This is a genomic window from Nocardia sp. NBC_01388 (assembly GCF_045040085.1).
Lineage (GTDB): Bacteria > Actinomycetota > Actinomycetes > Mycobacteriales > Mycobacteriaceae > Nocardia.
In genome coordinates this window covers 1,088,891-1,146,561 of the sequence record NZ_CP109553.1, presented here as the reverse complement: position 1 = coordinate 1,146,561, position 57,671 = coordinate 1,088,891, and the positions used below count along the sequence as shown (strand labels likewise).

Annotated in this window: 52 protein-coding genes and 1 pseudogene (2 of these 53 running past the window's edge); 18 read left to right on the top strand and 35 right to left on the bottom strand. The window is 62.4% G+C overall.

Going from position 1 to position 57,671, the window contains the following annotated elements; all coding sequences use genetic code 11:
* A protein-coding gene (locus OG716_RS05395) for an alpha/beta fold hydrolase (protein ID WP_405139547.1) crosses the window boundary here: on the bottom strand, position 1 shows a 1-nt sliver of it. It extends 896 nt beyond the left edge of the window; just 1 of its 897 coding nucleotides falls inside the window; its start codon straddles the left edge of the window (only 1 of its three bases is visible, at position 1); its stop codon lies beyond the left edge, outside the window.
* Positions 2-649: 648 nt separating this feature from the next.
* On the opposite strand from OG716_RS05395, the gene OG716_RS05390 reads away from it, so the two are divergent.
* From OG716_RS05390 to OG716_RS05370, 5 genes and pseudogenes are all read left to right on the top strand, one after another.
* Positions 650-1,642: an alpha/beta hydrolase gene (locus OG716_RS05390; RefSeq protein ID WP_405139545.1), complete on the top strand. Its 993-nt coding sequence runs from the start codon at positions 650-652 to the stop codon at positions 1,640-1,642.
* Positions 1,643-2,260 (top strand): class I SAM-dependent methyltransferase, encoded by a 618-nt coding sequence (locus OG716_RS05385; RefSeq protein WP_405136582.1) that lies wholly within the window; start codon positions 1,643-1,645, stop codon positions 2,258-2,260.
* 291 nt (positions 2,261-2,551) lie between these two features.
* Positions 2,552-2,974 carry a hypothetical protein gene (locus OG716_RS05380; RefSeq protein WP_405136581.1) on the top strand — a complete coding sequence of 141 codons (423 nt, stop codon included), beginning with the start codon at positions 2,552-2,554 and terminating at the stop codon, positions 2,972-2,974.
* A 123-nt stretch (positions 2,975-3,097) separates the two neighbouring features.
* Complete coding sequence (locus OG716_RS05375; RefSeq protein WP_405136580.1) at positions 3,098-3,385, top strand: hypothetical protein; 288 nt, start codon at positions 3,098-3,100, stop codon at positions 3,383-3,385.
* Between the two features lie 274 nt (positions 3,386-3,659).
* A pseudogene (locus OG716_RS05370) lies at positions 3,660-4,822 on the top strand (IS3 family transposase).
* Positions 4,823-5,222: 400 nt separating this feature from the next.
* Here the strand turns inward: OG716_RS05370 and OG716_RS05365 are convergent.
* Genes OG716_RS05365 through OG716_RS05355 form a run of 3 tightly spaced genes read right to left on the bottom strand, consistent with a single transcriptional unit; the run spans position 5,223 to position 7,248 of the window.
* The gene (locus OG716_RS05365) at positions 5,223-5,846 is read right to left on the bottom strand and encodes a site-specific integrase (RefSeq protein ID WP_405136579.1); all 624 of its coding nucleotides are present in this window, start codon (positions 5,844-5,846) and stop codon (positions 5,223-5,225) included.
* A 29-nt stretch (positions 5,847-5,875) separates the two neighbouring features.
* Positions 5,876-6,607, bottom strand: a complete 732-nt coding sequence (locus OG716_RS05360) for a hypothetical protein (protein WP_405136578.1) — start codon at positions 6,605-6,607, stop codon at positions 5,876-5,878.
* 50 nt (positions 6,608-6,657) lie between these two features.
* Positions 6,658-7,248, bottom strand: a complete 591-nt coding sequence (locus OG716_RS05355; protein WP_405136577.1) for a hypothetical protein — start codon at positions 7,246-7,248, stop codon at positions 6,658-6,660.
* A 399-nt stretch (positions 7,249-7,647) separates the two neighbouring features.
* Here OG716_RS05355 and OG716_RS05350 point away from each other — a divergent pair, with 399 nt between their 5' ends.
* The 5 genes from OG716_RS05350 to OG716_RS05330 all read left to right on the top strand — a co-directional run bounded on the left by OG716_RS05350 (position 7,648) and on the right by OG716_RS05330 (position 12,922).
* Positions 7,648-7,932 (top strand): hypothetical protein, encoded by a 285-nt coding sequence (locus OG716_RS05350; protein ID WP_405136576.1) that lies wholly within the window; start codon positions 7,648-7,650, stop codon positions 7,930-7,932.
* A gap of 534 nt (positions 7,933-8,466) precedes the next feature.
* Positions 8,467-8,898 (top strand): transposase, encoded by a 432-nt coding sequence (locus OG716_RS05345; RefSeq protein ID WP_405135594.1) that lies wholly within the window; start codon positions 8,467-8,469, stop codon positions 8,896-8,898.
* Between the two features lie 382 nt (positions 8,899-9,280).
* The gene (locus tag OG716_RS05340; RefSeq protein ID WP_405135593.1) at positions 9,281-9,907 is read left to right on the top strand and encodes a transposase; all 627 of its coding nucleotides are present in this window, start codon (positions 9,281-9,283) and stop codon (positions 9,905-9,907) included.
* 478 nt (positions 9,908-10,385) lie between these two features.
* Positions 10,386-11,276 carry a TY-Chap domain-containing protein gene (locus tag OG716_RS05335; protein ID WP_405136575.1) on the top strand — a complete coding sequence of 297 codons (891 nt, stop codon included), beginning with the start codon at positions 10,386-10,388 and terminating at the stop codon, positions 11,274-11,276.
* 167 nt (positions 11,277-11,443) lie between these two features.
* On the top strand, positions 11,444-12,922 hold the full coding sequence (locus OG716_RS05330) for a DUF6301 family protein (RefSeq protein ID WP_405136574.1): 1,479 nt from the start codon (positions 11,444-11,446) through the stop codon (positions 12,920-12,922).
* A gap of 230 nt (positions 12,923-13,152) precedes the next feature.
* Here OG716_RS05330 and OG716_RS05325 read toward each other — a convergent pair whose 3' ends face one another.
* Positions 13,153-14,157, bottom strand: coding sequence for a DUF6301 family protein (locus OG716_RS05325; RefSeq protein ID WP_405136573.1), 1,005 nt, complete (start codon positions 14,155-14,157; stop codon positions 13,153-13,155).
* A 459-nt stretch (positions 14,158-14,616) separates the two neighbouring features.
* On the opposite strand from OG716_RS05325, the gene OG716_RS05320 reads away from it, so the two are divergent.
* A complete protein-coding gene (locus tag OG716_RS05320) occupies positions 14,617-15,570 on the top strand; it encodes a TY-Chap domain-containing protein (protein WP_405136572.1) in 954 nt (317 codons plus the stop codon).
* Between the two features lie 338 nt (positions 15,571-15,908).
* Positions 15,909-16,358: a DUF4279 domain-containing protein gene (locus OG716_RS05315; protein WP_405136571.1), complete on the top strand. Its 450-nt coding sequence runs from the start codon at positions 15,909-15,911 to the stop codon at positions 16,356-16,358.
* 265 nt (positions 16,359-16,623) lie between these two features.
* Here the strand turns inward: OG716_RS05315 and OG716_RS05310 are convergent, their stop codons facing one another.
* The 3 genes from OG716_RS05310 to OG716_RS05300 all read right to left on the bottom strand — a co-directional run bounded on the left by OG716_RS05310 (position 16,624) and on the right by OG716_RS05300 (position 19,451).
* Positions 16,624-17,250 (bottom strand): transposase, encoded by a 627-nt coding sequence (locus OG716_RS05310; protein WP_405135593.1) that lies wholly within the window; start codon positions 17,248-17,250, stop codon positions 16,624-16,626.
* A gap of 382 nt (positions 17,251-17,632) precedes the next feature.
* Positions 17,633-18,064, bottom strand: a complete 432-nt coding sequence (locus OG716_RS05305) for a transposase (RefSeq protein WP_405135594.1) — start codon at positions 18,062-18,064, stop codon at positions 17,633-17,635.
* Positions 18,065-19,121: 1,057 nt separating this feature from the next.
* Complete coding sequence (locus OG716_RS05300; RefSeq protein ID WP_405140302.1) at positions 19,122-19,451, bottom strand: hypothetical protein; 330 nt, start codon at positions 19,449-19,451, stop codon at positions 19,122-19,124.
* Here OG716_RS05300 and OG716_RS05295 point away from each other — a divergent pair.
* From OG716_RS05295 to OG716_RS05285, 3 genes are all read left to right on the top strand, one after another.
* Positions 19,335-19,589 carry a cytochrome P450 gene (locus OG716_RS05295; RefSeq protein ID WP_405139543.1) on the top strand — a complete coding sequence of 85 codons (255 nt, stop codon included), beginning with the start codon at positions 19,335-19,337 and terminating at the stop codon, positions 19,587-19,589. The genes OG716_RS05300 and OG716_RS05295 overlap by 117 nt on opposite strands.
* A 156-nt stretch (positions 19,590-19,745) precedes the next feature.
* The gene (locus OG716_RS05290) at positions 19,746-20,582 is read left to right on the top strand and encodes an alpha/beta fold hydrolase (protein WP_405136570.1); all 837 of its coding nucleotides are present in this window, start codon (positions 19,746-19,748) and stop codon (positions 20,580-20,582) included.
* Positions 20,583-20,874: 292 nt separating this feature from the next.
* Entirely contained in the window at positions 20,875-21,132 is a 258-nt protein-coding gene (locus OG716_RS05285; RefSeq protein WP_405136569.1) for a hypothetical protein, read from the top strand.
* Positions 21,133-21,155: 23 nt separating this feature from the next.
* Here OG716_RS05285 and OG716_RS05280 read toward each other — a convergent pair whose 3' ends face one another.
* The gene (locus tag OG716_RS05280; protein WP_405139541.1) at positions 21,156-21,650 is read right to left on the bottom strand and encodes a phosphotransferase; all 495 of its coding nucleotides are present in this window, start codon (positions 21,648-21,650) and stop codon (positions 21,156-21,158) included.
* A 199-nt stretch (positions 21,651-21,849) separates the two neighbouring features.
* Between OG716_RS05280 and OG716_RS05275 the strand changes: the two genes are divergently transcribed.
* On the top strand, positions 21,850-23,055 hold the full coding sequence (locus OG716_RS05275) for an amidohydrolase family protein (RefSeq protein ID WP_405136568.1): 1,206 nt from the start codon (positions 21,850-21,852) through the stop codon (positions 23,053-23,055).
* 111 nt (positions 23,056-23,166) lie between these two features.
* Here the strand turns inward: OG716_RS05275 and OG716_RS05270 are convergent, their stop codons facing one another.
* The 21 genes from OG716_RS05270 to OG716_RS05170 all read right to left on the bottom strand — a co-directional run bounded on the left by OG716_RS05270 (position 23,167) and on the right by OG716_RS05170 (position 48,112).
* Entirely contained in the window at positions 23,167-24,750 is a 1,584-nt protein-coding gene (locus OG716_RS05270; RefSeq protein ID WP_405136567.1) for a class I adenylate-forming enzyme family protein, read from the bottom strand.
* A gap of 14 nt (positions 24,751-24,764) precedes the next feature.
* Complete coding sequence (locus OG716_RS05265; RefSeq protein ID WP_405136566.1) at positions 24,765-25,529, bottom strand: crotonase/enoyl-CoA hydratase family protein; 765 nt, start codon at positions 25,527-25,529, stop codon at positions 24,765-24,767.
* A gap of 79 nt (positions 25,530-25,608) precedes the next feature.
* Positions 25,609-26,379, bottom strand: coding sequence for an SDR family NAD(P)-dependent oxidoreductase (locus OG716_RS05260; protein WP_405136565.1), 771 nt, complete (start codon positions 26,377-26,379; stop codon positions 25,609-25,611).
* Between the two features lie 154 nt (positions 26,380-26,533).
* Positions 26,534-27,649 (bottom strand): acyl-CoA dehydrogenase family protein, encoded by a 1,116-nt coding sequence (locus OG716_RS05255; RefSeq protein WP_405136564.1) that lies wholly within the window; start codon positions 27,647-27,649, stop codon positions 26,534-26,536.
* Between the two features lie 14 nt (positions 27,650-27,663).
* On the bottom strand, positions 27,664-28,806 hold the full coding sequence (locus OG716_RS05250; RefSeq protein ID WP_405136563.1) for an acyl-CoA dehydrogenase family protein: 1,143 nt from the start codon (positions 28,804-28,806) through the stop codon (positions 27,664-27,666).
* Between the two features lie 41 nt (positions 28,807-28,847).
* Complete coding sequence (locus OG716_RS05245; protein ID WP_405136562.1) at positions 28,848-29,963, bottom strand: acyl-CoA dehydrogenase family protein; 1,116 nt, start codon at positions 29,961-29,963, stop codon at positions 28,848-28,850.
* Between the two features lie 207 nt (positions 29,964-30,170).
* Entirely contained in the window at positions 30,171-31,763 is a 1,593-nt protein-coding gene (locus tag OG716_RS05240) for a class I adenylate-forming enzyme family protein (protein ID WP_405136561.1), read from the bottom strand.
* Positions 31,764-32,186: 423 nt separating this feature from the next.
* On the bottom strand, positions 32,187-32,702 hold the full coding sequence (locus tag OG716_RS05235; protein ID WP_405136560.1) for a B-4DMT family transporter: 516 nt from the start codon (positions 32,700-32,702) through the stop codon (positions 32,187-32,189).
* A gap of 12 nt (positions 32,703-32,714) precedes the next feature.
* Positions 32,715-33,824, bottom strand: coding sequence for an RDD family protein (locus tag OG716_RS05230; protein WP_405136559.1), 1,110 nt, complete (start codon positions 33,822-33,824; stop codon positions 32,715-32,717).
* Complete coding sequence (locus tag OG716_RS05225; protein WP_405136558.1) at positions 33,821-34,372, bottom strand: hypothetical protein; 552 nt, start codon at positions 34,370-34,372, stop codon at positions 33,821-33,823. Before OG716_RS05225 ends, OG716_RS05230 begins: the two co-directional genes overlap by 4 nt.
* Positions 34,369-35,823, bottom strand: a complete 1,455-nt coding sequence (locus tag OG716_RS05220) for an MCE family protein (RefSeq protein WP_405136557.1) — start codon at positions 35,821-35,823, stop codon at positions 34,369-34,371. The genes OG716_RS05225 and OG716_RS05220 overlap by 4 nt, the downstream gene beginning before the upstream one ends.
* Positions 35,810-36,910 (bottom strand): MCE family protein, encoded by a 1,101-nt coding sequence (locus OG716_RS05215; protein ID WP_405136556.1) that lies wholly within the window; start codon positions 36,908-36,910, stop codon positions 35,810-35,812. The genes OG716_RS05220 and OG716_RS05215 overlap by 14 nt, the downstream gene beginning before the upstream one ends.
* A gap of 47 nt (positions 36,911-36,957) precedes the next feature.
* Positions 36,958-38,211 (bottom strand): MCE family protein, encoded by a 1,254-nt coding sequence (locus OG716_RS05210; RefSeq protein ID WP_405136555.1) that lies wholly within the window; start codon positions 38,209-38,211, stop codon positions 36,958-36,960.
* Positions 38,211-39,386, bottom strand: coding sequence for an MCE family protein (locus OG716_RS05205; RefSeq protein WP_405136554.1), 1,176 nt, complete (start codon positions 39,384-39,386; stop codon positions 38,211-38,213). The genes OG716_RS05210 and OG716_RS05205 overlap by 1 nt, the downstream gene beginning before the upstream one ends.
* Positions 39,383-40,390, bottom strand: a complete 1,008-nt coding sequence (locus OG716_RS05200; RefSeq protein WP_405136553.1) for an MCE family protein — start codon at positions 40,388-40,390, stop codon at positions 39,383-39,385. The genes OG716_RS05205 and OG716_RS05200 overlap by 4 nt, the downstream gene beginning before the upstream one ends.
* Positions 40,391-40,407: 17 nt before the next feature.
* The gene (locus tag OG716_RS05195; RefSeq protein ID WP_405136552.1) at positions 40,408-41,616 is read right to left on the bottom strand and encodes an MCE family protein; all 1,209 of its coding nucleotides are present in this window, start codon (positions 41,614-41,616) and stop codon (positions 40,408-40,410) included.
* A gap of 11 nt (positions 41,617-41,627) precedes the next feature.
* Complete coding sequence (locus OG716_RS05190; protein WP_405136551.1) at positions 41,628-42,485, bottom strand: ABC transporter permease; 858 nt, start codon at positions 42,483-42,485, stop codon at positions 41,628-41,630.
* 2 nt (positions 42,486-42,487) lie between these two features.
* The gene (locus tag OG716_RS05185; protein WP_405139539.1) at positions 42,488-43,201 is read right to left on the bottom strand and encodes an MlaE family ABC transporter permease; all 714 of its coding nucleotides are present in this window, start codon (positions 43,199-43,201) and stop codon (positions 42,488-42,490) included.
* 627 nt (positions 43,202-43,828) lie between these two features.
* A complete protein-coding gene (locus OG716_RS05180; protein ID WP_405136550.1) occupies positions 43,829-46,312 on the bottom strand; it encodes a GNAT family N-acetyltransferase in 2,484 nt (827 codons plus the stop codon).
* A gap of 28 nt (positions 46,313-46,340) precedes the next feature.
* Positions 46,341-47,012 (bottom strand): PaaI family thioesterase, encoded by a 672-nt coding sequence (locus OG716_RS05175; RefSeq protein WP_405136549.1) that lies wholly within the window; start codon positions 47,010-47,012, stop codon positions 46,341-46,343.
* A gap of 2 nt (positions 47,013-47,014) precedes the next feature.
* Positions 47,015-48,112, bottom strand: coding sequence for an amidohydrolase family protein (locus tag OG716_RS05170; RefSeq protein WP_405136548.1), 1,098 nt, complete (start codon positions 48,110-48,112; stop codon positions 47,015-47,017).
* A 127-nt stretch (positions 48,113-48,239) separates the two neighbouring features.
* Between OG716_RS05170 and OG716_RS05165 the strand changes: the two genes are divergently transcribed.
* The gene (locus OG716_RS05165; protein WP_405136547.1) at positions 48,240-49,589 is read left to right on the top strand and encodes an acyl-CoA dehydrogenase family protein; all 1,350 of its coding nucleotides are present in this window, start codon (positions 48,240-48,242) and stop codon (positions 49,587-49,589) included.
* 71 nt (positions 49,590-49,660) lie between these two features.
* Positions 49,661-50,341, top strand: a complete 681-nt coding sequence (locus OG716_RS05160) for a TetR family transcriptional regulator (protein WP_405136546.1) — start codon at positions 49,661-49,663, stop codon at positions 50,339-50,341.
* A 108-nt stretch (positions 50,342-50,449) separates the two neighbouring features.
* On the opposite strand, the gene OG716_RS05155 is transcribed toward OG716_RS05160, so the two are convergent.
* From OG716_RS05155 to OG716_RS05135, 5 genes are all read right to left on the bottom strand, one after another.
* The gene (locus OG716_RS05155; protein ID WP_405136545.1) at positions 50,450-51,721 is read right to left on the bottom strand and encodes an ABC transporter substrate-binding protein; all 1,272 of its coding nucleotides are present in this window, start codon (positions 51,719-51,721) and stop codon (positions 50,450-50,452) included.
* A gap of 76 nt (positions 51,722-51,797) precedes the next feature.
* Positions 51,798-52,544: an ABC transporter ATP-binding protein gene (locus OG716_RS05150; protein ID WP_405136544.1), complete on the bottom strand. Its 747-nt coding sequence runs from the start codon at positions 52,542-52,544 to the stop codon at positions 51,798-51,800.
* A complete protein-coding gene (locus tag OG716_RS05145) occupies positions 52,537-55,281 on the bottom strand; it encodes an ABC transporter permease subunit (RefSeq protein WP_405136543.1) in 2,745 nt (914 codons plus the stop codon). Before OG716_RS05145 ends, OG716_RS05150 begins: the two co-directional genes overlap by 8 nt.
* Before the next feature lie 674 nt (positions 55,282-55,955).
* Positions 55,956-56,654, bottom strand: coding sequence for a hypothetical protein (locus tag OG716_RS05140; protein ID WP_405136542.1), 699 nt, complete (start codon positions 56,652-56,654; stop codon positions 55,956-55,958).
* Positions 56,651-57,671: the 3' portion of a phenylacetate--CoA ligase family protein gene (locus tag OG716_RS05135; RefSeq protein ID WP_405136541.1), read on the bottom strand. It continues 323 nt past the right edge of the window; the window shows 1,021 of its 1,344 coding nt (coding positions 324-1,344); its start codon lies beyond the right edge, outside the window; its stop codon occupies positions 56,651-56,653. The genes OG716_RS05140 and OG716_RS05135 overlap by 4 nt, the downstream gene beginning before the upstream one ends.

Here is a 57,671-nt window from a genome sequence, read left to right as displayed (position 1 = left end):
TATTTCCTCCACGCCGAGGAGCGGCTTCGCGGTCACGGTTTGCCTCAAGCGCCACATCCGACACCATTGATATATTGTCATTATTCACATACTTCTACTATTTCAGTAGTGGCAATATCCGCCAATTTGCCGCCCGTGGCACCCGGGCAACACCCGACGGCCGAGCTGCCACTCGGCGCTGCGGGCGCAGCCCCTCCTGCGATGGCATCATCGGCCAGAATTCCTCGACTTTCCTTGCGGCACAGCCGTTTTTGCACGCTCTGCCGACAAGACCGCATACCACGCTCCCGATCCCGATACGAGTCTCGCCTCTCCCGCCCCCGGAAGTCCATGGGATCACCGTCGTACATCAGGACCAGGGCCAGAACAACGAGCAATACGAGCGCCACGAGCTTCATACCTGAACCCTCGGATCGATGCATATATGGACAGAATCCATCACTATCTGGATACTGTTGTAATCTAGATTAGGTATACCATTCGGTCTACTATTGCTGTCAAGTTGCCGGAACACCGAAGAAAGACAGCTGGAGGACGTATGAGCAGTAGCAACTTCACTCACGCTGGGAATGAGCTCGACACCATCCACACGACCGCAGAGGTTCTGGGCGATGATGTCGTCCGCGTCGAAGTGGTCAACAAGGCGAGCATGCGGATGCGGATCGCCCACGCGCTGCTCCGAGTAACCTTCCGTCCCTTCTTGAACCTGTACGCCACGCTGGCCGAGAGCGGACCGCTGCGCGGCGATCGGGCGTTCCGATTGGCCAACTTCGCTGATCTGCTCGGCAAGCTGTTGCCCGCACCGCGCGGGACACAGCGCAGGCTCATCACGTTCGAGAAGTTCCGTGCCGAATGGTTGTGGCACCGTGCCGATCCCGGCCCCGATGCGGTCGGACGCGGCGCGATCCTGTATCTGCACGGCGGTGCGTTCACGACCGGCGGGCTCAACAGCCACCGCCGCCTCGCCGCCCGCATCGCCCGTGCCAGTGGGGTCGCGCTGCTGAACGTGGACTACCGGCAACTGCCGTACGGGCACCCGCTCGACAGCGTCGACGACGTGGTCACCGCCTACGAACACATACTCGCGCAAGGATTCTCACCTGAGCGGATCGTCTTCGCGGGCGACTCGGCGGGCGGCGGGCTGACCTTCGCCGCCGCGCTCGCCGCACGAGAACGCGGACTACCGGTCCCCGCCGCGATCGCCGCCCTCGCGCCCTACGCCGACTTGGACTCCACCCGCCGCGCAGCGCACCCCAACGACAAGCGCGATGCCATGCTCTCGGCGCGCGCAACGTCGGTGCTGGCATCGGTCGGCTTCGCCCGCGACGGCAAGCTCGATCCCCTGTGGTCACCGGTGAACCACGACTTCACCGGCATGCCACCGGCCCTGATCCAGGTCAGCAATACCGAAGTAGTCCTGTCTGATGCCGAATCGCTCACCGATCGGTACCGAGAAGCGAATGTGCCTCTCACGCTGCAGATCTGGGACAACGCCCTCCACGTATTCCAATTCGGCGCCGATCTACTGCCCGAGGCACGCACCGCAATCGCAGAGATCGGCGTTTTCATCCGGAACGCACTCGACGACAGCAACGCGCAGTCAACGCCGACTCCGCTCCCCCTCGACCGAAAGCTGGCTTGAATGGGATTCTACGAAGATCGGATGCTGCCCAGGTTCGTCGACCTGACCTGCGGTTCGACGATGCTCGACCCGGTGCGGGAGCGTACCTGCGCGAACCTGTCCGGACGCGTAGTCGAGATCGGCTTCGGATCTGGACGCAACGTGCCGTTCTATCCGGCGTCCGTTGTGTCGGTCAGTGCAGTCGAACCCGCGGACCGTGCCTGGGCCATGGCAGCCTCGCGAGTAGCCGCCTCGACCGTTCCGATCGAGCGCGCCGGACTGGACGGCCAATCACTGCCTTTCTCGGACAACAGTTTCGATGCGGCACTGTCGACCTGGACGCTGTGCACCATTCCCGATGTCGCGGCAGCACTGTCCGAACTGCGCCGCGTCCTGACCCCCGGCGGGACACTGCATTTCGTCGAACACGGTCTCGCACCGGACACGAAAGTGCAGAAGTGGCAGCACCGATGCAATCCGCTACAAAACGCCGTGGCAGGTGGCTGCCATCTGAATCGTGATACTCGCGGCCTGATCGAATCGGCGGGATTCGAGATTCGCGACATGGACCGCTTCTACCAGAAGGTCGCGCCGAAGGTGTTGGGAGCGATGTCGCTCGGTATCGCCGTCGCACCGTGAGGACTCGCTCCTGCCCCCCCAGCCCCGCAACTCGCTCAACGGCGACTACCAGACGGCCCGGCGCAAGTCTTTTTATGGCAATCTGAGGGCTAATCCATCGGCCCCAGTGACAGCACCGCGCCAATCCAGCAGGCGTTAGCAAAATGCTGAAAATTGAGCCTCAATTCACTGAAGGTTGACAAACGTCTGATGTTTCCTGATCATTAGAATCGAGTTGGCTATTCTTTGGCAATCCAATAGATCGCCAGTTGGCCAGTGCCCGACACCATCACTGAACGAAGGAGTATCGACATGAAGCGATCGGCGATCCTGGCAACCGCAACCATCGCGGCCGCCCTGGCGCTGCCGCTGGCAACAGCCGCCTCCGCACAGGCCGCACCCGAGGGCTCGATGTACTTCAGCTACGGCGACCGCAACTGCGCGATCATGCCCGACGGCACCATCGGCTGCGACCTCAACAGCATTCAGATGGTGAACCTGCCGGTGGGACCGTGGGGAATAGCGGTTCCCACCATTCAATACGTCGCAGATCCGAACCCGCGCGCGACCTACGACTTCAGCCGCCCCTACACCCAGCCGGGCGGCAACCCGGACCTGAGCCAGGTCGCCAACGACAACGGACCGTTCGGACCGCGCCTGTCCTACGCCGGCGCCTACTGCGAAGCAGGCTTCCACGGCATCCTGCACTGCGTCGCCCGCGGCGGCGACCGCTGACGAACAACCTATCCAAGCCGGGTGGCGCGGCCTCGAACCTCATTCTCAGGGCGTCCGAGGCCGTGTACGCCCGACTGATCCAATAAGCCGGGTTTCCCTCCGGACAGGTCATTGCAACGAGCGGTGCACGGGACCGACACCAATATCGTGACCGTAATTGCTTTGTGCACCAAACACTCTCATGCCGGTCAGCCGTATTCCGCGCTGGTGGCGCGGCGGCCACGACTACTGGATGCGGGCGCCGAACTGACCTCCGAATTCTCGAAAACTGGATCGCTGGCCGAAGAGTCCGCCGTGCCGATCGCCTTCCAACTAAGAAACAAGCCGCGACGTGCTGAGCACCAACCAGTTGCAGCGCCTCAACTGCATGAACACATGAGCATCATCGTTGACTTCCTGGGTGCGGTGTAGATAACGGCCGGCGCCGCCCTGTACTGCTATCAAGACGATCGTGCGCACACAAATCCCGCAGTCGCGCTCGTGGCCCCTGGTCTGGGCCTGCTCTGCATTACTCGGATCGTTGCCGCAGGGTTTCTGTAATGAACCTTGCATCGACGCTGCCCTGCCCGATCTGATGAGGATCATCAGCCGGACAGCGACCGCGATTTCTGTGTCAAAGGGACTGCTGCACGGATAGGTGACAACCGAGTTGGCTTGCCGTCGGGCAGGCTGGAAGGATGTCGCTGTGCCCAAGCCCTACCCCCGTGAGTTCCGTGACGATGTCGTGCGGGTTGCTCGCAATCGTGATGCCGGGGTGACGCTGGAGCAGATCGCCGCGGATTTCGGGGTCCACCCGATGACGCTGTCGAAATAGATGCGCCAAACCGACGTCGACGAAGGAACCAAACCGGGCACCAGCACGAGCGAGTCGGCCGAGCTTCGGGAAGCGAAACGGCGAATTCGGTTGCTGGAGCAGGAGAACGAAGTCCTCAAGAAGGCCGCCGCCTATTTCGCGCAGGCGAATCTGCCGGGAAAATGACCTACCCGCTCGTCCGCGAGCTGGCCGGAGACGGAATTCCCGTCACGGTGACGTGCCGGGTGCTGGGACTGGCCCGTCAGCCCTACTACCGATGGCTGGCCGAGCCGGTCACCCACACCGAACTCGAGCAGGCTTACCGGGCCAACGCCTTGTTCGACGCCCACCGCGACGACCCCGAATTCGGCTATCGATTCCTGGCCGACGAGGCCCGCGCCGCGGGCGTGCCGATGGCCGACCGGACCGCGTGGCGGCTCTGTTCGGCCCGGGGCTGGTGGAGCGTGTTCGGCAAGAAGCGCAGCGGCAAGGGCAGGGCCGGGCCGCCGGTCCACGACGATCTGGTGCTTCGCAATTTCACCGCTGACGCCCCGAATCGTTTGTGGCTCACTGACATTACCGAACATTGGACCGGCGAGGGCAAGCTCTATCTCTGCGCGGTCAAGGACGTCTATTCCAACCGGATCGTTGGTTACTCCATCGATTCCCGGATGAAATCGGTATTGGCCGTCCACGCGCTCAACAACGCAGTCGCGCGCCGCGGTGACGTGGCCGGTTGTGTTCTGCACAGCGATCGTGGATCGCAATTTCGGAGCCGAAAGTTCGTGCGCGCCTTAACTCGTCACGGCATGGCCGGATCCATGGGCCGAGTCGGGGCGGCCGGCGATAACGCCGCTATGGAGAGTTTCTTCGCGCTGCTGCAGAAGAATGTCCTGGACCGCCGATCCTGGTGCAGCCGTGAGGAATTGCGCATCGCGATCGTCACCTGGATCGAACGGACCTACCACCGTCGGCGACGACAAACCGCCCTCGGTCGTTTGACGCCGATCGAATACGAGACCATCATGACCCCACCGGCCAGTCAGGCCGCGTGATCGAACCTGTCACCTGATCGTGCAGCAGTCCCAAACGACATCGAGCCGCGCAGGATTGCCTCCGAATCTGTGGACCAATCGTGGACCAGACACCCGACCTGAGCCGTTCCTGTGGACCGATCGTGGACCACCCAATCTGCCCGCAATCCCCGTGAGCAGTGGCTATGCTCGTTATGCGCACAGGAACAACGAGCGTTCCGTGCGCGAAATGTCCTTATCGGGTACGTACATTTGACTGGGGGTCAAGTGGTCGCAGGTTCAAATCCTGTCAGCCCGACAGAGTAGTACCCGGTAAGAGGCGGTTTCGATGCTCCCCTTCGGGGGAGCTCCGCTAAATTTCAATCCCGATGTGCCGAGGATGTGCCTAACCGCAGATTCTCGGCATTTCTCGTATTCGGACTCAGCCGAACAGTGATGCTCCCGCCGCCTGCAAGTCCTCCGGCTGCGCGTCGGAGTAGACCGACAGGCTCATGCTCGGATTGTGGCCGTGGAACGCCGCCACGATGTGCACCGGAATCCCCTGGGCGAGCATGAGACTCACCGAGGTATTGCGCAGTCCCTTCAGTTGGATACGCCGCAGCCCGGCGCGGCTCCGCAAGCGCTGGAACGAATCCGAGTACCGCTCGGGCCGGATGGCCTCTCCCACTTCGTCCACCACGATCAGCCGATCGTCCGACCACTCGATACCCAGGGCCAGGCATTCGCGCCGTTGCCGAGTCTTCAGCGCCCGCAGCGCGGCGGCCAGTTCGGCGGGCGGCGGAATATCGCGGTTGCTGCGCTTGGACTTGGGCAGGTTCTCCTCCGTCTCGGTGCCGATCGCCACCCGGCCGCGCCGGACCTTCAGCGCCTCGTCGGAGAACCGGGTCCACCGCATGCCGAGCACTTCCGATCGCCGCATCCCGTAGGCCGACATGAGCCAGGCCGCGTACAGCCGTTCGACCTTGGCCGCCGACAGGAAGGTTTCGACCTCCGCTAGGCTCCAGGACTTCGCCGTGTCGGCGTTGTCCTCGTCATCCTCGGGCATGTCATCCTTCGGCCGCTCCACGAGCGCGATCACGTTGCGGGGCAGTGCCCCCTGATCGGTGTAGGACTGCACCACCATTCCGAACGTGGTGAGGGTGGAGCGGACCGTGACCGGCTTGACCCGGACGCCGCCGGGGTGGTGGTCTCGGCAGGCTGCGCCAGGACGTAGGTTGCACGCCGGAGGCGGACCACCCGGCCGTCCCGGATGAGACCGGACAGGCAAGTGTGAACGTCCTTATCCGGGAACCGCGCCTTGATCTGGTCGGCCGTGATGCCTTCGGGGTGCCGTCCGATGAAGTCGGTCACCTGCGACATGAGGGAGTCCGGCCGAAAGTGGCGGTGTGAACGCCGCCCCTCACTCAGCATGAAGTCCACCAGCGCGTCCCCGTCCGCCTTGGTGAGCTGCGCCAACTTCTTTCCGCCCATCCGGCGGCGGACCGGCTTCAAGTCGTTGCGGTATCCCTCCAGGGTGATCCGGCGGATTCCACGCCGACCGGTCAGCCACTGGTCACACGCTTCGTTCACGGTGATGTCCAGGAGCTTGGCGTATGTTCCAGCCGCGACCTCGCTGGAGATCCGGCGGTACTCCCGGCGCGCCTGGGTCTGCGAATCGAACGTGAAGCGTTCACGGTCGCGCGTGCCGTCCGGTTTGGTGCCGACGTCGAGCTGAAAGGTCCACGTCACCTTGCCGTTCTTGGCGGTGCGCTTGTCGATCGGTTCGGCCCGGCGTGACTTGGGCTTGGCCTTGGTGTCTTCGGTCACAGTCTTGCCTCTCGTGGTGAGCTCTGTTCTCTCGGTAGGTAATTGGGTTGCTACGTCCCGGGGTTGTCGCCTCCCTTCTTGCGCTTCGGGAGAGGGACGTCGGGCATGAATCCCTCCGCCTTGGCCTTGGCCAGCCACCGCGCGGCGGTAGCCGTGCTGGCGTGCATCCGCTCCGCCACGTGTTCCTTGACGCGGAACCCATGTGCTACGGCGTAGGCCGCGTGCTCGGAGACCTCGGTCAGCAGCGCGTCATCTGCCTTGCGCTGGCGGCGGATGCCGTCGGCCGCCTCCGGCCGGGCCAGGGTGTCAGGCGCGTCGCCGGGGTGGGCGAACTGTCCGCCCGCGCCGGTCAGCCATTGCATAGCCGCGTAGGCCAGACGGCGCACGGATACCGACTTGATAGCCACGTAGTCGATCGGGGCGGCGGTGTCGCTGATCATGCGCAGCTCCACCACGACCGGGCCGTCCGGCCCCGGCTCGACGCGCACCACGTAGCGGTGAGGGTGGCCGACCAGTTCGACCACCACGGCCGAATCCAGGGCCGGAATCGCGCCGTCCATGGTCGGATCTCCCTCTCCCCGTCCGGGATCGGGGAGGCGTACGGCGGACACGGTGCCTTTCGGTATCACGTTGTCAGGCATACAGTTGATACTAAAACAGCTTGCGCAAGGATTACAAGAACGGGTCTCATGGTTCACATGAACACATGAGACATGGGACCTGCTCGCCGGTATACGTTCCAGCGCAACCACTTCCATTGCACGTGCCGCTGAATTGCTGGGGTTCGCGCGCGCGTCGGCCTACCGCATCGCCAAGGATGGACGGCTTCCCGTTGCCCCGCTCGGGCCGCGCGGCTTCCGCGTGAAGTCGGCCGGATTGCTGGCATGCTCCAGGCCGACCCCGAGAGCGCCGTGTGATGGCCGCCCGCCTGGCGAGGGACACCCCGACGGAAAAGCTCGCGCTGAACTCGGTCCGCGCGGGCGAGTGCCTGCGCTGGACAGGCGGACACGTCGTGGACGGTTACGGCCAGATCGAGATGGATGGACGCAAAGTGGCACGCGCATCGGCTGGCCTGGGTGCTTGTCCATGGCGATATCCCCGACGGCCTGGCGATCGGACACGCCCGCGACCAGGGGTACCGCTTCCCGAACTACATCCGGATCGACCACCTGAGCGCCGTGATCCCGGCGGAGAGCATGCGGCGCTGGATGCCTCCGACCGCCGTCTCCGCCCGGACGGGGGAGAGTCGGCGCGGCCTGCACGCCATGACCGAGGCCAACATCTCCACCGACCCGCGCACCGGATACCGCCGCTGTCGCGAGTGAAGGATTCCACACACCGCCCGCATGCGTCGGCAACGACCGCTCAGTTCCCTGCTGAATACGACAGCCGCACTGAATGTTTCGGCGGAATCGAGGGTAACCGTGGAACCGCCGTGAACTTCACTGTCCTGGACACCTCGCGCACAAAACCCGAGCGCGATCCGTCAGGGGTTCATCAGGCCCGAGCGTCGACGGCCGAAACCACCAGTTCGGAAGGAGCCCTTCATGACGTCCGAGACCGACCGCACAATTCCCACTCGACAGGCGCGTCCCAACGGTGTTCGATGGATCGCAACATCGCACCACCGGGAACCAGCACAGGCGCTGTTGCGCGGCAATCGTCTCCATCGCGGCGCAACCGCAGTGGGACAGGATGCCACCGTGGGATACGACCTCAACTGCCCCACCTGCCGACACGACGACCAGGTACAGACGGTGCCCGCGATCCCCTATCTGCCAGACTCCGGTGAGACGTGGTGACCACGTAGTTCTCTGAAGATATGGGCGAGATCGGATGTTCTGAGCGTGACGTTGAGTGTGACCGACCTGGCCGCCGGGGATGATGGTGCGGTGGCGAGCAAGAAGAAGGGCCCTCGGGCCGATCGACCCAAGCGGCGTACTTTCACCGCCGAATACAAGCAAGCGATCGTCACCGAGTACGAGCAATCGACCGAAACGGGCGCCAAGGGCGCGTTGCTGCGCCGCGAGGGCTTGTATCACTCGCACGTGCTCGACTGGACTCGCCAGCGCGACGCGGGAGCGTTGAACGCCCTGGCCGCCAAGGGATCTGGCCCGAAGCCTGGCAAGTCCGAGGCCGAACGGCGGGCAGAGAAGCTCGAGGTCGAGAACGCCCGGCTGGTCGCGGAGCTGGCCAAGGCCAAACAGGCGAACGAGGTGTTGGGAAAACTTGCCGAGTTCTTGGAGCTGCTATCCAACAACTCGGGCAACGACACCAAGCAGACCCCCTGATCGATGTCGTCGTCACCGACCTCGAACCCCTTCTCGGTGTCGTGGCGGCCTGCCGGCTGACCGGCAGATCCCGCGCCACCCACCATCGCCGCCAGAACCCGAAACCACCGGTCCAGGGCCCGGCACGAGCACCGGCACCGCATCCGGCGGCGTTGACCGATTCCGAACGCGAACACGTCCTGGCGGTGCTGCGCCAGCACCGGTTCATCGACAAATCACCCGCGCACGTGTGGGCGGTGCTCCTGGACGAGGGGACCTATCTGTGCTCGATCTCCACGATGTATCGAATTCTGCGTGCCAACAACGAGATTCGTGAACGCCGACGCCAGGCCACTCACCCGCCCCGGTCGCGACCGGAGTTGGTGCGACCGGCCCGAATCAGGTGTTCAGCTGGGATATCACCAAGTTGAAAGGCCCGCACAAGGGCCTCTACTACGACCTGATGGTGATGTTGGATATCTTCTCCCGCAAGGTGATTCACCACAAACTCGTGCCGGAGTCGGCGGTGGCCGCGGGGGTTTTCATGCGTGAGGCGTTCGCCGCGAACAACGGTGTCCTCCCCACGCACGTGCATTCGGACAACGGACCGTCGATGACCAGCAAGAACGTCGCCCAGTTGTTGGTCGATCTCAATATCACCCGGAGTCTGTCGCGCCCGCACGTCAGTAACGACAATCCGTACTCCGAGGCCGGGTTCAAAACCCTGAAGTATTGTCCGGCATTCCCGGACCGGTTCGCTTCCCTCGCCGAGGCGAAGTGGTTCTGCGACAAGTTCTTTCACTACTACAACACCGAACACCGCCACAGCGGTATCGGTTTGCACACCCCCACCTCGGTGCACGACGGCACCGCCACCCAAATCCGGGCACGTCGAGCGCAGGTTCTGACCGCGGCCTACGCCGCTAATCCGAGCCGTTTCCGGGGCACACCGACACCGCCCGAGCTCCCCGACACCGCCTGGATCAACCCGCCACCGAAGGAGAACACCGCCACAGAACAGGCAGCCTGACCTGTCTCATCCCGTTTGACAGATTCCGGAGCTTTGATCGAGCTGGCAGGCGCGGGCACTCATGATCCGGACCGGCGCCGGGGACATCCGGTCCTGGCACGAGTGGTGGTCCGCGTCATCCAGCAGTCTCAGGTCGATTCCTGCGTCGCGGTCTATCGCGGCTTGGGGGTCTTGGCCGTGCGTGAAATGCTCAGCTGTATCGCCGAGGACCGCGTCCCACAACCAGTATCGACCAGGATCAGCATCGGGTTTCGGCCATGACCCGAGGTCGCACCGGCCACACTGCGGCCGACTTGACCCGAGCGCGGCGACCGACCTTCCAGCTCCGCTGATTAGCGACGGTGCTGCGCCGCAGTGGGTTTCGGTTGTCAGAAGCTTGAGTTGGCCGGGTCGCCTGAGCCCGGAGGCATTCTCGGATGTTGTTTACTGCAACGGTTCTTGCGTTGAGCTGTCGGTGAGGCTCGATACGGTGACGGTCATGGCGAACGCGTACTATCTGATGGAGCTTTCGGCCACTCTCGATGCGGGAGTATCCGAGAATGAGATCGCCGAGTTGCAGTGGCATCTGGGACTACAGCCCAGTCCTGCACCGCCACTCCAACTGGCTGATGCTGTGAACGTTTTCCAGCGAGGGCCGGCGTACCGCCGCGGCACTGATCCCGATCTGTTCGCTGACCTCGTCCAAAACGCCGGGGCGGGCAACTGGGTACTGACGGCCTGGCAGGAGCCCGATCCGGACGAGCTCGGATCCCTCGAGCTGCTGTTCCTGTGGCTGGCCGCCCGAACCGATACCGCCACAAGGAATGTCGACGGATCGGTGTGCCTCGGGCGCATGCGGTTCTGCGATGAAATGGCTTGGACGAACACGATCATGGTTTTCAGTGATCAGTGGGTGGCGTATCCGCGCATTCCCGGTCCGCTCGCATCAGAGCTACTGCCCGCAGGTAGTAGCGTGGCGGCGACCTGGGAGGATTTCGCGGTCCGGCTCGCGGTGACGTTGTCACGGCTACGCGAGGACGAATGCGTCTCCCTGGAAAACGACGAGGTTCTCGTTCAGTTCCTCGACTTCTCCAGCGAAGAGATCGTCGGTCATATCGGCTTCGGCGACGCCTCAGCGCAGTCGGATGATTCAGGAACGGACATGCGGCAACTGGGTTGGCGCGAACCAGAGGGCCTGCACAACTGGCATCGTCGCCTGCCCCGTCCGATCAGCGCCGCGCAGTTCCACGGTGTGGCCGAGGCGACCGTGTCGGCCTTGCGGGATGTGGTCGGTGTTCGATCGCCACAGGACCTTTCACTGTCCGCGTTCGGCAACAACCTCGGCGAGAAGCCCGATGTATCGGCCATGGGATTGACGCTGTCTTCGTAGCTCTCGGGAGAATCGTCCGAGTTCGTCGAGGATGTCACCGAGCGGCGTTTAGCTGACATACCTGCCCCGGATTCAGAGGAAGGCTCCGCGCCCTCTAGGCAGTCTTGGATGTTCCCTGGCGTTGGTGTCGATATTTTGTGTCGGTGGCGGTGGTTAACGTCTGTGTCGTGGACGAAGCGCTTCAGTTCGATATATCCGGTGCCATTGCCGTCGCACTCGCAGTTACTCAATTCGACTGGTCCTGGACCGCATGCGATCTGGATCGTGCTGTTACACAGATGGATTGGAGTAGGGCGGAACGTGACCGGCTCAGACCGGTGCTGATCATTCGCGATACGCGCACCATCGATCCCGCTCCGCAGGGTGTGCTCGTCAGCAGATCGGGAGCACGAATCGATGTCGATGAGGACGGATGTTTCGACAACATCCTGATCGATGTCGCCGACACCGTCGGCGACCACGATGATTATCGCGGCGCAGTGACGGTATTCGACCGGCTACTGACACATTTCGAGAGCGCCTGGGGTGACCCTCTCGACGGTACGGATATCGAGATGATCCGGGCGCGATGGATCTTCCCGCAGGTGGTGTTCAGTCTTGAACATCGATTTCACTCGGTCTTCTTCCGACTGACCAGTCCCGCCGCATACGAGACAGAATCCGCGGCGCATCGAGCATACGAGGAGAGGAAAGCTCTGCGCACCGACTACTCGAAGTTCCTCGAAGTGCTACCTCACGTGATCCACACACAGTTCGGCACATGGTCGCGTGCTGATATCGATCGGCTGCTCTCGGCAGTGGGATGGGCTAACGAAGATGACAGTGTCTCCGGCGGTGACATCACCGCCGGGCTCGACTCCGACACCATGGCGATCTCCATCCGCGCCAGTAGGACCGAGGAATACGTGGCGGAACCCCCGCGGTGGGGATTCGGAGAGTTCCGCCGAATCTCATTGCTGCAGTATCTGAGCGAGAAAACCACTCCTGCCGCCTACGCTGCGGCGCTGCGCGCATGTGTCGAGTTACTTGGCCCTCCTCCACGAGTCGGCGGTCCCTATGCTTGCGCGATCTGGCGTGGCCCGGAGGTCACGATCACGTTGTCGCGCATCGGCCTTACGCGCCTGGACTTCACTGTGACCGCGAGTGAGCCCGAGGAGGAATACGAGCACTGGTGCGCGGAATGGAGCGAGCGATGGAGACCCGAGGACTGCTGGCTCGTCGCCCCGAACGCCGAGGGCACCCGCTTTTCCACGTCGCCATGGGGGCATTGGGAACCAGCAGTAGAGTCCTGGGCGGAACTCGACGACTACATCGACAATTTGGTGTCCTCACTGGTACTGGATCTGCCTCTCCTTCATCCATACGCGACCGAGATCGTCTGGGCACTGTCCGTACCTGGTGAGCGGTCGGTGCAATGCTGGTTCTCCGCCACCGATATTCGGGTAGGAACATGGCGACCGGGCCAGAGCGATTGGACACTCACCTCGTACCCGGTAGACGGGAAATCGAGCAGGCGCATCGCAAAGGAAATCAAAGCCGCCGTGCGCAACCTGAACGTCGCCGCCCCCGAAGACCTGCAACTGCACGCAGCCAGTAGACCTGAACCCCAGCGCCTCTCGAGTATCCGGCTCGGCTTCGTCCACTGAAGCGAACTGAGAACCGCATCGGCCGACCCCGGGCTGGGACCAGGTTCTGGATCGAAAGCTGCACCCCGAACATCGACCGCTACCAGTGAGTCGCCAGATCGGCACGAGTCGGCGGATCGCACATGACTGGGCATAGTGGCGCCTTCTGCGAGGGCGGGCGGTCAGTCCGAACACGCGGGTCGCGGCATGACAGCGCGTTCTGATGGTGAGCCTTGGACAATCCCATCGACCTATGGCCTTGGCGCGAACCGTAATCCGAGCGCCGCAACGCCGAATCGTTGTTCGAGTCCGTCTCTCCATGCCCAGACTTCCAACTCGGAGGGTGCAATTACCCCCAAAACGACTGACAATGCATGCACGACGTCGTCGGCGAGCCGCGTGCACGTAAGCCGAGTCACCGGGAAATTCAGGTCTTTCGCCCAATTCTCGGTGCCGTTGTCCGGGGGCTCCGACCAGCCCCGAACGGCCAGGAGGGCTTCGAGGTCGGGCGGTATGCGCTGCTCCGGAGCCAGCGAGCGGTTCGACACCACCTCGCAATAAAAGTCGTCGGGGCCTCCGACGAACTGGGCGTATCTGCTATCGGGTGTACGGAGGGTCAGGTACGCGTCAGAGGGCATGTCTGCGAAAACCCCCGCTAGACGCGAGGCAAGCTCCGACCAGTCCTGTGGCGGGTCGGCGCTGACTTCCCAGTCGTCCTCATCCGCCTGGTCTTGATCCGAGTCAGAGAGAACAGTGTCGATAAGTGCCAGCTTGACCGGCTTCGACAAATGCATAGCGACAGCACCGGTCTGAACTTCGGGAAATCTGTATGGAGCGCGTCTGACCAGCCGGATCCTGACATCGGGCAGATCCCACCTTGCAGCTGTCGCCGAGTAGTCGTCGGGGCTGTCGGGCGCGCCAATCTCCGTGGTGAGCCGCTCCGTCAGCGCGGTCAGGCCCGCGTTGACCTGTGCATCGGCATCAGGCTCCGAACTGATGTCAGATACCCAGACTGTCAGCGAATTCATGACGGATCGACCACGCCGCCATCGCCGCAGCCCGAGAAATGTTGAAGCGTCCGCGCGAGGAGAATCAACATCCAGATCAGTGGTGAGAGTCGTTTCCAGCGCCCAACTCTCGGCGACCCGCCATCCAGCTACCGCGCAAAAGGACTCGAGATCCGCGAACGTCCAAGTCCACCGGAAACTCGCCGCCAGTCGTGCAACACGGACAGCACCGTCAAGATCGACACGCATGGCTGAGACCGTAGCCCCGGCATCCGACACCAACACCCTCGATGACTCATGCTCATCCTCATCGATGTGGCTAGGACGGGTACGACGAGGGCGCTGCACAAGCATCCTGTAATCGGCATGATGGTGTGTTCCGCTGGGCCGCAGATCGACACAGCCGGTTGATCTTCCGCCGGTCGACGCTGGCCGGTTGGGCCCGAGCGATAAGCGGCATTATCGTGCGTCTGCTGCGGTTCATTGTGCTGAAACCCCGCATGGGAAGTCACCGGTCTCGTGCAAGAGCGGTCTGTTCTCCAGCGTTCAAGGCACCGCGATTCGCGTGCTGCGTCGCCGAACGTCGGCACGTACATAGGTGGCACCGTCGATCTGTTCGATCACGTTGTCGGAGAGGCTGTATAGCCTGTCGCGTGCGATCCCGCATCGGCGGGCATGCTGCAGAGTTGTTTCCAGCTAAGGGATTTCATGTCGTTCAATATCGATCGGAACGCCGCCGAGCGTGCGGTCATCCAACTACTCGCCCCGGACGTCGAATTGCCCAACGACAGCACCGACAGTTTGACGGATCTGCTGTGGGTCAAAGACATCGTGACCTATGTGCTCCTGGACGACTGCCATGGCGCGATCCTCGACCATATCCGTGCACTGCCCAGCTATCCGAGTGATATGGACTGGAGTTGGTACCGCGACTACATCGGCGAACTTCCGTTCCTGGACCACGGAGAGGGGATCGATCGGCTCCTCGAGCTCATCGCCGAACACTGCAGACAACTCGGCGTGCTTATGGTGAGCCTCGATACCCGCGCCGACAACCATGCGGTCGGGTTCGTCGACGCCAAGCACTGGCAGCGCAACGCCGACGTGGTCGCTCAAGCCCACCCGCTCCTGTCGATCGTTCGCGAAGGCTCACTGAGCAGGCTGGGCGGTGACACCCAGCACGGCCCGCGCCAACTGGCCGAATTGCGACGCCAAGCCGAGCAGCGGCGTCAAGACATGACCGAATGGGAACGGTTCGCCGAAAACATCGTTGCGCTGCTGGACGGCGGTCCTGTCGGCACGATGGCAGTGCTGCATTGCAGTCGAGGCGGTGTCCAGTTCTCCGACGAACCAGACGCGTTGTCCGTGGAATCCCTCCGCGATGACGCAACGCGCTATGACACCGAGATCGACCAAGTGCTGGCCGAGCAAGGATGGGCTCCCTTCGAGGAATCCTGGGGCCCAGCATGGGAATACCGCATGCCCGCGCGCTATCCCAGATACATCGGCACCTATCGGCAGTTCGCTGACCAGGTTGTCATCGGGCTACGAGCATCGAAGATCAACTCACCCACCGAACTGACGGTCTACGGCTACAACATCGTCTCCCAAGCCGACGAACCAGACCTGTCAGTTCTAGGTATCCCAGTCACGGACGGTTGATGTTCAACTGGCCTGCGCTGGCGCTCATTCCGTCGGCCTCAGATCAGTACGGCCGGTTGCTCTTTCGCCATCTCGTACTGGCCGGATCCGTAAGCGCGCTATGCGGTGCGGTCTGAGGCGGTCTCATCGCACGCAACTCGGCAATATGGTGCGTTCGGCTGGCCTCGGATGGGCAGGGCCACTTGATCTTCCGGCACCCGCGCTGGCCGGTTCGTAACGCGCGGGTCGCGGCAGTTGAGTGCGATCGACGGCCGAACGAAAACCCGAGCTCGAGAGTCCGCCTTGGCAGCCTGATGAATGGGTTCGCGTAGTTCAGGCCAGTCTGCGATGGTGAGGCCGTGTCAGAGGATGTACAGGTGCAGCCACAGTCAGAAGACAGAAAATGGTCGGCAGGGTCGGTTCGCCTGGCGAGTCTGACTGTTACCGCGAGCGAGATCTCGGCGCGCTTGGGGATCGTGGCTGACAAACAGTTCGAGCAAGGCAGCCTGGTTAGTCCCCGACATCCGGCCGGTGCTCGACGCAAGAACAGTCTCTGGCTCCGGCGCAGCGGGCTACCCAACGACAGCGATCTCGCCGACCACGTCCAGACGCTGGTCGACATGTTGAACGGGTGTCGCGAGGAGCTCGCCGACCTGTCCGCCGATTGCGAAATGGAGTTGTTCCTCGGCTTCGGCAGCGAGAACGGTCAGGGTGGCTGCGCGCTGCCCGCTGACTTGCTTGCCGATGCCGCCGCCTTGGGACTCGACATCGTGCTCGACCTGTATCCACCGGGGCCGCCCGAAGATTGATGAGGCAGGTGCTCCCATCGCGGCTTGCCCATGCCGCTCCGGGCCGCCCGGGTCGCGGCAGTATCGGATGTTGATGAGTCAAGAATCGAGATAGGCTAACTGCGGATTTCGCCACGATCGCTGGCACAGCCAAGAGAGGTGTTCGTAGTGCGGGACAGAGAGCGCATCGTCGGTGAGCTGCGAACACGGGCTCAGCGAGGAGAGACTCCAGCCGAAGTCGGCACCTGGTTGGTGGGACGGAATCTGTCAAACGGGATGAGACAGGTCAGGCTGCCTGTTCTGTGGCGGTGTTCTCCTTCGGTGGCGGGTTGATCCAGGCGGTGTCGGGGAGCTCGGGCGGTGTCGGTGTGCCCCGGAAACGGCTCGGATTAGCGGCGTAGGCCGCGGTCAGAACCTGCGCTCGACGTGCCCGGATTTGGGTGGCGGTGCCGTCGTGCACCGAGGTGGGGGTGTGCAAACCGATACCGCTGTGGCGGTGTTCGGTGTTGTAGTAGTGAAAGAACTTGTCGCAGAACCACTTCGCCTCGGCGAGGGAAGCGAACCGGTCCGGGAATGCCGGACAATACTTCAGGGTTTTGAACCCGGCCTCGGAGTACGGATTGTCGTTACTGACGTGCGGGCGCGACAGACTCCGGGTGATATTGAGATCGACCAACAACTGGGCGACGTTCTTGCTGGTCATCGACGGTCCGTTGTCCGAATGCACGTGCGTGGGGAGGACACCGTTGTTCGCGGCGAACGCCTCACGCATGAAAACCCCCGCGGCCACCGCCGACTCCGGCACGAGTTTGTGGTGAATCACCTTGCGGGAGAAGATATCCAACATCACCATCAGGTCGTAGTAGAGGCCCTTGTGCGGGCCTTTCAACTTGGTGATATCCCAGCTGAACACCTGATTCGGGCCGGTCGCACCAACTCCGGTCGCGACCGGGGCGGGTGAGTGGCCTGGCGTCGGCGTTCACGAATCTCGTTGTTGGCACGCAGAATTCGATACATCGTGGAGATCGAGCACAGATAGGTCCCCTCGTCCAGGAGCACCGCCCACACGTGCGCGGGTGATTTGTCGATGAACCGGTGCTGGCGCAGCACCGCCAGGACGTGTTCGCGTTCGGAATCGGTCAACGCCGCCGGATGCGGTGCCGGTGCTCGTGCCGGGCCCTGGACCGGTGGTTTCGGGTTCTGGCGGCGATGGTGGGTGGCGCGGGATCTGCCGGTCAGCCGGCAGGCCGCCACGACACCGAGAAGGGGTTCGAGGTCGGTGACGGTGACATCGATCAGGGGGTCTGCTTGGTGTCGTTGCCCGAGTTGTTGGATAGCAGCTCCAAGAACTCGGCAAGTTTTCCCAACACCTCGTTCGCCTGTTTGGCCTTGGCCAGCTCCGCGACCAGCCGGGCGTTCTCGACCTCGAGCTTCTCTGCCCGCCGTTCGGCCTCGGACTTGCCAGGCTTCGGGCCAGATCCCTTGGCGGCCAGGGCGTTCAACGCTCCCGCGTCGCGCTGGCGAGTCCAGTCGAGCACGTGCGAGTGATACAAGCCCTCGCGGCGCAGCAACGCGCCCTTGGCGCCCGTTTCGGTCGATTGCTCGTACTCGGTGACGATCGCTTGCTTGTATTCGGCGGTGAAAGTACGCCGCTTGGGTCGATCGGCCCGAGGGCCCTTCTTCTTGCTCGCCACCGCACCATCATCCCCGGCGGCCAGGTCGGTCACACTCAACGTCACGCTCAGAACATCCGATCTCGCCCATATCTTCAGAGAACTACGTGGTCACCACGTCTCACCGGAGTCTGGCAGATAGGGGTCGATGACGAACCGGACATCGACACACGGTAGAGCTTCCGCGACTGGCCGGCGCAGCATTCCGCCGTCCGCCGCCGCGCTCGTTGACCGCGTAGTGCAGGCCCTGCGCCGGACAACCGGAGGTCCCACTTCCGCTCGGCTGCAGGGTAATCCCGCGGCCTCATGCCTGCCCCACGAACGGACTGCGAGGCCAAACAGCGGCGTGAAGCGGCTCCGGCGTCCAGTGCTCCGATGGCCGAAGAGTCCTCCTGGACGCCGGGGCCGGAGGGGCGCAGCCTGACCGATTACCAAGACGGGGAGCCGCGCCCTGGGACCGACGCTGCGGGCGGCCTGCGCAGCGTGCCGAGGCGCCGTCATATCCGCAGGTCCCGCTCCCATATTCAACGTGCCGAGAGTGTGCCAAGACGTACCGAAACACATGAGACGTACAGGCACACCCTGGACACCGAAACCGCCTCTCACCTGGACGCCCTGGCCCTCATGAGACGCCAGAACACAGGCTCCGGCTCCCTGGGGGTCAAGTGGTCGCAGGTTCAAATCCTGTCAGCCCGACAGGTTTGCAGGTCGGAGCGGGTTTCCCGCTCCGACCTGCTTCTTTTGTTAGGGCGAATTCTGCCCGATCCAGGGTCGCCCGAGCCAATCCAAAACGCCCTGATCAGGTGTTTTGATCTCACCTTGCGCACTTGACCCGCTGTCAAGTGCGCCGATAGCGAAATTGGTTCTACTACTGGCGTTTTCGCACCTTATGGGTTGTGGCGGTGTCGTCCGGTCCGGGTGATGCGGCGTTGAGTCGAGTATTTCCCCAGGTCGTGGGCCATCTCGAACGATGAGCCGCATCGAATCCGTGGACCGATCATGGACCAATACCGGTCCACAATCGGTCCACAAAAGCGGAGGAATCGAGAACCACTGCAGCGCAGAACATTCTGGCGGGCTGCGACCGCTTACCCGGCGCATCAGCCGCCAGTCACTGCGAGCCGATATCGCCCTTCAGATAGCAATTCAACGATCCCGCTCCAGCGTCGAACTGCTCGACCCGGGCCACGGCGAGCGCCGCAACCCTGACGTCGAGATCCGTCACAGCGGCCGTGACTCCGAGATCCTCGCGAAGGATCTGACGAAGCAACCACACCGCCTCCGAGACCGGGCCATCCAACCACCCGTGCAACCGGTCCAGGGCATCCGCATCCGCACGATCGACCATCGCCAGGTTCGGCACCTCTCGTTTGGAGCAGGCATCCATCACTGTCTCGGCGCCCGACTCGCCCGCGCCGAAGCAGTGGCTGCCGTCACACACCTACTCGAGCGATACCCCACTATCAGCCTCGCCGTGCCAGCAGAATCGCTGCGCTGGCGTCGGAGCATCTTCTTCCGACGCTTGGAGACACTTCCTGTGCGCCTGTCTCGCGAAACCGGTCCAATAGCAGCAACGTAGTCCACCAGACTTTGTCCAATTTGAATCAAGACAGCTACTGCGGCGCTCCGACTCCGGCCACGCTCGCGCAACCGTCACCACCGTGACGGTGCCTTGTTCTCAGCTCCGCCGGGACCATGGTATTATGGTCGTAATCCAATGAGGGAGAGGTAGCCAATGGCGACGAAATGGACGGATGCGCCGACGCGCACGATCTACGTGGACGGCGTGCCGTTCGCCTACCGGGAGCTCGGCGTCGACACCGGCGTGCCGGTCGTATTCCTGCACCATCTGATGGCGGTCCTCGACGACTGGGATCCGCGGGTGATCGACGGCCTCGCCGCACACCGTCGGGTGATCACCTTCGACAACCGGGGCGTGGGTGCTTCGGGCGGGTCGGTGCCGTTCACTGTTGAGGAGATGGGCCGGGACGCCATCGCGTTCATCCGCGCGCTCGGCCTGGAAGAGGTCGACCTGCTCGGGTTCTCCCTCGGCGGTGGCGTGGCTCAGATGGTCGCGCTGCAGGCGCCCGATCTCGTACGTCGGATGATTCTCGCGGGAACCGGCCCCCGAGGCGGTGGAGGTATCGACGAGATCACCAAGGTCGCGGTCAAGGCGTACATCAAGGCCGCGTTCACCCTGAGCGACGCCAAGAACTTCCTATTCTTCCCGCGCACTCCGGAAGGTAAGCGTGCAGCGAAGGACTACCTGGCCCGGCTGAAGGAGCGAACGAGGGACCGCGACAAGCACATCTCGTTGCGGGCTCGCCGTGCCCAGCTGAAGGCCATCCGTGCGGCAGGGCTGGCCCGAGAGGACGACCTGTCGGTCATCACCCAGCCGGTCTTCGTCGCCAACGGCGATCACGACCTGATGGTCGACAGCAGTCACTCGGCCGACTTGGCACGCCGCATCCCCAACGCCAGCCTGACAATCTACCCAGGCTCGGGGCATGGGGGCGTATTCCAGCACCACGAGGACTTCGTGAAGAAGGCCCTTGCGTTCCTAGCGGCGTGAGCACAGCGTTCGCCGACCGTCAGAACTGCCATATCTGCAGCACGGTCACCGCTCGCGGCGACCGTGCTCGCCAAGTCCAGCACGAATCAATTGCCATAAATTGCGCAGTCAACGAGGCAACAGAGTCATTTCAAGATCGTCCCCTACGCCGAATGCGCGCCACTGCACGGGATCCCAGACATCCTGGTCTTCAGCATAGGCGGTCCTTCCGTCGAATTCCCACCGGACGAGGCTCTGATGAACGAGCAGGGACGGGTATACCCAGACTACTGAAGCGAGAGACCACCTCGCCGTGGGCGACGACAATTCTGCCGAGCTGATCGACAACGTCGATATCGATGTCCACTGGCAAGCCCGTATCGCCTCGGTGGACGCGTCGACGGCCTCACTCCACTGCCCGTCGCATAATGAAGCCCATCACCACGCGCTCTTCGCCGCGGTCGAGCGAGAGGCCCAAGAATCCGTCTTCCGGAGACGCGAGGGCGTAGTCGTAAGCAGCTTTCACCCCCTTCAGGTCCGGGACGTCGCCCCCAGGATCGATCCCTCATGAGATGGCAGTCGACGGTCATCTCTTCACCATGCAGCGTGAGCGTGCCGGTGACATTCCCGGGTTGGTCTACGTGGTAGGCACCCGTGAACGGGGGCCGCGGTTTGGGAACCGTCAACAGGGGTGAGAACCTTGGTCATAGCAGTAACGGCCCCGTGCCAGATGCGGTTGCGGTCGAACGGTAGACCACTCGCCTCGGCGTACACCTCGAACCGGTGTCGCAGGTCCCCGAAGGGGAACAACAGCGAGCGCGCAACTATCCGGCCGAGGTCTTCGTAGGGGTCACCGAGATGCGACAGCTCCCACTCGACGACGGCGGTCACCACCCCTTCATGCTGGACGAAGTTCCCCGGACCAGTGTCACCTTGGACGAGAACGGTCCGTGCTACATCGCCAGATGCGTTGCGGCGTAACCAGTTACATGCATAGGTGACGACAGGGTTCGCGGGCGCATGCTTGCGGTGGAACGACTGCCAGTGGTCCACATCCAGGGTGCTGTTCTCTCGCGGTGTTGTTGGCATTGCCATCTCGGGCAGGGCAACCGAACCTGACGTTCACAACAGCACACGACGGAAGACCTGGACGCCAACCACCTCAAGGTAGTTGAAATAAATCATTAAACTGATAGAGTATCTCATGTCAGTAGAACGTATCGGAAATGGCGATCGAACGACCCCGCGACGCCACATCGTTCCCCCACGACCAGAGAGGACGCCTCCCGTGGCGATAATCGAAAACTCCGTCGGGCAACTTCCCTACCAGTTGCTCGACTTCGACCAGCACTCTTACGAAGCGGATGACTGCTTCACCCGATTCATGCCGAAGGACAAGCTCGACACTGCTGTCCGCCCGATTCGGTCAGCGTCGGGAAAGAAGGTTCTTCTCGCCAACGATCGCATCGTGACCGCGTTGGATGTCGATCTCGAGCAGGTCAATGTGCCGGGATCGCTGGTGGAGATGCTGAAGGCGCGCGCAACCGGCGACCCGAGTGACGCTTTGCGGTTCTACGAGCCGATGCAGCCGGAGTACGTCAACCGGGATGCTCGACTTCAGCAGCTGAGCGAACAGCAGATCAGTCAGGCGATCATGTACCCCGGCGGCTGGGCGCTGATGGCCGAGGCTTACCTCAAAGACACTGAGCCGCTATACGACAACCTTCAGTCCTTCAATCGATGGATCAACGAGGATTGGGGCTTCAACTACAAGGACACCATCTTCGCGCCGGCGATGCTGTCGATGCGCGATTTGGATCTGCTGTGCGCGGAGACCGATCGCGTCCTGAATGCCGGAGCGCGATTCCTCATGCTCCCGGCCGGACCGGCGTACGGCCGCAGTCCGGGCGACCCGTATTTCGACCCGTTCTGGGCGCGGGTGAACGAGGCCGGCGCCGTCGTCTCGTACCACATCACCGAATTCTTCTATCAGGAAAATGTGGCATCGCAGTGGGGCTGGGGCCTGGTTCCCCCGTTCCAGTTCTCAGCGTGGCAGTGGCAGAACTCCTATGGTGAGCGCCCGATTACAGACACACTGTCGGCGCTTGTATTCGACAATCTCTTCGGCCGGTTCCCGAACATCAAGGTCCTCGTCAGTGAATACGGCGCATCGTGGGTTCCGCATTTCATCAAGCACATGGACAAGAGCCGCGGCATGGGACGAGCCGGACGCTGGTTGGGCGGCCAACTCACCGAGCGGCCGAGCGCCATCTTCAAGCGCCACGTGAACGTAGTGCCGTATCCGGAGGATGACACCGTCAAACTCGTCGAAGAGCTGGGCGGCACCGAATGCCTGCTCATGGGTTCGGACTGGCCCCACGCTGAAGGTCTGCGCGAACCTGCGGACATGTACCTTCGGGTCGAGGGCCTCAGCGAGAAGGACCGTCGGCTCTTCCTGCGAGACAACGGCCGCGAGCTGCTCGGGATGAAGTAGTCACGAAACTTGGGAGCACTTGTTCCTGGCAGGCCACTCGATGAGTGGTATGCCCTGCCAGGAACAAAACCACGGCTGAAGGCGACAAGTTCGCCGATCGGCGTTACTTCCTCAACCCTCGGACCGAATTTGCTGCTGCAGCTCGACCTTTCGGATCTTTCCAGAGGCAGTCAGGGGGAAAGCCGCAATGCCGATCCAACGACGAGGAACCTTGAACGAGGCCAGATACAGCTGGCCGTACCTGATCAGCTCCTCCGTATTCACCGATTGGTCCGGACGATTGACCACGAATCCAACTGGCACCTCGCCCCATCGCGCATCGGGCTGACCGACTACGGCTACCTGAGCAATCGCCGGATGCAGCGCATACACGGCCTCGATCTCCGCGGGGTACAGGTTCTCACCGCCACGAATGATGACCTCACGCGCCCGCCCGTGGAAGCTCACGTAGCCGGCCGGATCCATGGCGCCTAGATCGCCGGTATGTAGCCAGCCCTGGTCATCTATTACATCGCCCGACCCCTCCGGTTGCCCGATGTAACCGAGCATTTGCATCTTGGAACGGGTACAGATCTCGCCGATCTCACCATCACGAGCCGTCGAGCCATCCATTCGTGCGATCCGGACGTCTCTTCCCGGCAAGGGGCGGCCGAGCGTGGTTGCTTTCACGTCCGTTGAATCACCGACACGAGTCTGGAGGATCGCCGGTGACTCGCTCTGCCCGAAGCTGACTACAAACTCGACACCAAAAATCCGCTCCACTTCGCGCACGATATCCGCCGACACCGCTGACCCTCCGCCCACGACAATGCGGAGACCCGGAACCTGCGCGGGAGAAAATCCCGGCTGCGCCAGCGCGTCGTACAGCATCGTCGGCACGGCGGCAAGGACACTGGCCCGCGTTTGACACAGTGCTGCCACCAGCGCCTGTGGCGTGTAATCCGGAAGCAGAACAAGCGACGAACGCATCACCATCGCACCGAGAAGCGCAACTATGGAAGCGCCCACGTGGTACAGCGGAACGGGCGCGAGCAAAGCATCCACCGGCTCCAGACCCAGATCCGCCGCCCACTGCGCGCCCGCGTTCAGCGCCGAAAGGTGGGTGTGCACAGCACCTTTCGGTCGCCCTGTCGTACCGGATGTGTACTGCACCAGCAACGGCGTCGATGCTGTGACGTCGGGAAGGTCTCGATCACCGGATGCGGTCGTCGACCAAGTCGGCAGATCGAGCATTTCCACCGGGCGGCTGAGCGTAGGGAGAACTTCGCGAAGGCGCGCCGCCACCGGCCGTCCTCTATGATGTTCGACCGTCAAAACCAACTTGGCGCCACTCGACTCGAGTATGTGCCGGAATTCGGCGTTCGACATAGAAGGGTTCATCGGCGCGAGCGCGATACCCGACAGACCACAGGCAAACTCCGTGAGGACCCAAGCAACCGAGTTGGGCGCGCATATCGCGACGGTATCGCCCGGGTCGAGATCAACCAGCAGAGCGCACGCAAGGCGTACGGATTCCTCGTACACTTCGCCGTAGGTGTACGTCCGGACAACGCCCGCGTCATCAACCCCGTGCAAAGCGGGGGCGAACCCCATCTCCTCAGCACGTTCCCGCAGCAGGTCACCAACCGTCCCACTGAGCCAAATGTGGGGTGGCTCTGCGGACCACAAGGCGAGATACGGCAGTTTGCCGCTCATCTGGGGCTGCATCGTCATTCGCCCCGCCAGACGGGCGCACGCTTCTCCGCGAATGCGAGGGCCCCCTCCCGGGCATCTGCCGACGTGAACACGGGCGCCATTACCTTCGACTGCTCGGTAAAGGCCTCGTCACTATGCCAGTCAGCAGAGCGGGTAATGATCTCTTTGGTGGCCTGAATAGCCAATGGAGCATTGGCAGTGATTCGTTCAGCCAGCTCGACAGCACCCGCCAACGCCTCGCCGGGATCGGTCAGACGATTGACCAAACCGTATGATGCGGCATCCACGGCCGAAAGAAATTCACCGGTCAGGGAATATTCCATGGCAATCTGCTTAGGGATTCGCTGAGGAAGCCTCAGCAGCCCGCCGGCACCGGCAACAAGCCCACGCTTCACCTCCGGCAGACCGAATCGCGCCTCCTTGCTGGCCACAATGAGATCGCATGCGAGCGCCATCTCGAAACCACCCGCGAGTGCATATCCTTCAACCGCCGCAATCATAGGCTTCCGCGGCGGCGATTCGACGATCCCACCCAGGCCACGGCCGGGCAGTGAGACATCCTCTCCCCGCAGGAATGCCTTCAGGTCCATACCCGAGCAGAACGTGCCACCGTTTCCGGTCAGGATACCGATCGATAAGTCTTTTCGCGAGTCCAGCATATCGAGCGCATTGGCAATTCCTCGTGTAACACCCGAACTAACCGCATTTCTCGCTTCCGGGCGATTAATGGCGATAATCAGTATTCGGCCAATTTCCGATACCAGCACTTCGTCGGTCATAGCTGTCCTAGTCTTTCCGGAGAGAGGGCAGGGAATTCAAAGAAGGCCGGGCGGCCATCAGAAGCCGGCGGCACAGGCATCAGCGCACACCGAACCGCTGCGCACCATCCAAACGAATGGTCTCGCCGTTCAGATAAGGGTTTTCCAAAATGTGCCGCACCAGCGCACCGTATTCTTCGGGCTTTCCGAGTCTCCGCGGATTGGGAATGTTGGCAGCGAACCGGGCAAGCGCCTCCTCCCCCACTGTTTCCATCATCGGTGTAAGCATGGTTCCCGGAGCGACGGAGACGACTCGAATTCCCAGCGAGCCCAAATCACGCGCAGCGACCAGCGTCATGCCGACCACGCCGGCCTTGGCGGCCGCGTAGGCAATCTGCCCGATCTGCCCTTCGAAGGCCGCGATACTCGATGTCTGGACGACCGCGCCGCGCTGTCCACCCTCATCCGGTTCGGTCTTCGCGATCGCGGCTGCCGCAATGCGCAAGACGTTGAACGTGCCGGTCAAATAGAGATCAATGATATGGCTGAACCCTTTCAGGCTCGCCGGGGCGCCGTCTCTGCTCACAACCTTCTCGGCTATCCCGCTGCCCCCGTGCGCAACCACCGCATACCGGAATTGACCCAGGCTTTCGGCCGCTGCCACGGCATTTGCAACGCTGACCTCGTCAGTAACGTCGGTGCGGACGTACCTTACCTTCGGCCCGAGTTCCGCAACGAGCTTCTCAGCAGCCTCATCGGCTAGATCTGCAACGACGACGGACGCACCGGCCGAAACCAGCTCTCGTACGGCAGCGGCGCCCAGGCCGCCGGCCCCGCCCGTCACCAAAGCAACACTATTCGTCAGATTCACTTGCACTCCTTCTCGTATCCATGACTTGCTTGATCTACAGCCCTTCGAGGGCGATGTAGTGACTTTATTGAACTAGTTATTTGACCGCGATTCCGCACAGTCCGGAGGTCCGTCCATCGCGCCGGGTCCAGCGCCGCGGCTACTCAACGGGTTCCTACCGAGGCAAACCCAGCACCCGTTCAGCCAGAATGTTGCGTTGAATCTCGCTGGTGCCGCCCAGAATCGTCTGTGCGCGACCCACCAACATCCGTTGCACCAGCGGTTCGTCGAAAATCAACGCATCCATACCGAGCGCCGCGGTCGCGAAATCCCCGAGATCGCGGTAGATTTCCGAGCTCACGAGCTTGAGCACCGAGAAGGCCGAGGAGCTGGGTTCGGTTTCAACGCTCACCGCGCGCAGCCAGGTCTCGCGCAACAGGGTTATCCGACACCATTGCTGCGTTATTTCTTCCCGCAAAGCATCATCGAGCAGGCCGCGATCACGAGCAGCGTTCGCCACCGTGCGAAGGGCCTCGAACATGCCGACGGCCTGTGCACCGAGCGAAAGTCGCTCCTGTCCGAGGGTCGCGGTAACGACCGACCACCCTTGTCCGACAGTGCCCAGCAGCGCATCCTCCGGAAGCCGAACATCACTGAGGAATACCTCGTTGAACTTGCTGGCGCCATCCAACTGCCGCAATGGACGAACGGTAATGCCGGGAGACCTCATATCGACTACGAACGCAGTCAAGCCCGCGTATCGCTCTTCTCCGGTGCGGGCTATCAGCAAGCCGTAGTCCGCATCTGCGGCTGCCGAGGTCCACACCTTCTGGCCGTCGATGACCCAGCTACCGGCTTCGTGCCGGGCTCGGGTACGAAGCGACGCCAGATCCGATCCCGCCTCCGGCTCCGAGAACAACTGGCACCACAGGTGCTCACCTTCCCGAATGGCAGGAAGGTATCGGCGCTTTTGGTCCTGGTTTCCGAACCGGATGATCACCGGACCGACAAGGTCGGGCCCCACAATATTCAACTGACGAGGCACTTCAGCACGCGCAGTTTCCTCAGCGAGAATCGCCTGCTCGTAGACCGACGAGTTTCGGCCGCCGTGCTCGACCGGCCATGCCATACAGGCATACCCGGCATCGGCCAGCATGCGATGCCACAATCGGCCGGGCCCGACGTCATCAGATTCTGGCGTGCCTCCGTAGTCCCGCAGCCCGATAGGACGCTCCACGGCGGCCAGCCACTCCCGGACTTCGCGGCGAAATTCCGCGTATTGGTCCGTCACTATAGGTGCACTCATCAGAAGCCCATCCCCCGGCCGATCAGGTCCTTCATGATCTCGGTGGTTCCGCCGTACAATCGCTGCACACGAGAGTCGCGCCACAGTCGCGCCACTTCGTATTCATTCATATAGCCGTAGCCACCGTGAAGCTGTAGGCAACGATCGACAATTTCCCACTGAACCTCGGTCGTCCACCACTTCAGCCCTGCAGCCTCCTGCGCAGTCAACTCGTTGGCATTGGCGGCTAGGATGCACTGGTCGAGATATGTCTGTGCAACGTCGAGTTTGGTCTTCATTTCGGCCAGAAAATGACGGTTGACTTGAAAAGTCCCGATAGTTTGGCCGAATGCTTTTCGTTCGCTCGCATACGATGTCGTCAATTCGAGTACTCTGCGAGCCATAGGAACGGCATAGGCCGCGATGCCCAACCGTTCCGCCGGCAGATTGTGCATCAAGTGATAGAAGCCGCGATTCTCTTCGCCCACAAGATTGTCGATCGGCACCCGGACGTCTTCGAAAAACAGCTCAGCCGTATCGGCCGACCACTGTCCAATCTTGTCGAGCTTCCGACCACGGCGGAACCCCGGCGTCGTGGTTTCCACTGCGATCAGACTGATACCTTTGTGGCCGGCTGCGGGATCAGTCTTCGCGGCAACCATCACAAGATCCGAAAGAAGACCGTTACTGATGAACGTCTTCTGACCATTCAAGACATAGTGGTCGCCATCTCGTCGTGCAACAGTCTTGATGCCGGCAACATCCGAACCGGCGGCAGGTTCGGACATCGCGATCGAAGTGACTATCTCACCGCTGGTGAAGCCAGGAAGCCACCGCTTCTTCTGTTCCTCGGTGGTCAGCCCCACCAGATAGGATGTCATGATGTCGTTCTGGACGCCGAGGCCGATTCCAGCTGAACCGGTTCCGAACATCTCCTCGCTCAGAATCGCGTTGTAGCGATAGTCGCGGATTCCCAGACCGCCATACTCTTCCGGTGCTTCCCAGCCGAGCAGTCCAGCTTGACCAGCTTTACGCCAAGCCTCCCGACTGACCTTGCCGGCACGCTCCCACTCATCAGTATGCGGAGCACATTCGCGCTCGAAGAAGGCTCGCGCAGTCGCCCGGAATTGTTCATGATCTTCAGTGAAGATGCTACGCCGCATCGCTCAACCTCCCTGGATTGATTCAGTACTCGAAATAGCTGTCATAGCGGCAACTCGCTCGCACCATGCTGCAAGAGAAGCCTTCGATGATAGGCCGGCGAGCCGAGCAGAACCTCGCTGCTCCGAGCTCGTTTGTAATACAGATGCGCCGGGTGCTCCCAGGTGAATCCAATTCCGCCATGAATCTGAATGGCGGAAGTGGCACACTGCACAAACGCATCAGAGCACACGGCCTTGGCCAGACTCGCCGAGGCGCTGCAATCCGGCTCCACCCCAGACGCAGCGGATGCCGCCTTCCATACGGCGGACCGAGCAAGCTCCACTGCGACCAACATATCCGCGCACTTGTGCTTGATCGCCTGGAACGATCCGATCGGACGGCCGAACTGGACACGCGTCTTCGCATAGTCGACAGACATTTCCAGGCACCGTGCCGCGCCTCCGAGCTGCTCGGCGGCCAGATAGACCGCGGCACGATCCAGGGTCCGCCGAATCACCGACCATGCCGCATCCCCGTCGCAGATCAATCGCGCCGGAGTCCGAGAAAAAGTAACCTCGGCTAGCGGACGGGTCGGATCGAGCGCATTCAGCGCCACACATTCCAGCCCCGGCGCGGGGCAATCGACAAGGAACACAGCGGTGCGATCATCGACCCGGGCAACGACTACAAGGAAATCCGCAGCACAACCATCGACGACATAGTTCTTGCGGCCATTGAGAATCCACTCTGCACCGGAGCGTTCAGCTGTCGTTCGAATACCCGCTCCGTCCCAGCCCGCGCCTGCTTCTGTCATTGCCAGCGTTCCCACGGCTTCGCCGGCTGCGACGCGGGGCAGGTACTCCGCGCAGATCTCCCGGTGGCCGCTGGCCATAAGCGCGGTGGCAGCCAATCCGACCGTCGCGAAGAAGGGAGAGTTCAGCGCCACCGAGCCCATCTGCTCGAAAACCTGAGCCAATTCGATCACCCCGGCTCCGGCCCCGCCGAGTTCTTCGGGGATCGCCAAGCCCTGCAGACCGACCTGCTCGGCCATCAGCTTCCACAGCACACCGTCAAAGGCGGCGATCTCATTCGGCGCAGGCACCGTCGCGCGGACCGCATGCCGTTCCAGGAGGTCACGAACGGTTTCACGCAGGTACGCCTGCTCGTCGGTCAGCACGGATATACCAGCCTCTCTTCTTCGTAATCAGTTAGATAATATAGTTCCATAAGGCTCAAAGGGCAACGCTCTCGGGCCGCAGCCGCAGCGCAACGAGAGGCCCGGACCGCCGTGGACGGTCGGAGCCGCCGAGCGGGGAGGTTCGGCGATGACCCATCGGATTCGGTACCGGTCCGCGGGAAGTCCTCCGGCACGACCCGTGCGATCTCAGGATGTGGGCGTTACCTCGGTCAGCGCACTGCCAGCGATCAACTGCCGGAGTTGACGGCGGTTGATCTTTCCGGTGGGGAGAAAAGGCAGCTGCCGCTCGTCGCTGACGAACCAGCGGCGCGGCACCTTATAGCTGGAAAGGGCGGCTCGCGCCCCGGCGATCACACCGGCCGGATCCCAGTTCGCATCCTGCTCCAGCACGAGCACGGCGGCGACAGCCTCGCCGCGACTCTCGTCGTCGACGCCCACGACGAACGAGCAGCGGATCGTCTCGAACTCGTCGAGAACGGCCTCGACCTCCTGGGGCGAGACATTCGCCCCCGCGGATTTGATCAACTCGTTGTACCGTCCGTCGAAGAACACCCGGTTGTCCGAAGCATCCACAAGCCGGTGCACACGGTCACCTGTGTGATACCAGCCATCTGCGTCGAAGACCTCCCAGCGCTCTTTCTTGAGGTAGCCCTCCATCACCCCGGGACCTCGGATCCACAGCTCGCCGGCGACGCCTGGCGGGACCTCGATGCCGGTCGCGGGATCGACAACCACGGTCTCGGTCGTCAGGAAGGAACCTCCCGACTCGCTCATCCCGCGGTGAATCGGCGCTTCTCCCGGAACATTGATCATGGACACATCAGCCGGCCCCTCCAGCAGCATCCGGGCGGAGGTCAGATCCCGGCGGGTGAAGTCCGGGTGCGACCGCATCCTTTGCACAAACGTCGGGAACCCGATGACGGCGGTTCCCCGTTCCCGTTCCAGCAGCTGCAGCGCCGGCCCCGGTTCGAGGCGCGGCAGGCACAGCACCGTCATCGGCTGATGCAGAGCCCCAGTGATCGCCAGAATGCCGCCCACCCAGAACAGGGGCATCGTCGTCAGATACTTCGGCGGGAGACCATCGGCCCAAAACTGTTGATGCGCAGCCATAATGCTTGATTGACGCATCACAGTGCCGTGAGTGAGCACAACACCCTTGGGCTCGGCGGTCGAGCCCGAGGTGTAAACGGCCACCGCCGGATCGCTCGGAAAAACCTGTTCTTCCGCCGCGGCGAGCAGGTCGCGGTCCGCGTCGCTGGGACCGGGCTCGCTGCACAGCGGGAAGTCGGTCGCCCATTCGCGCACAACCGGCCGGGTCGTCCACACGCGCCGCAGGAACGGCGCCTCGGACAGGCGCAGCGATTCGGCTGATTGCCCCGCGAGCGAGGGCAGCGCCTCCTCCAGCAGTGCCGCAACATCGATGTTCAGCACCATGTCCGGCGCGATAAGCACGTCGACATCCCCGATACGCAGCGCGGTACGCAACTCGGCGGCACTGTAGAAGGTACTGAACGGCATGACGAAGGCGCCGATCCTGCTGGCAGCCAACCAGGTGAGCAGCCACTCGCCGCCATAGGTGAAGAACAACCCGACCCTGGTGCCTTTGCCGATTCCATGCGCGAGCATACGGCGGGCGATCCACCCCGAAAGCCGCTCTGCGTCTGCGAAGGTGTAGCGCTCCTCCATCGAGACCAGGTAGTCGACGTGCCCGAACTCCCGCGCAGCCCGGCGAAGAGCTTCCGGAATCGTCGGCCGGAGTCCGATATCAACAGGCACCACCAGTGACCACCTTCAGGATCGTAGGTACCCCCAGGAAGGAACTGCCGAGCTGAATCGCAGTCAGCTGCCTTCCCGTGAGGTCGCTTGACGTTGTGAGCGACGCCGATCGCGGCGAAACTTCAACGAGCCACGAGACGATTACATCAAATCATTCAGCTGATTTATCCTGGGGGGGTTCTCAGCTCGATCACCCCGACGCGCGACAGCGATGACGGGGTGTGCCTCCGGCTCGATTCGATCGTAGGTACCGCCTTGGACGCGGGCCCCAGCGAAGACTGAATTGCGCTGTGAGACAGCAGGTTAGGAGCAACTCCCGGTTGAAGCGTTACACGCGGGCGGGACCTTGTCCTCGGACTATGGGCGCTGACACGCGACGCGCGCTTGTCCGGTCGGTGCGCAGCCATGAGGAACGTCCACCTCACATCAGGGCAGCTCCACAGCCATGCCGTCCCCCGGTCTCCGGCGATCTGCGAGGTACCGGCCGAGGGCCATTCCGAAGATCGCCGGGACGAAGGTGACCAGCAGAATCCAGGCCGCTCCGATGGTGAGTTCGAACATCAGCGGTCCGTCAGCGGAGTGGGTGCCCGGCATCTGTCCGATGAGCCAGCACAGAACACCCGACGTCACTGCGGCCAAGGCCGCAGCTGCCAGCCAGAACAACGTCAGGTCATCAGGCTGATGTTCATTCCCCGCGCCGCTACGCCTGCCGTCGAAGGCGCCCCAGACGACTGCCAGCGCGACGACAGCCGCCAAGGCGACCAAGCGGGACAGCGAGGTCAGCGGCGTCCAGTATGCAACCGCGAACCCGAGACCTGTGCGTGCTGCCGCATGCATCAGGCCCAAGCCGAACCCCCGCATAAGCAACTCCGCGCGCACCGTACGGCGGTTCGGCGCTCGAACATCTCCCGCCGGCTCGACGTTCGAATTCGATTGGGTCATCGATGATCTCCCTCAGATCGGCTCGAATTCGGAGATCAGCCACTCCGGACCGATCTTGGTCAGCTGAACGCGCACCGTACTCGAAATCTGCGACGGCTGCGGATTCTCGGCTGTCGTGGTCGACTGGTTGATGAACACAAGCACAGTGGCGTGCCGGTCGTCTGCCGAAATCAACGCCGACCCAGCGCATTGCGCCTGAGTATTCACCGTCTTTTCGTGTGCCGCCGGTGCGACCACTGTCTTGGTGTAGCTGTCGTAATAGTCCTTGAAGCTGCCGGTCAGCTTGGACGACGCCGCAGCGAGTTCCTGGTCGACGGTGGCTGCTTGATAGGTCAAGAGCGCCACGGTGGACTTTTGAGCCAGATCCTGTGCCCCGCGCGTGATCTCCGCGGTATCACGGTCACGGCGGTAGTCATGGAAATACTGTGTCGCCGCGAGGCTTACGAGCACGGCAGCCAGCATTGCGAACGTTCCGAGGGCAATACGCTTCGCACTGAGTGGGCTACTGTCGGCAGAGCTCGGGTCGCCGTCCGGGATCACCATGGTATCGGCGAGCTTGTCCGCGAACGACTGCCCCCGGCGGTCCCGCAGCGGCCAAAGCCAGCCGGCCAGCAAGGGCACCGTATCGACGACATGAGCTACTTCACGCCACAGTGCGCGCGCAACACCCAACTCGTTCTCGGCGCCGCAGCGAATCGTACGAACGCCGACGATCGCTTTTCCGATCGTTCGGCCGGACTTTCCCTGCCTGTACACGGTATTCCATGCGACGAAACCAATGATCGCCGCAGCCGCTACGCCCGATCCTGATCTCAACCATAGGTTCTGAGGGGCATCCGCGACGATGAGCCCGAGTACTGCAAGACTCACGAGCGGGCACAGGACATCGACCGTGTAGGCAAATACTCTGGCTCGCCAGGATGCTCGCTCGGCTCCTTCATCGGTTTGCTCGACCGACGCCGAATCGGTATCGGCCGGACCCGATTCAGCCTCGGCCGGTGCTTCCTGTTCGGCTTCGGCCGGCGCTCCCTGACGCGACTCGACATCCTGGATATCATCGGCACCGGCCGGCGGTATCACGTCGTCTGTCACCTCATCAGGATTCCTGCTTTCGACGGTCATGATGTCACGTACTCCATCTTCGAGATCTTCAGCCTGCCTCCGTCCGGAGCGACCGTCACGCGCACACGGAATGTCCGTGGCTCTTCGTGCGCCCCAGATGAATTCGATACCTTCGAATGCGCCGTGATCAGAACCTGCGCACTTCCATCGCTATTCACCCGTTCTACTCCAGCAGCCGCGATCTCGGCGGTCGTGACCACCTTTGCTTGGCGCACAGCGTCGGCGAAAGGACGTGCTTGCGGAGCGAACTCCACCTGCCACGGACCGGTGGCGTCGTCCAGCATCCGCTGCACATCACCGTCCACCGAGTCATAGTGCACCGTCAGAATATTCAGCACTTCTTGCCGTGCGGCCTGAACATAGTTCAGCCGTATATCCGTATCCGAGTTCGCAGCACGGTGGTCGTTCGCGAGAATCAGACTCACGATGCTCGCCGCCACGATGACCGCGGCGATGACGCCCATGACAAGCGCGGACAGCACGCGGCTCGGTGTCGGCGACTTCTGCTCCGCCTGGGCCGAAGCAGTCACCTGCGCCGAGGAATTCACGGCGTCGGGGTCAGCATTGTCTGCCATGTCGATTCCTTCCCTGGCGTGCCGGAGTTCGCGGCGACGTCGAGCTGTCGATATCTGAGTCCGTCCGACCCGAGGTAGCTGCCATCCGGGTTGTACAGCGCGGTAGTCACCGAGGCGCCTGGTGGCGCGCCACTGCCGGAAGCCGGACCTGTGTATGAGGACGGATGGAATTGCGGATTGTCGATGTATTTCTGTGATTCGCCGATCCACGGGTTGGTGCCCAGCGGCTGATACTCCTGGTCGCTTTTGCAGATGTCCACCGTCGGTGCTCGCTTGTCGGGGTTATTCATGCACGGGTAATTACGAGCGCCGCGCACGGCGTTCGGATCTGTCTGCGGCAGCGCACAATACAGCGGTTGATCGGTGCGGGGCGGTGCATCTTCTGCAGACGCGTCCCGCCGCTCGGAGGCCGGCAGGAATCCGACCGTACATGGAGCAGGCACGTTCAGGCCGAGCTTGAAGGAAAGGAACGGCATCTTGGACCCGTCTCGATTCGTGAAGCCCAAGGTATTGAAGGCCGCTGCCACGGCGGGGAGCAGCACAAGAATCTGCTCCAAAGACGGGTTGTAGGTCACCGCAACCTGCCCGACGCTGACGAGGTTGGAAAGCAGGATCGGCAGCGTCGGCTGCAGCTTCTGGAACAGTGACGTCGCCTGATCCGCTGCGGCGCGTCCATGCTGCAGCAGGTCACGCAATGTGGTGTCGCCCGCAGCCAATTGTGCGGTCAGGCTGTTGACATTGGCCGTCCACGCACGGATCGAGGCATCGGAGGCCACCGTGGCGTCGATGACAGGACCGGCATCGTTGATCAGTGTCGTCAACGGTGTGATGTTGTCGAGCCCGTCGGCGCTCAGCCCGTGTGCCGAGTCCAGCAGGCGCCCGACGGCCGGACCGGTACCGTTGAACGCGAGGTAACTTTCTTCGATCAGGGTGTGCAGGTTGCCCGCGGGCAGCGCTTTCAAACTTTGGTTCACTGTATCGAGAAGTGTGCCGATATCCCCGGGTATCGATGTGCGCTCCCGCGGTATCACGCTGCCGGCGTGCAGATACGGCGCAGACGACGTCCTGGGGACCAGATCGACATACTGCTCGCCGATCGCTGAGCGGCTGTGCACGTTCGCATCGACATCAGCCGGGATCTTGTGGCTGCTGTACATGCTCAGAGCTGCGACGACACCATCGGCAGCAGGCTTGATCTCGGTAACCCGCCCCACGGTCTCGCCCCGATAGGTGACGTTCGCCGTCTTGTACAGATTGCCATTACCAGCGAGCTCAACTGTGACGTCGTAGCGCCCAATTCCGAACATCGCTGGAATTTGAATAAATTGCAGCCCCATCACCGTAAGCGAAACGACGGTGAGGATCGTAAATATCGTCAGCTGGATACGAACGAACTTCGTCAACTGCATCTCAGCGACCGCCATTCACTACAGGATCAGTCAGGGGATTCGGTGTTCCGAGCCCGGGTTGGCGATCCTTGGTGCGCCCCAGGGCCGTCTCGAGCGCAGTCAGTTGCCCCTCGAGCGGAGTGCCTTGCAGCAGGGAGTTATCGAGGCGTCCCAGCGTCAGATCGATGGTTGCGGACAGATTTGCGTAATCACCACGAATCCATTTATCGATGTTCCGTTCCGGCCAGGGAAACGTCGAGTAGAAGCCCAGCGACCTGGTGAGATCCCGGCCGGCATCACCGAGAGTCCGCAGGACGGGTTCCAGGTTGCGAAGGTTTTCGATCACATCGTCGTGGCTCGCCACGATTACCTCGTTGCCCTTCCCTGCGAAATCACCGAGGCCGGTAATTGTCAGAATAAGTTTGTCGCGCTCGGTGTTGAGCACAGTCAATGCCTTCGGGATCGTTTCCAACGACTTGCCGAGGGTCTCGTTCTGGCGCCCCACGATCGCCGCGAGACGATCCAGTCCTGCCATCGCGGCAATGATGTCCTGCTTCTGTACATCCAGACCTTCGGTAAATGTCGCCAACTGACCGATCAGATCCTTGACATCCGCAGTCCGCCCCGAAAGTGCGGCATTGAGTTCGGTTTCGATCTGTGGCAACTGCCCGATACCGCCGCCATTGAGCACAAGTGACAATGCCGCGAGCGTCTGTTCGGTTGTCGGATACTGGCTGGCGCGGTCCAGCGGTATCACCACACCGTCGTGCAGCTTCCCCGTGGGAGGTTCATCGGTCGGTGGCGCGAGTTCGATATGCTGGCTGCCCAGCAGACTGCTCTGGCCGATTTTTGCCGTCACGTTCTCGGGAAGGTTCACATCCCCGTCCAGGCGGACAGTCACCAGGGCGTGCCATCCCTCCCGATCGATGCGGGTGATCGTTCCGACATTCACATCGGCAACACGGATACGCGAATTCGGCTGGATCGCAGTGACATTCGGCATCTGGATTTTGATCTGGTAGGAGCCGGACTCCTGCCCCCGCGTGCCGGGTAGCGGCAGCGAGTTGAGTCCACGCCATTGACCGCAGCCGCCGACCGCCAGCGTAAGGGCGCAACATGCCATAACCGTTGCGATCCTCCGCGACCGAGGAGTAATCCGATGCCGCGGGCTCATCGTCCTGCTCCGGGCAGAAGTCCGGCAAGTCCCGCGCCCGCCGCCACCGCCGGTTCATCCGATGGGGTGCCGCCCGAATGGGGGTTCAACCAAGGCTCACTGAAATCCACCTGACCAGGCCGGGCGTCGACGCCGGTCACGGCATTGACACCCAACGGCGGGAAATTCACCCGAAGACTCTGCAGAACGGGCGAGAGATACTGGACGCAGAGTTTCGCCGATTCTGCTGCGCCAAGTTGACTGGCCGCCTGAATCGCGCCACAAATGAACTGCACAGGGTTCTGCATATTGCTGAAGGCGAGCACGCCCGTCAACGCGCCCTGCGCCGGGTTGTAGATGTTGTAAAGGTCGCCGAACGCGTTCGGAGCCAGGTGCAGAAGCTGTTCGACAGTCGGCCTGCTCTCGTTCAATGCAGAGGTCAGCGAGGAGAGGGTGGCAACGGTATGTTGCACTCCCGCTTGGTTATCGCTGATGAAGTGCTGCAGATCGCCGGCGACCTTGTCCAGATCACCCAGTGCATCTGTCAGGTCGTGGTCCGTATTGTTCAGGACACCGGTGACAGACGCCAGGTGACCGTTGATCTCGACGATCTGCTGGCTGCTCGCCGCCAATGCTGAGACGAATACCTGCAAGTTGCGAATCACGCTGAACAGGTCGTTGCGACCATCCGACAGCGTGGTCAGCGCGCTCGAGAGCTGTGTCAGGGTCTGATGTAGGCGCTCGCCGTTACCCTGCGCAGCAGAGGCTGCCGAGTTGATGAGTGAACCCAATGGTCCACTGGGTTCGTCCTTCGACGGGCCGAGCGACGAGGCCAGCCGTTGCAACTGTTTACGGAAGTCGTCCCACTCGACCGGAACGGCGGTCCGAGTGATCGGTATTCGATCGCCATCCGACAGCACCCGGCCTCCTCTATATGCAGGTGTCAGCTGAATCGCCCGCGCCGACACGAGCGTTGGCGACAGGATGACTGCCTTGGCATCCGCGGGAATTTTGATCGACGATCTGTAGTGGAACGTCACCCGCATCGCGTCGCCATCCGGCCGGATGTCATCGATCGTGCCGATCGGCAAACCCAGCAGAAGTACCTCGTCACCCTTATAGAGGCCGTTGGTATTGGCGAAGTAGGCAGTCAGGGTCGTGCGCGTGAGACGACCGTAGACCTGCCAGCCGACAACCACGACCACCACAGCCATCACCGCGGCGATGCCCCGGATCGTTGTACGCCGCGACGTCTTCATCCACTTCGTCATTACCGGCCTCCGGGCAGGCTCAGCCCCGGAACGATAGGGGGAAGGGTCGGGAATGCCGGCGCCGGCACCGACGGGACAGGGGTATTGGGACCAGGCGCGGTTCCCGTCGGCGGCAGGCTTCCCGGCGGACTGTTGAAACCACCGTTCTCGGGATATGTCGGGCCGGCCAGGACCGAGGGATCGACACCGGAATCCTTGAAGGCGGCGTCGACGAACGGCTGCAGGAACTGGCCGGGGAGCAAGTTGACGACATAAGCCTTGAAGAACGGGCCGGACGCTACCGATTCGCCCAGGGACTGCGCGTATTGGGTCAACAATTTGAGGGACTTCTGGATTTCGGTCTTGCGGTTGTCCAGCAAATCCAGGACGCTGTTGAACCGGTCCAGGACCGGACCGAGCTGGTCACGATTCTCGGCCACCACCGTGCGCAATTGATTCGAGACTGCAGACAGGTTGGTCAGCAGCGTTGCGATCGCGGACTTCCTGGCATCGAGTGCGGCAAACAGGGTATTGCCGTCGAGCACCAGCTGATTCAGCTGATCGCTTCGTTTCGCGAGCACCTGAGTGACGCCGGAGGCGTGCGAGAGCAAATCTCGAAGCAACTGATCGCGACTCCCGACCGAATCCGAGAGGCGAGCGACACCGTCGAGAGCAGTCGCCAGTTGCGGCTGAGCGGCGTCGATACTCGAGCTCAAGACCCGCAGTGCCGCCGTCAGATCATCGGTATTCAGCCCACTGATGGCCTTGGTCAGATCACCGAGAGTATCGGGGAGCACATAGGGCGTCGACGTATGTTCTACACCGATCGAATCGTTCGGGCCGAGCTCGACCGCACCCCTCGGCCTCAGCTCTATGAACTTGGCACCCAGCACAGTCTTGGTTTTGATAGCTGCCTCGGTCTGATTGCCCAGCCGTACGCCTTCTGCGGAGAACTGGACCAGCACCTTGTCGCCACGCAGTTCCAGATTCGATATCTTGCCGACCTGGATTCCCGCCACCTGTACCGGCGCTCCCGGCTTCAGGCCTGCCGCCTCGGAGAAGTACGCTCGGTACTCCCGATGAGCGGCAACGTAAGGGATGCGATCGTAGTTCTGCGCACTCAGTACACCCGCTACGATCAGCACCGAACCGATCAGCCCAGTGCGGGCCGACTTGGCCTCGAGAAATCCCTTCATTTCTGCGCCGTGCACCTTCCCGCTCGCTGACCCGCAACGTTGACGTACACCGGATTGCCGTCCGGTCCGTTCACCTTGAGCGTGACGTCACATAAATAAAAGGAGAAGAAATCACCGTACAGCCCTAGCCGACTCAATCGCTGATACCGTTCCGGGAGATCCGAAAGCAGTTTGTCAACCCATTCACGATCATTGTCGATATTCGTGCTCACACGACCGAGTTGATTGACATCCGCCTGAATGTTCTTGTGCGTGACATCCAGTAATCGGGCAACCGATCCTGAAGCGTCCTCGATGTGCACAAGGGCATCGCCGATCGGACCGGCGGCCCCCGCAATTCCGCTCACAAGTTTTTGCAGGTTGTCGATCAAGGAGTCGAATTGGCCGCTCCTGTTATCGATCGTCGACAGCAAACCGTTGAGATTCGCGACGACGCTGCCGATCAGAGAATCTCGCTCGGCGAGGTACGCAGTCAGGCTTGCGGTGTGGGTGAGAAAAGTCGAAATATTGCCGTTCTCTCCCTGCAGTACTGCCAGCAGCTCACTCGACAGCTGATTGACCTGATCGGCATCGAGCGCCTTGAACAACGGCCGGAAACCTCCGACCAGTGCATCCACATCCAGAGCTGGGGCAGTCTTGTCCACCCCGATGGTCCCGCCCTTCGGTAACTGCTGAGACGGGCCGGCCCCTTGCATCAATTCGAGGTATCTGTCTCCCACGAGATTCTCGTATCGCACCGCGGCATGGGTACCACCGGTCAGCACCACATCCGCTGCCACCGAGAAGGTCACCCGAGCCTTCGAATTGTCGATGATCGACACATCGCTGACTCGCCCGGATTCCACCCCCGCAATCCGCACGAATTGGCCGGGGCGTAGGCCCGAGATATCTTCGAATACCGCATGATATTCGGTTTCATGATCGAAGCGGACATTCCCGAATACCACAATGATGGCGAACAGGCATATGCACATGGTCACGACAAAGATCGCGAATTTCACCATGTGAGCGCTAATCCTCATCAGCGGCCACCTCCCGTCAGAGTGAATCCGAACATATAGTCGAGGATGGTCGGCTCGGCTACCCGTGGATGGTCGGTGCCGGGGCCGTTCAGTGGAGCGCCTGTATTTATCCGCAGATACGGCGCCGGATAATTATCCCACGTGACGGGCGCATAACACCCCGGAGATCCATGCGGGCCGCCCTTACCGGCAACAATCGGCAGATTTTCCGGATACTTGTACGGATCATCACCCAGCAGCAGCCCGACATCGAGGGAGACTGAATAGTTCGTCGCATCTATCGCGGCGCCCAAGTCGTCGGCATTCAATACCCCCAGATGCAGCAAACACGCATAGGACGGGCTGTAGTCTGCGAGGAGCGCAGTAGTTGGGGTGAGTAGACGTAAGAAGTCCACGAGCTGCTTCCCGTTCTCGCTCAACAGTCCGCTGCCTGCCCGCCCCAACTCGGAAGCGGACAACAAGGCCGCGACCAGATCATCCCGCCGAGTCACGATGGTGTCCGATGTCACGGTGGCGTTTCGCAGGATCCCGATCAGGTCGTTACCGGCATCACTCAAATTACCGGCCGCTACCGCCGTTCCTTGCAAGTCGGCCTGCAATCGAGGCAGTACCGGGTTCAGTGCGATGAGAAACCTGTCGGTCGCGGTGAGCGTTTCGCCGAGATGATCTCCTCTGCCGCGGAGGCCCTCCGACAATGCCGACAGCGCCGCATTGAGCTTGTCCGGCTCGATTTGGTCCATGACCGACACCACATTCTGAAAAACAGTGTTTACCTCGGTGGATACGTTCCGTGCGCGGATTTGCGCGCCCGCGCTCAAATGCGCGGATGCCGGTCGGCCGGTCACCACCAACTCGACATACTTCGAACCGAACACTGTTGTAGGCGCGATCACGGCCTCGACGTTGGCCGGAATCAACTCCAGCTTCGACGGTTCCAAACCCAGGTCCAACGTGGCTTGACTACCCGCAAGCGAAACTGATTCGACACGCCCGACCTCGGCCCCATGCAGCTTGACTTTCGAGCCCGGCTCCATGACCAAACCCGAGCGTTCTGCTACGACCGTGGCATGGACAATCGGATCGAACGCGCCGCGAAAGGAAGCCAGACACAGCGTGATAATCGCAATCAGAAATATGATCAGAAAGGCACCGGCACGCAAGTAGGGTGGGCTTTCTCGAGGGTCGCGCGACCGCCTGAACAGCTTCACGAAATTCAACCTCATCCCGCCAGATCGAAATTGCCGGCCGTACCGTATACGGCAAGTGACACCAGCATCGTCACCGATACAACAGCAATCAGGGATGCGCGTACTGCACGACCGACAGCAAATCCCACCCCGGAAGGTCCACCAGACGCGTTGTATCCGTAGAAGCAGTGAATCAGCATCACCGTTGTCGCCATGATGACCGCTTGCAAAAATGAATACAATAGATCGACTGGACGGAGAAACGTGTAGAAGTAATGATTATAGACGCCAGAAGATTGGCCGGCGATATACGTCGTGTACAGCTGCGAGGAAAGGAATGACATCAGCACCGCCATCGAGTACACCGGGATAATTACGACCAGGCCGCCGATCACCCGCGTGGACACAACATACGAGATCGATCTGATCGCCATCACCTCCATAGCGTCGATCTCCTCGCTGATGCGCATCGCACCGATACGTGCGGTGGCCCCCGCACCTATGGTCGCGGCGAGTGCGATCCCGGAAGTCACGGGAGCGGCGATTCGAACATTGATGAAGGCCGCGAAGAATCCGGTCAATGCTTCGACTCCAATATCGCTCAGCGAGGCGAACCCTTGGATGGCCAACAATGCGCCGGCCGACAGAGTCATGAACGATACGATCACCACAGTGCCGCCGATAATTGCGAGAACACCGGTACCCATACCCATTTCGGCGATGACGCGCAGTGTCTCCTTACGGTAGGCAGATGCGGCGTGCCCGATCTCTCGAAACGCGCGAAAGTAGAAGACACCGTGCTCACCGACCAAAGAAATACTTCGCAACGCGGCGGAAGACCTCCGGGCGAACTTCGGGTAACGACTGCGGATCGTTTGCAGGTAGGACATGCTTACCTCATCGTCGCTTTGACACCGATCGCGGTGACCACCACGTTCACTGCGAACAGCGCCATGAACGCGTATACGACCGTTTCATTGACCGCGTCGCCTACACCCTTGGGCCCACCTTTGACATGCAATCCCATATAGCAGGCGACCAATGCGGCTACAAGGCCGAAAAGACCCGCCTTGATTTCCGAGATGATGACCTCTGGGAGGCCGGTGACAAAGGTGAGGCTCGCTACGTATGAGCCCGGTGTCACGCTTTGGACGTACACCGAGAATAGAAAGCCTCCGACCAGCCCGACCGCGACGACGAGTGCGTTCAAGAGAATCGCCACGATAGTAGACGCGAATACCCGAGGTACAACGAGTCGGTGAATGGGGTCGATACCCAGCACCTGAATCGCGTCGATCTCTTCTCGAATGGTCCGCGAACCCAGATCAGCACAGATCGCGGTGGCCCCGGCACCCGCAACAATGAGCACTGTTACCAATGGACCGACTTGGGTGACGACACCCAGGCCGGCTCCGGCACCCGAGAGATCCTGGGCGCCGAATTCGACCAACAGGATGTTGAGGGTGAAGATGACCAACACTGTGAACGGCAGCGCGACCAACAGCGTCGGAATCAGGGCGACTCGGACCAGGAACCAGCCCTGTTCCAGGAACTCCGCCCACTGGAACGGCCGTCGCGCCGCCGCACGGGCCGTAGTTGCGCACATCTGGAAGAAATCTCCGATCGCGCGCACCGGAGCGTCGAGCGGGAGTCGCAAGGTCTTCTCCTAGTTGGGATTTCGAGTCACCAGCGTCCGGCGGTGTGGATACGCCACGCCCAGTACTCGACCTCAGATGATCGACACGCCAACATGTGGTTGCTGTCATATTGCGAGATCAGACTCCCATAGCGCCCATCAGATTACAATAGCTAAATTGGTTGAATTATTGTGCTCTGATTCGACCCATCTGAACGATCAACCAGGCAGTATTGTCAGACCCGGGAGAAATATAGATGCATTGGTAAACTAATAATCAACAATTGGGCATACGTCCAACATTTCACCGCGTGAACCCCGCAGATCTGTGGTGGACGGTCGCGCCGCCCACTCCGAGCAACGCGATGTAGTGGTCGCACACACTGGAGAGACGGCCGCCGTGGCCCTGCACAGTTCCGTTTCCGCGAACCGCGGCGCCGCACGCGGAACCGAGCCACGTCGCCCGCATCGCTGTTCAGGGCCGACGAGGAACCGGTATTCGAAGGGAAAATGCTTGTTGCGCTGTAATATTCATGAATGCTGCGAGGGTCGGCACCATCGTCGCGGATCGTGGGACCCTCTCATGGAGGAACCAGTTCAGTCCGCCTGCACCCGCGGTTCGCGATGCAGGCGCTCTCCCCTCGGCATCTCGAAGACGAGACGAGCGCCGCGCACGACCAGGCCGCTCCCGGCAACACCGACAGCAACGGGCGCGAGTTGCAGTTGCGCCAGCTCCGGGAGCTCTTCGACCATCCACGCCACCCGTAGGATCGCATCGACCACCGCTTCGACGTCCGTTCCAGCCAACAACGGGAAGGCCCGCACCGAGCGGACCATGCGGGCAGCATCGAGGTCGCTGACCGGAGTGATGTGGAATACGAGGTCGCCGAAGAGTGAGACCGGTTCGCCTACTATTCCGAACGCCAGCAACGGACCGAAGACCGGATCGGTGACGACCGAGATCGTGACCTGCGGTCCGGCGATATCGGACGGCACCGTGACACGCAGCCCGACCGCCTGCAGCAGCTCGGTGGTTTCAGCCTCTGCGGCCTCTCCGATGCCGATGCGATCGGCCACTGCACGTGCGCGCTCGACCTCGATCCCGGGGGGCTGTCGCTGTACGCCTGCGGGTTGTCTGCGCCATGCCCCGTACGCCGTCGCGCGACCGAGCGCAGCCGCAGCAGCCTCGGGGAATGTATAACTCGGCACCGAGCGTCCGTCGATACCAGGCAGCGACAACGCGCCCTCCCTGCCGTCGAAACTGGCGACGAGCGTCTTCTCCGGTGCTGACGCACCCGCTCGAATCAGGGCGGCCTCGATATCGTCGAGGCTGTGCACCAGGGGTGGTGTGAACAGGGCGATCACCGAATCGACGCCCTCATCTGCCAATACCGCACGCAAAGCCGCCTCATACCGTTGTGCGTCGGCACGTGGCGAAAGGTCGAACGGATTCGCGGATTCGCTACTCGGCACGAGTCCACGCAACGTCGCCGAGGTCTCATCGCTCACGACGGCCAGCCGAAGGCCCGCCGAAAGGCTGGTCGCGGCGGTCAACGCACCGGGCTGAGTGGCGTTCGTGAGAACCGCGACCCGATCTCCGCGCGGTACGGGTTGATGAGCCAAGAGCAAGGCCACGTCGAACATCTCCGCGAGAGTGCGGGTCGTGACAACACCCATCTGGGAGAACAGCTCCGCAACAACCGCACCGCGGTCGATGACTTGCGTCGCAGCGAAACCATCCAGAGCGGCGTGCACCGCACTCGTCACCGTCACGATCGGCTTACGCGCGCTGACCCGCCGAGTGAGCCTGGCGAACTTTCGCGGATTGCCGAAGCGTTCGAGGTCGAGCAAGATCACCGAGGTCGTGGAGTCTTCTTCCCACCATTGCAGCAGGTCGTTCGGGGAGACGTCGGCCGAGCGCCCCAGCGAAGCGAAACTCGAGAATCCGAGGCCTATTCTGCGTGCGTATTCCAGAACCGCCAACCCCAGCGTGCCGGACTGACTGGCCATGGCGACGACACCGGGCGGTGGTAGCGCAATGGCGAACGTCGCCGCCAGGCGCCGCTGATCCTGCTGCGCGAGAATGCCCATGCTCGCGGGTCCGATCACACGCATGCCATGAGCACGGGCGAATCGGACGAGCTCTGCTTCGGCATTACGGCCCTGTTCGCCGAGTTCACCGAAGCCGACCGAGACGATCACCACGGTGGCGACATCGGCCGCAGCGCAGTCTCGGAGGATATCCGGAACGAGTTCGGCGGCGACTGCGACGATGACAAGGTCGACAGGGTCGGGTATGGCACTCACAGTCGGATACGTCGGCAGTCCCATGACGGCGAAAGCGTGCGGATTGACCGCATAGACACGACCTGGAAAGCCATGCGTCAGAAGATTTTTGACTACCGCACGGCCCAGGTTGTCCGGCCCCCGGCCGGCTCCGACCACCGCGACAGCGCGGGAATCGAAAATTTGCTGCATGGAGATTCGCACCGATTGGTGTTCTCTGCGATCGGAGCGCGCGAGAACTTGCGCGCGCGGCCGTATCGCGATGTCTACGTGCATGATCGACTCGGACGTTCCGTATTCGACCAGGTAACCCGAGCTTTCCAAGGTACGCAGCATGGCGGTGTTGTCGGCGAGGATATCGGCTTCGAGAACCGAGATCGCGTGGTCCCGCGCCGCCGCAGCGATGTGCTCGAGCAGGAGACCCCCCAACCCCAGCGATTGGAAGTCGTCGACGATGGTGAACGTCACTTCAGCCCGGTCCGGATGATTCTCGATGGGAACGAAGTCGGCAATACCGACCGCCCGATCATCGTGGATGGCGACGAGGGCCAATTGCCTGTGCGAATCGAAGTCGAGAAATCGTGCCAGCCCCGCCCGATCCAAGGTGACGACCGGTCCCAGCATGCGCATCGAGATGGTGCGACGCGACAACCGCTGGCTGAAGTCGACAACAAGTTCGAGATCGTCGGGGCTCAAACGGCGGATCACCACCGACCGGCCGTCCCTCAGCAGTCCGGGGACCCCCTCGGTTCTGTCATCACCGGGCAACGTCTGCCCTTCCGTAGCCTTCCTCACTGTTGGTGCGACGCCTTCATCGCCCGGTCTACCCGACGGAGCCACGCTGAGTCTCCAACCACTCGTAGTGCGATTCGAAATGAGTGGCGGGCCGCGTGATCATGATTGCGTCGGCTTCAGCCACGATCGATCCCGAGCTCTCCAACTCCAATGTGGCTTTCACGAAGACCTTCTGGTTCTCGCGGCCGACGATCCGGGCCTTGCCGATCAACGCCCATTCGACCGGTACCGGGCGCACGAACTTGACCGTCAGGGTTCCGGTGACACCGAATTCCTTGTTCATGATCAACGTGTGGCCGACCAGCTCGTCCATCACGGCGGCTGTCCATCCACCGTGCGCCACCTGAGGGCCGCCCTCCTGTTCAGGGGGGCACACCACACGACTGATCACTGTCCCGTCGTCATCGAGCCGCTCGCTGTCGATGCCGAAGCGGCATCGACTCAGCGGACGACATCCGACACACAAACTCATCCCGCCCGGTGACTTCGGGGTGTAGAACATCGACGAAGGATCGTTGTGATCGACCGCGTCGGCTGAGTGCGTCGACGCGGTTGTCCCGTCGGTTTCGATCGATCTGATGTTGGACACGGCAGTCCTTTCGAAGCTGATTTGCCCGAACTCCCGAGCAAGGCGGGTGAAGTCGGATCGGAGACGATGACCGGCGCGCGTAGACGAAATCGCTGCGCGCCGGTCGTACAACGTTAGGCCGCGGCGGCGGGGAAGAGCTCCTCGAACGCGCCGTGCAGCACGCGGTCACGGATATCGGCGTCGACGCCATCGAAGATCGTGTGCAGTGTCTGCTGCGTGTGCCCGTAGGTACCTTCCAGGTGCGGGTAGTCATCCCCCCACAGCACATTGTCGTACGCAGTGTCCTCGATGACCTGCACAGCACTGATGTCGTGCTGGAACGAGGCGTACACCTGCTGTCGAATGATCTCGCTGGGCAACCGCGACAGCCGCGGCCGCACGAACATCCCGTGCTGGCGGTAGGCCTCGTCCATGCGATCTCCGATCGCAGGCACCCAACCGGCACCCCCCTCGGCCACCAGCAGCTTCAGATCCGGGTGCCGATCGAGCGCGCCACCGGCAACCATGTGGCTAACCACCCGCATACCGGGATAGGTGGTCTCCATGTAGTTGACCACCGCGCCGCCGGGGCCACGGTAGACCACAGTCTGAGCACCGGTGCCTATGTGGAATGTCAGCGGAAGACGCAATTCCTCGGCGGCCGTCCACAGCGGCTCCCACCGATCCAGCCCCCAGGCCCGATCGTCATCGATACCGCAGGGAAAATACAGCGCTCGAAAACCCATCTCGGCGGCGCGTTCAGCCTCGGCAACGGCGTGTCCGACGTCCATCAGCGGAATGATCGCGGGAGCGAACACGCGGTCTTGCTTACCCATCACCTCCTCCATCGCCCAGTCGTTCCAAGCACGCGCCACCGCGTTCTCCAGTTCCGCGTCACGGATATTGCAGGTCCAGAAACCCATCGACGGGAACGCGAGCTGGTTGCGCACACCCTCTTGATCCAGGTCCCGCAGCCGGATGTCGAGATCCCTGAATCCGGGCGGTCGCATCGCGTCCATGAAGTCGTTGAGCTGTCGATCGATCTGCGTGCCGTCGATGTAGATGATTTCGTATTTCTCGCCCCGCTCCGCGCGTGGCGCGCGGTCCGCGAGGCGCTTGGGCAGACGCGAAGTCCACAGATCCTCCGGCTCCATCAGGTGGGAGTCACCGGAATGCGCCCAGATCCTGTCGTCCTCTCGCGTCTCCGCGACGGCGTGCAACGCCTCTGTCATGGCCTCTCCTCGTTCGAGTGACGTCTCTGTCGATCCGCGAGAGCGGGTCGACCGCTACATACTTTACACTGTAACGAAAAGGGCAATCCTCTGTAGCAAACTTGAACGACAGCCTTTGGGAGGCGCGATGGAACCGACAACCAGCAGCAGGGCACTCAGCCGCGAACAGCGCGACCACTACCTCGCCACCTTGGACGCGCAGACCCTCTCGGCCCTCATGCGGTCCACCTGGACGTGGGACGACCGTGCCCTGCGGCGCAAGCTCAGCCAACTGCTCACGGGCCTCACCGCGGTTCGTGAGATTCGGGCCGGCGAGGTCGAATGCCCGGGTGCCGTCCTCGATGCAGCCGAGGCCCGCGTACTTGCCGCAGCGGGCGAGTTCGTCGCGGAGGTCCTCGGCCCGCAACTGCTCGTGGACTCGGGCAATAACTTTCGTGAACCTCTTCTTCCTCTCGTCCGGGCCACAGGTCACCTCATCGCGGAGGCCGCGCGGTCCCTCGATGTACTCGCGGTCGAGGTCACCGGGCAAGTGATCGAGCGCAATGAGACCCTGTCGACGATCGTCCCCGAGGAGCAGTGGGAGTCGACGGCATTCGGTCCCGATGCGACAGGTCTGGCGCAAGTGGCCTACTCGGCGGGATATACCCTCTCGCAAACCGACTACTTTCCTAGTGCCGCACTCGGCGCGCAGGTGTTCGCCATCACCGGCTCACCGACCGACGACACCGTGAACCTGCGGCGCTCGACTCTCGCAGCCGCAGAGAAGACCGGCTCATGGGATTCGGCACTCGTTCGGACACGGGCCACGGCGGCGGGAACCGGATGGCGCCTCACCGGCGAGAAGTGGTTCGTGCCCGGAGCCGCGGCCGCCGCAAACCTATTCGTCATCGCGCGCAATATCGGCGGACCATCGTTGTACCTCGTCGATCCACACGCAGTGGGGGTGACCATCGACGCGCTCAGTTCCCTCGACTCCGAACGGCCGCTCGCGCGCATCGGCTTCGTCGACGTCCCCGCCGTGCTGATCGGACGGGAGGGCGCGGGCGGCCGCATCATGAATCGCACGCTGGACCGGGCGACAACAGCACTCGCAGCAGAGCAGGTAGGTCTCGTCGACCGGGCGCTCAAGTGCTTGTCCGATGTGTTGCCGCGCTCGGGCGACAGCGAATCGTGGCGTGGCTACACGAGGAAACTCGCGGAGCTGGAACTGCTCCGAGCGGGCGCGACGGCACTGTGGAACCGTGCGGTACAACTGCAGGGCGGGGACGATCTCGAAGGCGCCGCGGTCGCCGCGGCAATGGCGCACATCGGATGCTCGAATGCTGCGCGGCAAGTGGCCCTGCGTCTCACCTCGGTGGCCGCCGACCTCGACGCCGCGGAGGTGGAGACACTTACGAACCGGGCCCGTAGTGCTGATCTGCTGTTCGGTGGCCCGGCACTCGCCCACGAGCGCCTGCTCGAACGTCTCGGAATCTGACTGTCGTGCGAGACACCGGCCGGGGCAGTGACACTCCCCGGCCTGTGCGCGCGAATAAGTACACTGCCGCTGTGGGATCAAGGGACCGTACCGTGACCGTCGACGGGTCTTCAACGTCGCCGCGCCGAGGCAGAGGTCGTCCTGCGACGCTGACCGAAGGCCAGATTGTCGACGCCGCATTACAGGTCATCAAGACAGACGGGCTCAACGCGCTCTCGATGCGCCGATTGTCCCAACAGCTCGGCCGCTCGCAGATGGCCGCCTACTCCTATGTGGCGGACAAGCAGGAACTACTCGACCTCGTGGCGCGGCGGACCCTCGCCGACGTCGACATTCCGGATGACTCCGATGGACCGTGGGACGTGCGGCTTCGTCTGCTCATCGACAGCATCGATGCTCGACTCCGGCAGCACCCCGGGATAGCCGGAGTGCTCCTGCAGCGAATGCTGCACTCCGACCGGCATCTGGTCGATGCCCTGATGGCGATCATGCTCGGTGCGGGGCTGAACGAAAAACAGGTGCTGCTCGCCTATGCGACGATCCACACCTATCTATTCGGGCGCTATCAAGTGGTTCTGGCCGATGTTTCCAGGGACGAGGTCGATCTGCCTCCCACCCTCGCGCAAGTGAGTTCCCATCTCGATGAACTCCACGGTCCCGATTTCTACAATTTCGGTATCGACACACTCATCGACGGACTCCGGGCCCGAGTCGTGGAAAACCTGCGTGCCGCGGGCCTGGACGGCACCTGATTCCGGTGTCTCCCATACAGTCCGACCGATCAACCGCCCGGCACGTGCGGCCGGCGCCACCATGCGCAGGGTGCCGGCGCGACTACGCTGCGCCAGCACCCGAAACCATCAGTGCGACGGCATGACGAACAAGCTGGCGTCGGTCCGCAGGACCCGGTAGTCACCGAGTTCTCCCGACTTGTTCGCGGTGGCCACGATGACATCGGTCGCACAGATATTCGCCGAGAGGGGGAAAGCCTGCCCGTTGCACTGGAATTCGATGCCGTCGGTCAGCGGGTAGGGCTGTGCCGGGGCCGAGTGCAGACCGTCCAGGACCGCCTGCCGTGTCACGTCCTGACCTTGGGACGCATTCAGCGCGCGCGCCAGCCCCAGCATCGGCTGCCAACCGCCTGCCGCGTTGGCGTCGACCCGCAGGCCGGATCCGTACTTGCTGATCGCTGCTTGGAATACCTTGACGTCCTTGGTGTTCGGGTCCAGATTGGCGGTGGTGCCAACTTGCACGCCCTCGAATCCCCCGGGAATGGAGGAGGAGATCGACGGATCGACGCACCGATCGTTGACGACAATCTTCGAGTTGCGATCCGCGGTCTTTATCGCCTTGAGAACGACACTGCAGAAGTTGGTGTTGCCCAGCACTGCCCACAAGCCGGGATCGTTGTGCTTCGCCGCAGTGATCTGCGAGGTCACGTCGGGGGTGCCAGGCGGTATCGTCACAACGTCCAACGCCGACCCCGCGTTGCCGAACGTCAGCTTGCCCAACTGGTTGGCGGCCCCGGTCGCGGTGGGAACGTCCAAGGTCACCATCGCGGCCTTGGTGACGTGATTCTCCTTCGCCAATGTGGCAGACGTGCCGAAGACAGCCGACACACCGTTCATAAGGCCGAACACGTTCGGGGAGGTCAGCGACTTCTGCGAGGTCGAGTAGTTCAGGAGCAATGGGACCCCCGCGGGTGACAACACATCAATCGTCTGGTCGACCAGACCGAGTGCCCCTTCGGCGACCGCGACAACCCCAGCGCCGATCATCTGATTGGCGCAGTCCGTCGCCGCGGCAGGGCTGCCCTTCGACTCACAGGTCTTCAGCTCGACCTTGTGGCCGCGCAATCCGCCGAGGTAATTGTTGATGTAGTCGACCGCGACCCGCGCGGCGGAGAGTTCGGCGCTGGTGTCGTACGTGGCGGCCTTCCCCTCGCTGATGAACCCAATCGTGACGGGTTCCCCGGTCGCGACGTTGGCAGTTCCGAGGACGGCAGTGTCGACATTGCTCGTGCCGGCGGAGTTGTCGCTACTCGAGCCGCACGCGGCGACAGTCGTGACGGTGAGAACCGCCGCTAGAACGGCACCTATGGCGTGCCCGTTGTGGTGAAGTCCGACCTTCATTTCTCTCCTTGTGGTGTGACAGACCAACGATGGGCCTGTAGGACGAAGTCGTCGTCAGCGATCGCGGACGACATGCTCATTGGTTGTGGGAGTGGACATCCACGCCCAGATATGCCTCGCGAAGTCGGTCCGGGTCCGCTCGCAGATCCCCCGCAGGTCCCTGCAACCGAACCTCGCCGTGCACGAGAACCAGTGCCTCATCGGCGATCTCGAGCGCCAGCCGCACATGTTGTTCGACCAGGACCACAACTGACGCGGTGTCGTCAGCGATCCGTCGCACGACCGGCAACAGCTCCTCCACGATGACCGGGGCCAAGCCCATGCTCATCTCATCGATGAGCAGCACTCTGGGCTTCTGCACCATCGCGCGAGCCATCGCCAGCATTTGCTGCTCGCCTCCGGACAGATCACCGCAGCGCACCTTCAGCCGCTTCCGGAGTGCGGGGAACAAGTCCATCGCCGCGTCGATCGCGCTTTCGTCCTTGCACGCGACCTTCAGGTTGTCGTGCACGGTCAGATCGGTGAAGAGGGCCCTGTCGTCGGGTACCAGGACCACACCGTTCCGGTTCGCGTGTCGTGGATCGCCGTTGACGAGAGGTGTTGTCCCAACGGTCACCGAACCACCGCGCCGCTTGAGAAAGCCGGCCATCGTATTGAGAAGGGTGGTCTTCCCCGCTCCGTTCGGTCCGAGAACCGCCAGTACCGTCGAGGACGGCAGCGCGAACTCGATATCGCGGGCGACGGTATTGGCGTGGTAACCCACCGCCAGACTCGAACATGCAAGAACGGGAGGCCCGGCCGGTGTGGAGGCTGTGTCAGGCATCGATCGACACCTCGCTTCCCAAGTACGCGGCGGCGACCTTCGGGTTCCGTCGGACCTCTGCGGGCGCGCCCACCGCGATGACCTTTCCGAAGTCGAGAACGTAGATCAGATCGCAAGCGCGGAAGATCAGGTCCATGTCGTGATCGACCATCAGCACCGCGACTCCCGAGTCGGTGATCTTCCGCAGACGCGCCCCGAGTCGAAGGCTCTCGTCGCTGTCGAGGCCGCCCGCTGGCTCGTCGAGGAGCAGAACCGATGGGTTTCCGGCGAGTGCACGGGCTATGGAAACGAGTTGGCGCTGGCCCTGGGAAAGCTCGCTCACCGGCCGTTCACCTGCCACACCGAGACCGACTACATCGAGCACCCGGTCGATGGACGCCGACGAAGTCGAGTGTTCCGCTCCGGCCCGTGCTTGCACCGCGACCTTCACGTTCTCGCGAACGGAGAGATCGTCGTACAACTCGAGCGCCTGAAACGTCCGGCCCAAGCCGTGGCGAATCCGCTTGTGTGGTGATTGCCGATCGATAACGGTCCCGCCGAGCTCCACCGAGCCCGTGTATTCGGAGAATCCGCAGAGTGCATCGATGAGCGTGGTCTTGCCTGCACCATTGGGGCCGATGAGCCCCACCAACGCACCGGCGGGAACGTCGAGTTTCACGTCATCGAGCGCGACGACCCCGCCGTAGTGCACCGACAAGCCGGTGGCGCGCAGGACCATCTCGTCCGAGACGGTATCGGATCGATTCCCGAACTCGAGGTCGTCGTGGTGCGCCATGATCACGGCTGTCCTCTTCGAGCGACGCCGTGCAATCCAGTTGTGAACCGGACCCATGAGTCCCTCCGGATTGACGATCACGGTGATGACGAGCAGCACCGCCGCGATCGTCGGGTACCACTCCCCAGCGCCGATGATCTCGTCCACGGCGATGTACAGCAGTCCATTCGTCGCGATCACACCGGCCAACACGCCGCCTGAAAGCGAGGTGACACCGGCCAGATACACCGTGGCGAAGAAGGCAACGGAGTTCATCGCGGAGAACGGTTCGAAGATCACCGACTGTTGCTGGTAAGCCAGCAACGCTCCCCCGAGTCCTGCGATAAACGATCCGATACCGAACGCGAACACCTTCACCAGCACCACGTTGACCCCCGCTGCGGCGGCGGACTTCTCGTTGGCGCGGACGGCGAGCATCTGCGAACCGAATCTGCTGCGCCGCAGCATCGCCACCGCGAGACACACCGCGGCGAGAACGAACAGACACACAATCCCGAAGGCGATCCTGGGATAGTCTGCGCCACCTCCGATTCCGAGATTCACCCCGAATATGGTCGGCGCCGGTGTGCTGACCCCGGACGAACTGACGAAGTCGGTGTTGCGGAACCACACCGCCTCGACCGCATAGGCCATCGCCAGCGTGACCACCGCTACCGCCAATCCGCGGATACGCAGAGCAGGCAGGCCGACCGCCACGCCGACCGCGGCGGCGATGAGGGCAGCTACCAGGGGGGCGAGCGGAAACGGCAGGTTCCACGAACGGGTCAGCGGCCCGACCAAAAACGCCGCAACGCCTGCGATCGTCAACTGGGCCAGCGAGATCTGCCCGGCGTACCCCGTGACCACGACCACCGACAACCCGATGATCGCCATGATCAGCGAGAGAATCAGGCCGCTCCGCCACCGATCGTCGAGCACGATCAGCAAGACCAACGCCGCCAGTGCCGCTGCTGTCGCACCGACGATCGGCCGGGTCGGCCGGGGAGCTGAGCCGAGTGCCTGTACGATCGCCGCGCCGCGCGAGGGTAATGGACGCGCCCGCACAACTAGCACGACCAGAATCAGCAGCAGCGGGATGAGTTCGGACAACCCCGTCGACGGCAATGCGGAGTACTGCGTGCTCAGGTACTGCACCCAGGACTGCGCCATACCGATACCGAGTCCCGCCGCCACCGCAACCACCAGCAGATCGAAACGGGCTACCACGGCGGCCGCCAACGCGGGAACGATGAACAACGTGTAGGAGACAGGCGCCAGAGACGTAATGGGAGCGATAAGGATACCGGCGAGACCTGCCACCACCGAGCTCAATATCCAGTTGTAGATGGCAGTTCGGTCCGGCGACAGCCCGCTCAGATAGGCGCCGCGTTCGGAGGAGGCAACCGCGCGAGTGGTCAGGCCGAAACGACTGAACCGCAACCAGATCACAAGCACGGTGGCCAGGACGACGACTGTGAGTGCCAGGTAGATCCGGTCGTACGGCAAGGCGAATTCGGCCGCTTTCCATACCCCGTCAGGGAAGATGGGATCTACCGTTACCGCCGCCGTCCCGAATCGCTGGGCGAGGAAGGCCGGCACCAACAGTGCGATCCCGAGAGCGGCCACCGCCTTGGCCACCGCAGGCGCGGTGCGCAGCGGGCGGAACACCGCGACGTAGAGGAAGGCGCCGAGCGCCGCGGCCGCGACCATCGCCAGCGCCAACGCGGGCCACTGCGCCATAGGGCCGCCGATATTCACCGTGGCGGGAAGGCCCGGGATCGGGACCAGCAACTCGCCTTGGCGCAGGTACGCGTAAAAGTAGGCCGTGAGAAGCGCGATTGCTCCCGCGCCGAAATTGATCACTCCTGAACTTCGGTAGGTCAGCACGACCGCCAGCGCCAACGCCCCGAAGACCGCACCGCTACCCAAGCCGAGGAGCAAAAAAGTCAGATGCTCCATCCCCACTCCGATCCCTCGATTCATGCCCGAATTTCAGGGCTATGCGAATCGACAAGCTTAAAAAGATGATTGATTTAGATGAATGTACGTGATGCGGGACACACACACAAGACTCGCCCGGCTGCCGCACGACCCACGGGCAAAAATTGAGCAAACCTGATAGTTGGACACCGACAACGGATCCGGCACCACAGTGCCGTCATGGTCGGATACGACAGTCGCGCAAGGGTTGTCACCGCAGAACAGCATGCGCACGGCTGCCGCGCCGACATGTCTCGGGGAATATGCCGAGCGCCGCAGAGAGGTACCGGAGCGGCGTCAGACACGCAGATGAGGGCGACGCCGCGGTCCATGGGTGGCGCATTCAGTGGGTCTGGCAGCGGCGCCGACCTACTCGCGCAAGATGGCGGACGCGCAGGAGGGCATCCGACCGGTTGTGCTGCAGCAATCCGCCGATGCCCATCGGTCCCGGATCAACTCTTCGAGAGCGGACAGCAGGTCATATCGCGCTGGGCAACCGCGGTTCGAACTCGAGACGAACAGACAATGGGCGAAGGTGTTCCATGGTCCAGCGGACCAACCTGACGGAACGGGCGGCCGACCGACCGAGGATAGAGCGTGACCTGTCGAGGTCGTTCCGAATCACGCCCTGCCACGATGCCGTCGACGACCACCTGCGCCCCTCGCACCCGCTCCGATCAGTCGATCCGGATTCGGCTTCCCGGCAGCCCGCAGGCGCAGGGCGCTTCATCGACGGTTCCTGTCGAACGCAGGGCGATCTCACGTCCGCGGTATACGCGCTCGCCGACGACCGAAAGTTCGAGACCAGACGAGCCGGAACTGATCCGCCACTCATCATGGTCAAGATGAAGCCCGGTCCTTGCGGGACACTCGACTGCGAACGCCGGGCCCAGCATCGCCATCTCGGCGGGGAGCAGCCCTGCGCCGCGCAGGGGGTCGAGCGCATCGCGCCGCGCCCAGATCGTCGGCACCTCCCGCAGCAAGCCGGCCGCCCGATCGTCGGCGAGCAGCGCGTCGGCCGTCTCGCCAGAAAGCCCGAGTATCGCTTTTATCGGCAGGTAGTCGAGCATCGTGGTTACCCGCCGCGCATCCCAGGAATACGGCTCAGCATTGCTGAATACCACTCCAGCCGCACGGAACGCGGTGACCAGGGGCCCGAACCAGGGCCCTTCGGAGTTGCGCGCGGTCAACAGGACGTGGTCGCCCCGCTCGATTCCCCAGGCCTCGATCACGCGGTGCGCCCAGGCGGTGTCGCGTTCGACTTCAGGCCATCCGATCTCGAACGCGACATTGCTGCCTTCGCGGACAAACAGTCCGATCCCCGCGAGCGCGGGATTCCGCCCGGCCATTGCGAGCGTCATCGACTTCCGGCTCATGCCTTCACCACCCTGGGAAACTTCGCCACACTCGAACTGCGAGACAGCAGGTCATCGACCGGAACCAACTGGATTTCGGGAACCACCCCGACCCTGGTTTCGACCGCGCGCTGCAACCGTCCGGTCAGATCATCCAGGTCCAACTGGTCAGTAGGTTGATAGCCAACCCTCAAGGACAGCCGCGACGCGACCCGAGATTCACGAATGATCTGAAACATCCCGTCAAGGGTCTCCTGCTGCGACTCGATCGCTTTCCATACCTCGCTGAGCACGACAGGTTTGCCCTCGACCACAGTCTCATCGCCGGCACGACCGATCAGCCACTGCCGGGTGTGGGTGCGGCCGCATCCGCAAACGTCACGATTGAACCGAACCAGGTCGCCACTGCGAAACCGGATCAGCGGTGCCGCCCGGTTATCCAGATCGGTCGCGACAAGTTCACCGATTTCACCGTCGCCCACGGCCCGGTCACTCTCGGTACTCAAATTCTCCGGCAGGACCAAGTCCTCCCACAGGTGGTAACCGTCGTGTTCACGACACTCCCACGCGGTTCCGGTGTCACCGGCACTGGAGTACATGAACAGCTCGACGCCCCATTCATCCCGTACCCGGGTAGCGAGTGCGGCGCCCAGTGGCTGCCCGGCGAACGCCGCGCCCTTGAGCGAGGAGAATGCCTCTCGCAGCTGCTCCGAACTCGCGATGCGCTCCAGCTCCAGCACGGTCGGCATGATCAGTTGCAGATAGGTCGGCTTGAAACGGCGTAGGGCGTCGAGAACCTCGGCACCGTGACCGATCCATGAATCGACGTAGATCGGGACGAGGCCCATCTCCTGGAAAAATGTGTCGAAAAAGCCGCGGAAGGCCCCGCCCGGAACGAGGATGCGATCACCGGGGCGGACCCCGACCTCCCACAGGTCTCGACCCGAGCAGGCGGGCAACGGAGGCGCCGAGTCCCAGATCTCCGGAATCAGCTCGGGCGCACCCGTAGTGCCTGAGGTGGACATGATCGAAGTCAGC

Bases quoted from the DNA above. Each gene is read 5' to 3' on its own strand.
- OG716_RS05270 (WP_405136567.1), bottom strand. From the start codon at position 24,750: ATGAGCGGCAAACTGCCGTATCTCGCCTTGTGGTCCGCAGAGCCACCC.
- OG716_RS05380 (WP_405136581.1), top strand. From the start codon at position 2,552: ATGAAGCGATCGGCGATCCTGGCAACCGCAACCATCGCGGCCGCCCTG.
- OG716_RS05205 (WP_405136554.1), bottom strand. From the start codon at position 39,386: ATGAAGGGATTTCTCGAGGCCAAGTCGGCCCGCACTGGGCTGATCGGT.
- OG716_RS05190 (WP_405136551.1), bottom strand. From the start codon at position 42,485: ATGTCCTACCTGCAAACGATCCGCAGTCGTTACCCGAAGTTCGCCCGG.
- OG716_RS05155 (WP_405136545.1), bottom strand. From the start codon at position 51,721: ATGAAGGTCGGACTTCACCACAACGGGCACGCCATAGGTGCCGTTCTA.
- OG716_RS05215 (WP_405136556.1), bottom strand. From the start codon at position 36,910: ATGGCATGTTGCGCCCTTACGCTGGCGGTCGGCGGCTGCGGTCAATGG.
- OG716_RS05335 (WP_405136575.1), top strand. From the start codon at position 10,386: ATGGCGAACGCGTACTATCTGATGGAGCTTTCGGCCACTCTCGATGCG.
- OG716_RS05390 (WP_405139545.1), top strand. From the start codon at position 650: ATGCGGATGCGGATCGCCCACGCGCTGCTCCGAGTAACCTTCCGTCCC.
- OG716_RS05265 (WP_405136566.1), bottom strand. From the start codon at position 25,529: ATGACCGACGAAGTGCTGGTATCGGAAATTGGCCGAATACTGATTATC.
- OG716_RS05210 (WP_405136555.1), bottom strand. From the start codon at position 38,211: ATGACGAAGTGGATGAAGACGTCGCGGCGTACAACGATCCGGGGCATC.
- OG716_RS05170 (WP_405136548.1), bottom strand. From the start codon at position 48,112: ATGACAGAGGCGTTGCACGCCGTCGCGGAGACGCGAGAGGACGACAGG.
- OG716_RS05165 (WP_405136547.1), top strand. From the start codon at position 48,240: ATGGAACCGACAACCAGCAGCAGGGCACTCAGCCGCGAACAGCGCGAC.
- OG716_RS05280 (WP_405139541.1), bottom strand. From the start codon at position 21,650: ATGCCAACAACACCGCGAGAGAACAGCACCCTGGATGTGGACCACTGG.
- OG716_RS05290 (WP_405136570.1), top strand. From the start codon at position 19,746: ATGGCGACGAAATGGACGGATGCGCCGACGCGCACGATCTACGTGGAC.
- OG716_RS05325 (WP_405136573.1), bottom strand. From the start codon at position 14,157: ATGCGTGTCGATCTTGACGGTGCTGTCCGTGTTGCACGACTGGCGGCG.
- OG716_RS05250 (WP_405136563.1), bottom strand. From the start codon at position 28,806: ATGCGGCGTAGCATCTTCACTGAAGATCATGAACAATTCCGGGCGACT.
- OG716_RS05355 (WP_405136577.1), bottom strand. From the start codon at position 7,248: ATGCCTGACAACGTGATACCGAAAGGCACCGTGTCCGCCGTACGCCTC.
- OG716_RS05385 (WP_405136582.1), top strand. From the start codon at position 1,643: ATGGGATTCTACGAAGATCGGATGCTGCCCAGGTTCGTCGACCTGACC.
- OG716_RS05365 (WP_405136579.1), bottom strand. From the start codon at position 5,846: ATGCCCGAGGATGACGAGGACAACGCCGACACGGCGAAGTCCTGGAGC.
- OG716_RS05140 (WP_405136542.1), bottom strand. From the start codon at position 56,654: ATGAGCCGGAAGTCGATGACGCTCGCAATGGCCGGGCGGAATCCCGCG.
- OG716_RS05185 (WP_405139539.1), bottom strand. From the start codon at position 43,201: ATGTGCGCAACTACGGCCCGTGCGGCGGCGCGACGGCCGTTCCAGTGG.
- OG716_RS05200 (WP_405136553.1), bottom strand. From the start codon at position 40,390: ATGGTGAAATTCGCGATCTTTGTCGTGACCATGTGCATATGCCTGTTC.
- OG716_RS05350 (WP_405136576.1), top strand. From the start codon at position 7,648: ATGGACGCAAAGTGGCACGCGCATCGGCTGGCCTGGGTGCTTGTCCAT.
- OG716_RS05220 (WP_405136557.1), bottom strand. From the start codon at position 35,823: ATGGCGGTCGCTGAGATGCAGTTGACGAAGTTCGTTCGTATCCAGCTG.
- OG716_RS05320 (WP_405136572.1), top strand. From the start codon at position 14,617: ATGTCGTTCAATATCGATCGGAACGCCGCCGAGCGTGCGGTCATCCAA.
- OG716_RS05145 (WP_405136543.1), bottom strand. From the start codon at position 55,281: ATGAATCGAGGGATCGGAGTGGGGATGGAGCATCTGACTTTTTTGCTC.
- OG716_RS05150 (WP_405136544.1), bottom strand. From the start codon at position 52,544: ATGCCTGACACAGCCTCCACACCGGCCGGGCCTCCCGTTCTTGCATGT.
- OG716_RS05230 (WP_405136559.1), bottom strand. From the start codon at position 33,824: ATGACCGTCGAAAGCAGGAATCCTGATGAGGTGACAGACGACGTGATA.
- OG716_RS05235 (WP_405136560.1), bottom strand. From the start codon at position 32,702: ATGACCCAATCGAATTCGAACGTCGAGCCGGCGGGAGATGTTCGAGCG.